Here is a 54,616-nt window from a genome sequence, read left to right on the forward strand (position 1 = left end):
CGTGGCCTTTCAAACGTTTTCCGCACCTGCGGTCGTGACGACCAGCAGGCCGAGGTTGCGGCGAAATATGTTCTCGCCAACCTCAAGGACAAGAAGATCGCCATCATTCACGACAAGGGCGCTTATGGCAAAGGTCTGGCGGACGCCTTCAAGACCACGCTGAATGCCGGCGGCGTGACCGAAGTTCTCTACGACGCGCTGACGCCCGGCGAAAAGGATCTCGGCGCGCTGACGGCCCGTCTGAAGTCCGACAATGCCGACATCGTCTATTTCGGCGGTTACCATCCGGAAGCGGGTCTTCTGGTGCGCCAGCTGAAGGATATCGGCTCCAAGGCTGCCGTCATCGGCGGTGACGGCCTGTCGAACAGCGAGTTCTGGAACATCGGTTCGCAGGCTGGCGAAGGCACGATCTTCACCAATGCTTCGGACGCGCTGAAGAACGACGATTCCAAGGCCGCTGCCGAAGCGCTGAAGGCCGCCAACATTCCGGCGGAAGCCTTCACGCTCAATGCTTACGCTGCCGTGGAAGTGCTGAAGGCCGGCATCGAGAAGGCCGGAAGCGCCAAGGATTCCGAAGCCGTCGCCACGGCCCTTAAAAGCGGTGACGCTTTCCCGACCGCAATCGGCAAGGTGACCTACGGCGAAAACGGCGACCTGACCTCGCAGGCCTTCTCGCTGTTCAAGTGGCAGGACGGCAAGATCGTCGCAGCCGAATAAGCTGATCCTACCGGCCGCACCCTGTGCGGCCGGTATCGTTTTACGGCCGGAAAAGGGGTTGGGGCAGCATGGGCGATGCCGGGAAGCGGACTGTTGGAGACATCGGCTTCGGGCGGATATTCCCGATCGTGAGAATTTTCGACGAGGCCAAGGCGCGGGAGTTCTATGTCGATTTTCTCGGTTTCGAGGTCGACTGGGAACACCGTTTCGGCGATAATTTCCCACTTTACATGCAGGTTTCACGGGCCGGAATGGGGCTTCACCTCAGCGGTCATCACGGCGATGCGACGCCGGGCTCCAACATCTTCGCCACCATGCACGGCGTTCACGCCTATCGGCAGGAACTGGCGGCGAAAGATTATCGCTTCTTGAAGCCGGGTGTTGAAGAACTGCCATGGGGCGATGTGATGGAAGTGACCGATCCATTCGGCAACCGCATTCGTTTCTGCGAGCAGAAAAGCGAAGAGTGATGTTTTACGCGGGAGCGCAAGGCCCTTGACCTTGTTCTCCGTTTGAACGATAGAACGCGCAAACAGCGAACCGCGCGCACGGAGACCCCGTGCGCGCGGTTCGTGCGTTTTGGCAATTGGTCATGCAATTCGTTCGCATCCGCACGGGGGCAAAAATGAACAGTGAAGGCAATACGCTGGTCCGGAAGCTCGCATTCTGGAGCATTCCGCTTTCTTTCGGCGTGCTGGGCCTCAAGCTCGTGGCCTGGTGGGTCACGGGCTCGGTCGCGCTTTTATCGGACGGTCTGGAATCGACCGTCAACGTGGTCGCGGCCTTCATCGCCTATTTTGTCATTCGTTATGCGCAGAAGCCCGCCGATGACGACCACCAGTTCGGCCACCACAAGGCGGAGTATATTTCCGCCGTTGTGGAGGGTGTGCTGATCGTCGTTGCCGCGCTGCTGATCGTGCAGGAGGCCTGGGGCGGTCTTTTCAACCCGAGGCTGCCGGAAGCGCCGACCCTTGGTCTTGCCATCAATGCGGCGGCGGGCGTCATCAACGCCATCTGGGCAACGATCCTGATCCGTGTCGGCAAAAGACACGCCTCACCGGCGCTGGCCGCCGACGGCCATCACATCATGTCCGACGTCGTGACCTCCGCAGGCGTGCTCGTCGGCCTCGTTCTGGCGCTGCTGACGGGTTATGCCATTCTCGATCCGCTGCTCGCCATTCTGGTGGCCATCAACATCCTGTTCCAGGGTTCCAAGGTCATTCTGCATTCGCTTGGCGGGCTGATGGATCGGGCCGTGGAGCCGGAAGAGGACGAGGCGATCAAGAAGGCCATCGCCGAACATTCCGGCGGCGTCATTGGCGTCCACGATCTGAGGACACGCCGCGCCGGCTCGGCCGCCTTCATCGATTTTCACGTCGTTGTTCCAGCTGTCATGACGGTGCGCGAGGCGCATGATATTTGCGACCGCCTTGAAGATGCCATAAGGGACGTCATACCGGGCGCCAGCCTTGCCATTCACGTCGAGCCGGAAGGCGAAAAGGCGCATGGCGTCAAAGTGATTGTTTGAAAAACAGGAGTTTTCCATGTCCGTGACGGATGTTTCCGGCCTGTCGCAGCTGGGCACGAAGGTCGATACGCCAGAGAGCCCGGAAAAGGCCGTTCTCGAAAAGGTGCCGAACGGCAATGCCGGCACCGATTACGTGGTGCGCTTCACCGCACCCGAATTCACCTCGCTTTGCCCGATGACCGGCCAGCCGGATTTCGCCCATATCGTCATCGACTATATTCCGGGCGATTTCCTGGTAGAATCCAAGTCGCTGAAGCTGTTTTTGCAGTCCTTCCGCAACCACGGCGCATTCCACGAGGATTGCTCGGTTTATATCGCCAGGCGGCTGGTGGAGCTGCTTCAGCCGAAGTGGCTGAGAATCGGCGCTTACTGGTATCCGCGCGGCGGCATTCCGATCGACGTGTTCTGGCAGACCGGACCGGTGCCGGAGGGCGTGTGGCTGCCGGATCAGGGCGTTCCCACCTATCGCGGTCGCGGCTGATCCGGCTTCTTACGGGGCTGATGATTCAGGCGAACGAACCGTCGTCGCCTGAATCGGCATCCGCGTCGTCGGCGCTGTCGTCGTAATCGGCCTGCTGGATATCGTCATCGTCGTTGTTCTGCGGGTTGGCGCTGTCGCCGTAGTAATTATTGATGACGGTTTCCTCGACAGGCGCGTTACCGGCAGCATTGCCGCCGCCGAAGGGCGAGCCAAGGCCGAGCGACGACATGTGGCTGCCGAAAATCCCGCTCAGCGAATTGGCGAGCAGCATGCCGCCGGCGACACCGGCGGCGGTGCCGAGCGCACCCTGCAGAAAACCACCGCCCGCAGAACGTCCGACCGCGCCGGGCTGCTGGCTCCAGGGGCCGCCGGATTGCTGGCCGGCGGGCGATCCCCAGGGACCGGCCGTCTGGCCGGCGGTATCGTTGCGCCATGAGGTTTGCGGGGCAGGGGCGGGTGTCGGCGCTGGCGGCTGCGGCTGGCCGGTTCCGAATATGGAACTCAGAAAGCCGCCCTGCGCTGCGGCCTGCGGAGCGCTGTTGCCGCTTTCCAGCGCGTGGATACGGTCTTCGAGCTGCTTGATATGGGCTGCCGCCGCTTCCAGACCCTTTTCCTGAACGATCACCGCCTGGGCGAGATAGTAGGGGGCTGCGGGCTGATCGCGCACGGCGTCTGCAATCAATGTTTCCGCCTCGCGGTCACGCGGGGTGGCGGATGCGGTTCTGGTCCTGTCGAACAGGGCCTTGAGAAGCTGGCTTTCTTCCGGTGACATATGATGCCTCCTTACCGTGAAGCGAAAATCCACGATAAGGAGGTAGGCCTCAATTCCGGCTTTTCAAAGCAGCCCGAATTTTAAATTTCGGTAATGATCGTCAGCCGCCGAAGGCGAGCGAGAGACCCGCAATGGCCGTCAGCGCGCCGACGGTGCGGCTTGCGACCGAACCGAAACGGGCAATGCCGAGGCCGAGCGCAATGCCGGCCGCATGCAGAATGGCGGTGGCGATCATGAAGCCGATGCCGAATTGAAGCGCGCCGGCGCTGCCGAGTTCACCGCCATGGGCGTGGCCGTGGAAAAGCGCGAAAGCGCCGACAACGGCCGCCGCCGCTGCCGTCGGAAGCCTTGCCGCCATGGCAACGAGCAGGCCGAGACCGATGACGGAGGCGAGAATGGCCGGTTCGACGAAGGGAAGCCCGATGCCGTAAACCGCCATCAGGAAGCCGGCGGCCATGGTGCCGACGAAGGCGGAAGGCACGATCCACAACGCCTTGCGGTCGCCCTGCGCCACGGCGATCTGCGAGGCCCAGATGCCGACGGCCACCATCGCCAGAATGTGGTCCGCACCGAAGAAGGGGTGGGAGACACCGGCCATGAAGGAGCCGTGTTCTTCCGGGTTCAGGTGGGCGAAAGCGGGCAGGGCGGTAACGCCCAGTGCGGCGGCAGTGAGGCTTAGTCTTTTCAGCATGGTTCCCTCTTGAAATTATGGCTGTCCGCAACGGAATCTTGGGGCTTCCCGCGGCAGGCGGCGCTGCAATGAGGCGTCAACGATATCGCGAAGGCAGACAGGTTGTCCATGCGTCATCTGCCGGGGGTGCTGTTTATTGTTGGCGGGCAAACCTTGCCTTTTTCTCTCATTGCCTTACGTAACAAGTCGCACTATGTCCGAAGGGCATGCACGAATTTTGCTGGAGAGAGCCGTTGATGAACGAAGACGAAGACGACAAGAGCAAGGAACTGCCGATCGGCAAGGAAACGGAAGCGAATCTTTTCAAGTCGCGTTCGATCTTCATCTATGGTGGCATCACGCAGGAACTGGCGCAGAAGGTCTGCACGCAGCTCGTGGCTCTCGCCGCCGCCAGCGACGACGACATTCGCGTTTACGTCAATTCGCCGGGCGGCCATGTCGAATCGGGTGATTCCATCCATGACATGATCAAGTTCATCAAGCCGAAGGTCTATATCATCGGCACGGGCTGGGTCGCTTCCGCCGGCGCGCTGATTTACGTTTCGGTGCCGAAGGAACGTCGCCTCTGCCTGCCAAACACCCGCTTCCTGCTGCACCAACCCTCCGGCGGCACGCGCGGCATGGCGTCCGACATCGAAATCCAGGCCCGCGAAATCATCAAGATGAACCAGCGCCTGATCAAGATCTTCTCCAAGGCCACCGGCCAGAGCGAAGAAAAGATCGCCAAGGATATCGATCGCGATTACTGGCTCGGCGCGGAAGAGGCCAAGGATTACGGCCTCGTCGGCAAGATCGTCGAGAGCCAGTCGGAACTCTGAGTTTTCGATTTTTCAGTTGAGAAAGCCCGTATCGGTGAAAACCGGTGCGGGCTTTTTCCTTTCAGGCCGGCGTTATTTCATCATGTCGCAGGCCTTCATCATGTCGGCCTTTTTCATCTTGTCCATTTCCATGCCGGCCTTGTGCATGCAATCCTTCTTGCTGGCCTTCTTGCCGGCCATGGACATGCCATCCTTTTTCATCGTCTCCGTCTTCATGGTGTCGCTATGCATGGTATCCTTCTTCATCGTATCGGTTTTCATGCTGTCGGCATGGGCGATGCCTGCGAAGGAAAGAGCGGACAGAAGGGAAGCGGCGGCAATGGCGGTGAAAATGCGGGTCATGAAGGGTCTCCTCTGGACGTCGTTGAATGTCCGCCGGCATCGTGCCGGGGCTCACGGTTGTCCATTCGGCCGGGAAAGGCCGACCGTTACATCTTCACGCGCTTGTGACGACAAGTTCGGGCGAGATTTTTTTAAAGCGACTATGTAACAATATCCTGCCGATTGCGAATAACCCGATAGTGACGATGACAGGCAGCCCTTCGGAAGAAACACTGAAAATGCTGATGCTGCGTTCCCTCGATGGGGACGAAGGCGCCTACAGGCATTTGCTTCATGCCCTGAGACGGCTGCTGATCGCCTATTACGGCCGGCGCATGGCTGCTGCCGCCAGAGGCGATGTCGAAGATCTTGTGCAGGAAACCCTGTTGTCGCTTCACGCCAAGCGGGAGACCTATGACCGTGCGCGACCCTTCACGGCCTGGTTCTTTTCGATAGCGCGCTACAAGCTCATCGATCACTATCGGGGCCGGGGTGCGCGCCTGCTGGCGGAAGTGGAACTCGATGAAACGCTGGAGGCGGAACCGTCCGTCGATGCGGTCACGGCCCGCATGGATGTGGAGCGGCTGCTCGACGAGTTGCCGGAACGGCAACGGGATCTCATTCGAAGGGTGAAGCTCGAAGGTCACTCAATTGCCGAAGCGGCGCAAAAATCCGGCCAGACCGAGCTTGCGGCGAGGGTCGGTATTCACAGAACGCTGAAAGTCTTGGCGGCAAAGTTGCGGGGGGACACGTGAGGAAGACGGAAGACATCATCGACCAACTGGCGGGCGATCTGAAACCCGTACGAGCTTTTGCGCTGGAGCGGCGGCTGGCGTTCGTGGCCTTGCCCGCGCTCGGCGTTTCGCTGCTGCTGCTGGTCGTCATTCTGGGGCTTCGCAGCGATATGAATGACGCCATGACCGAGCCGGGTTTCTGGGTCAAATCCGCCTATAATGCCCTGCTGGCCGTGGCCGCATTTTTCGCCCTCATGCGTCTTGCGCGGCCGGAGGGCGACAGGGGTGGCCTGTTTGCGTGGCTTGCGGTGATTTTTGTAGCCATGGCGGTCATAGCGCTCGTCCAGCTTGGATTTGCCGTGCCCGGCACCTACAGGACCCTCATTCTCGGATCGTCGGCGCTGCATTGCCCGTTTTTGATCGTTGCTTTCGCGCTGCCGCTGTTTATCGCAAATTTCGCGGCTCTCAAGCGTTCGGCTCCCGCTGATCCCACGCTTGCGGGTTTTGCCGCGGGCATCGCCGCGGGTGCGGCCGGGGCATGGGTCTATTCGTGGTTCTGCACCGAAAACGGCATGGCTTTCGTGTTGATCTGGTATTCGCTGGGCATCTTGTTGACCGGCATCATCGGCGCTTTTGCCGGTTCACGTCTGCTCCGCTGGTGAAGGCAAGATTGCCGATGCCGGCCCGGACATGGTCCAGAGCCGGCATTCTGCTTCATGCGGATTTCATTGACCCAGATTGGCGGGAATTGCGAATGCTGCAAACTGGGTGAACTGTTTGCCCGTGTTGAAATTGTCATCGGAAGCGATGACGAAGAGCTGCTTGCCATCCACCACCGGGCCGAAGGCGAAGCTCTCGATATTGTCGATATCGAGGCCGAAATCGCCTTCGTTGATTTCGAACCAGGCCGATTTGGATACGGCGGCCACGGATGCCGGATCGATCTTGTCCTTGCCGAGAATATTGTCGGCGCGGGACATGTCGGCGATGAAGAAGCGGATGTGATTGCCGACGCCGGAGGCGAAATTGCGCTCGACGGCGACGAAACGGCCATCCGGCAGGGCCGCGATGGCGGAAAGGCCGTTGTCGTTATATTTCGGCTCGGCGGCCGTCGGCGTCTTCGAGATCGCCTCGGTGACATAGACATGCTCGGCGACCGGCTTCAGCGTCGCCGTGTCGATGACGAGGATGCGGGCCGGGCTGCCCGCCTGCGGCGTCGCCTTGGGGCCGTCCTGGGTGAGCGCATTTTCAGTGGTGGCGATCAGCCGGCCGGGCATCAGCGTCAGGCCTTCGAAAGCGAGGTTGTTCTGTACGCCCCTGGTCTTGGCGTCATCGACGAGATAGGCGTTTGGCAGTTCGAGCCGCTTCACATTGCTGCCGTCGAGGTCCGAGACGTAGAGCGCCGGCTGGTTCTTCAGGTCGCGTTCGGAGGACCAGTAGAGCTTGCCGCCCTTGCGGTCGAGCGCGATGCCTTCCGCATCGATGCCCTTCGGCGCAAAAGCAGCGCCGGTCTCGTCCTTCAATTCGCGCGTGGCGGCGATGTTGAGCGTGGCGGCGCCTTCCGTGACAGTCAGTTCCAGCTCGTAATAACGGGCCGGCCCTTTTTCCACGCGGTCATCGGAAATTGCGAGATAACGCCCGGTTTCGCTGTCAAAGGCGAGATCGGAAATGCCGCCGAAGGTGACGCCATCGATGGAGAGGCCCGATGGAACGGCGATCTGGCCGAGAAAGGCCGGTGGCGGCGGGGTCTGGGCCGCGGCGGGCAAAGCCGCAAAACAGCAGGCGACGGTGGTGACGATGCGGAGCATGGCAAGGGTCCCTCTTGTGGCGGATGACCGGTTGTGATGCAGGGAGGATTAGCGCCGTGCCGCTAAACTTTGATGACGTTTTCCACGCCGCCGTACCTGAAGTCTGGCGGCTCATCTTGCCAAGCGGCGTCTTTTTTGATCCTGAATATAATCACGCTTCATCCAAAGCGTGTCGCCATCCCCGGATTCGCGCGTCACGCTTCAGTTTTGTTTCTGCCTGTCGCCAATGCGGACCGCTGCGGTTGTTTGCGACAGACAGCAGGCCGCAGAGTGCTTCATGCTGAAAGATTTTTCCGTCCAGAGCCTGTTCATGGGCTGCCTCACCGCCTTTGTCGGTTTCGCCAGCTCCTTCGCCGTCGTGCTGCAGGGCCTGAAAGCTGTCGGTGCGACGGATTTCGAGGCGGCGTCGGGGCTGATGGCGCTTTCGGTGGCGATGGGGCTTTGCGCCATTATTCTCTCCGCCGCCACCCGGCTTCCCATCAGCATCGCCTGGTCGACACCGGGTGCGGCGCTGCTTGCGACCACCGGCGTCATTGAGGGCGGCTTTCCGGCGGCCGTCGGCGGGTTCATCATCTGCGCGATCCTGATCATCATCGCAGGCCTGTTCCGGCCGCTGGGAAAGGCGGTCGCCTCCATTCCAGCGCCGCTTGCCAATGCCATGCTCTCCGGCGTCATCATCGGCCTGTGTTTTGCGCCCATCAAGGCGATCGGTTTCAACCCGGCGCTCGGATTGCCGATCATCCTCGCCTGGATCGTGGTGGGAGCTTTTAAACGGCTGTTCGCCGTGCCCGCCGCCCTTGCCGCCTTCGTGCTGGTGATGATTTTCGGTGTCGAAATTCCGGCGGGTGCACTTGATAGCGTGGCGCAATCGCTGACGCCGCCGATGGAATGGGTAACGCCCGTCTTCAGTCTCCACGCGGTTGTTTCCATCGCTCTGCCGCTCTTCATCGTCACCATGGCCTCGCAGAATATTCCCGGTATCGCGGTGCTGAAGGTCAATCATTACGACGCGCAGCCCGGACCGCTTTTCGCCTCGACCGGCTTTTTCTCGCTGCTTTCCGCACCGTTTGGTGGCCACGCCGTCAATCTCGCGGCGATTACGGCGGCCATGTGCGCGGGCGAGGACGCCCATCCTGATCCAAAGCGGCGTTACTGGGCAGCGATCATCGGCGGTGTCGGCTATATTATTTTCGGCCTGCTGGCGGGCGTGGTCACGGCCTTCGTGGCGCTGGCGCCGCCCATTCTCATTCAGGCGGTGGCGGGGCTGGCACTGGTCGGCGCCTTTTCCGGTTCCGCTGTCGCAGCCTTCAGGGAGCCGGAAACCCGCGAGGCGGCGGCCATCACTTTCCTCATCACGGCTTCCGGCCTTTCCTTCGGCGGTATTTCCGGGGCCTTCTGGGGTTTGATCGGTGGCGGGCTGATGATGGCGTTGCAGCGGGTAGTGAAGCGTGGTTAGATGGTGGAAATGGTATAGTTTTTATATTATATTTCTCATGGTATTCGAATTTGACCCGATAAAGAGCGCTGGCAATAAAAACAAACACGGCATCGATTTTGTCGATGCACAGGCATTGTGGCACGATAAATACGGTTTGACGGTTACAGCGCACAATATTGGAGAAGAGCGGTTCGCCCTCATCGCACTTCTCGGGGAGAAGTTGTGGTTGGCTGTCCATACCGTGCGGGGTGGCCGTATTCGCATCATTTCCGTGCGACGTGTCCGAGAATTAGAGAGGTATCATTATGAAGACAATAAGCGCAGAAGAATTCGACAGGATGGCCGATGACGGCGAAGACATCAGCGAATATCTCGACTGGTCGACGGCGCGCCATCTGAACATCGAACCCAAGCGCGTGAACATCGATTTTCCGACGTGGGTCGTCAACGATCTCGACAACGAAGCACGTCGTCTCGGTGTGACCCGGCAATCGCTAGTCAAATTGTGGATCGCTGAAAGGCTGGAGACTGGCCGTCAAGCAAAATAAGCCTGCGCATCACAAGATCACTTGTCAGACCGCCAGCCGCTGTTTATACACATCGCCATGAGTAACAGCATCGCAACCATTTTTGGCATGAGCGCGCAGATTTCTGCGAAGGCTTCGTCGTGCGGTGCACTCTCGCTTCTTAGCCTCGACCTTACACGCGGTTGCCGGGTCCAGTGAGGAGCGCCCGGCGGCCGAAAGCCCGCTGGTGCAAACGCTCCTCATCTCGAAATCTCATTTTATACTGGATTTAGGCCCTCAAGGGCCGCGCATCCGCCGATGGCGAAAGACGCCCGCGGACTGCGCAAGGAGGAAGCGAAATGGACGGCAAGATCACCAATATTTCCAAGGGCATGGCTGACGCGAGCGTGAAGTATCGCCCTTACCCGACCATCAATATCCCCGACCGTACATGGCCGGGCAAGACCATCGACAAGGCCCCGATCTGGTGTTCGGTGGACCTGCGCGACGGCAACCAGTCGCTGGTCAACCCCATGGGTCACGACCGCAAGGCCCGCATGTTCAAGCTGCTGCTCGAAATGGGTTTCAAGGAAATCGAGATCGGTTTTCCTTCCGCCTCGCAGACGGATTTCGATTTCGCCCGCTGGTGCGTGGAAGAGGGCAATGTGCCTGACGATGTCTCCCTGCAGGTGCTGGTGCAGTGCCGGCCGGAGCTGATTACCCGCACCTTCGAGGCGCTGGAAGGCGCCAACAAGCCGATCATCCACTTCTACAACTCCACTTCGGAATTGCAGCGCCGTGTGGTGTTCGGCAAGGATGTGCACGGCATCAAGCAGATCGCCGTCGATGCGGCCAAGATGATCACCGACATGGCGGCCAAGGCCGGTGGCGGGTTCCGTTTCGAATATTCGCCAGAAAGCTTTACCGGCACCGAGCTGGAAGTGGCGCTGGAAATCTGCAACGCCGTGGTCGAGGTTGTGAAGCCGACGGCCGACAACAAGCTGATCCTGAACCTGCCTTCGACGGTGGAAATGGCGACGCCGAACATCTATGCCGACCAGATCGAATGGATGTGCCGCAATATCGACAACCGCGAAAACGTCATCATCTCGCTGCATCCGCATAATGACCGTGGCACCGGCATCGCCGCGACCGAGCTGGGCCTGATGGCCGGTGCGGACCGCGTCGAAGGCACGCTGTTCGGCAATGGCGAGCGCACCGGCAATGTCGACGTCGTGACGCTGGCGCTGAACATGTATACGCAGGGTGTCGATCCGGAGCTGGATTGCCGCGATATCGAGCGCATCAAGGCGGTCTATGAATATTCCAACGAGATGACGATCCCCGAGCGCCACCCTTATGTCGGCGAACTGGTCTATACGGCCTTTTCCGGCTCGCATCAGGATGCGATCAACAAGGGCATGAAGGCGATCAAGGTCGCCAACCATCCCGTCTGGGAAGTGCCCTATCTGCCGATCGATCCGAAGGATGTCGGCCGCTCCTATGAGGCGATCATCCGCATCAACTCGCAATCCGGCAAGGGCGGCATCGCCTATATTCTGCAGCAGGATTACGGCATCAACCTGCCGCGCAATCTGCAGGTGGAATTCCGCGAGGATATCCAGCGCATCACCGATGAAGAGGGCGTGGAACTGCCGGCCAAGCGCATCTATGAGCGCTTTATCGAGCGTTACGTGACGCAGCCGAATGCGCGCATCAAGTTCGTCGATCACCACACCTATCCGGCGGGCGATTTCAAGGGTGTGCGCATCGTCGCCGCCGAAATCACCGATAATGGCGAGGTGAAGCGTATCGAGGGCAAGGGTACCGGCCCGATCGACGGGTTCATCAATGCGCTGTCGGTCTATCTCGGCATCGACCTGTCGGTGAATGACTATTCCGAGCATTCGCTGCAACATGGCTCGAATGCTTCGGCCATTGCCTATGTCGAGATGGAGCATCCGGGTGGCAAGCTGTTCGGGGCAGGGGTCAATACGAATATTGTGGCGGCGTCGCTGGAGGCGATTGTTTCGGCGGCCAATCGGGTGCTGGAAGAGCGGGCGAGGTAAGCTTGCTCTGAGGGTGGGTTTACCCCCCTTTGCCCTGCCGGGCATCTCCCCCTCAAGGGGGGAGATCGACTCGTGGTTGGGTCTCGCCCATCTCAACATTTGCGAATGGAGTAGTGGTAGCGCCTCCTGCCGATCTCCCCCCTTGAGGGGGAGATGCCCGGCAGGGCAGAGGGGGGTAAAGCCCCACCCACCGACACAACCGCTCCGGACGCTATTCCTTCGGCAGCGAAAACCCCAGCGGCCGCCCGTTTTCATAAAACACCCGCACATCCTCCAGCGCCACGCCCGTCCCCGTCTCATTGAGGCTGTGACGCTCACAGGCGACATTCCATGTGCCGGGGCCACCGGAAATATGGAAGAGATTATAGGCCGCGCGCGGTTTTTCCCCACCCGGTCCCTGGCTGGCGGAGGAAATGCCCACGACCGGAATGTGGTCTTCCCCATGATGCGTATTCAGCCAGTAAACCGTGTTGAGATGGGTATGGCCATGCAGCACGAGTTCCGCGCCGCCGACGCCGAGAGCGGCGGCAAAGCGACGAACGCCGAACATGCGTTTGTGGGGGGCAGTGGCACCCCGGATCGGCGGATGATGGATCATCACAACGCGGAACAGCCCCTGTTCACCGGCTTTTTTTAAAAGCTCCGCCGTGGCGCGGGCCTGCCGGTTACCGAAGTAGCCGGTTGCCGAAAAGGGCGGTGTCGCAATCGAGGTGGAGCAGCCAATGAGTGCGACGGGACCGCGCACGCGCATATAGGGAAAAATCTTGCGGTCGTCGTCCCATTCCAGCGGGTCGCCATCGCCGCGCACGTAAGGGTACCAGGCCTGCATGGCCTTGTCGTGCGCGCCGGACACATAGGCGTCGTGATTGCCGGGAACGACGGAGGTTTTTTCGGGATCGCCCACTTCCTCCAGCCAGTCGGCGGCGGCGCGGATTTCAATGCCGGTCGCAAGATTGACGAGATCGCCGGTAATAGCCAGATGATCCGGTGACTTTGTCTCGAGATCGTCGAGCAGTTTTTCCAGCGTATCGGTGAAGAGATGCTTGCGGCGGTTGCGGTGCCAGTTGACAAAACCGGTGATACGCTTGGATGCAAGTTCGCGGAAAGTGAGTTTTGGCAGTGGCCCTAAATGGACGTCTGAAATATGGGCAAGTTTGAACATGGCGGCAGAGATAACCTATGATATGCCGCGCGTCCAATAAAAGCCGGCAGGCGGGGAGAAACCAGGGTGAATGACGAAACAACCGGGCGGCAGGCCCGTCCGTTCCATATGCGTGTCTTCATCCGCTTTCTGCATTTCGTTTTTCTGTTCACGCGCGGCGCCACCCTTGGCGTGCGTGCGGCCTGTTTCGATGAAAAGGGCAGGATTTTTCTGGTGCGGCACACCTATCTGCCGGGCTGGTATCTGCCGGGCGGCGGGGTGGAACGTGGTGAAACGCTGCTCGTGGCGCTGCACAAGGAAATCCGCGAAGAAGGCAATCTCGAAGCAGCTTCAAAGCCTGAGCTTTTCCACGTCTATCTCAATCTGGAGGGCAGCAATCGCGATCATGTCGCGCTTTACCGGCTTGATGTCACCCAGACTCGGCCGAAAAAGCCGGATCATGAAATTGCCGAAAGCGGCTTTTTCGATCTTTCGGCTTTGCCGGAAGGGGTGACAGCCGCCACTCGCCGCCGCCTCGCGGAACTTGCCAGCGAAGCGGAAATCGCCGACCACTGGTAGCGGCGGGAGGCTCTCCGTCAGGAGAGCGCCTCGCGGCCATGGGCCATGGTCAGGTCCAGTTCCGGGCCGACGGGTACGATGCCGGTGGGATTGATGGTGCGGTGGCTGCGGTAATAATGTTCCTTGATGTGGCGCATATCCACCGTCTCCGGCACGCCCGGCGTCTGCTAGAGATCGCGCAGGTAACCCGTCAGGTGCGGATAGTCGTGGATGCGGCGGATATTGCATTTGAAATGGCCGACATAGACGGGGTCGAACCGCACCAAAGTGGTGAACAGGCGCCAGTCCGCTTCCGTCTGTTCCGCACCGAACAGGAAGCGCCGGTCCTTCAGGCGGTCTTCCAGCATATCCAGCGTTTCGAACACCTTCACGGCATTCTGCTGATAGGCGTCCTGCGTGGTAGCGAAACCGGCCTTGTAGACGCCGTTATTGACGGTGTCGTAGATCACGTCGTTCAGTGCATCGATCTCGCCGCGCAGCTCTTCGGGATAATAATCGGCCTGCGAGCCGGTGAGATCGTTGAAGGCGGAATTGAACATGCGGATGATTTCCGCCGATTCATTGGAGACGATGGTGCCGCGCTTTTTGTCCCAGAGCACCGGCACGGTGACTCGCCCAGAATAACGCGGGTCCGCCTTTGTATAAACCTGCCAGAGCGTCGAGGAGCCGAAGAGGTGATCCTCGGTCGCGCCCGGCGTGCGCTCGCCCTCAGGCTTGAATTCCCAGCCGTTTTCCAGCATCAGCGGATCGACGACGGAGACGGAAATCAGGTCCTCCAGCTTTTTCAGCTTGCGGAAAATCAGGGTGCGGTGCGCCCAGGGACAGGCGAAAGAGACATAGAGGTGGTAACGGTCCTTCTCGGCCTCGAACCCGCCTTCTCCGGAAGGGCCGGGCGCGCCATCCGCTGTGATCCAGTTGCGGAATTGCGAGGCGCTGCGCTTGAAGTGCCCCTTGGTTTCCTTGGTGTCATACCAGACGTCTTTCCATACGCCTTCCACCAGCATGCCCATGACGGTCTCCTTGATTGTTTCCTTTTGAGCGATCCTAACCGTTCTGCACTCTCCCGCGAACCCGCAAGGCGTTGAACAATGCGTTTCCGATCCTGTGGGAACTGAATGGGATAGCGCAGAGATTTGTTCTGGACGGGTGGGAATTTTCCTGATAACTGCAATTTTCACAAATCTGAGGAAATTGCTGACTATGATCGAACCACGGATGCTCCGACGACGCTGACGCTCCTGAACGCCCTTACTGGCGCAGCCGTCATCTATTGTCGCATCCGCATTCTGGAAGTTTCGGTCTCTTCATGTCCAAGCACGATCTTGTCTACCTCACCGAGGACGCGTCGCACGACGCCATCATCGACGTCATCAACGAAGAAGCATTCGGTCCCGGCAGGCATACCCGTGCCGCAGCGCGCATTCGTGAGCAGGGGCCGCATGACCGGTCGCTGTCCTTCGTCTGCGCCGATGGTGGCGAAACCATTGCTTCGGTGCGCATGACGCCGGTTCTGGCGGGCGGGGTGAAGGGCCATATGCTCGGGCCCCTTGCGGTGCGGCCCTCGCACAAGAACAAGGGCATCGGCCGGGAACTCGTCCGTATCGCCATTGCCGCCGCCCGGCGTAAGGGCTCCGAAGCGGTGATCCTGATCGGCGATCCGCCCTATTACATGCCGCTCGGTTTCGAGAAGGTCGCTTATGCGGCGCTCGATTTTCCCGGCCCGGTGGACCCGAACCGCGTGCTCGTCGTGCCGATTGGCGACGACGTGCACCAGCGGCTGAAGGGCAAGATCGGCTGGCGCAAATGCGAGGCCGTGATGCCGGCCGCCACGGCGGAAGATGAGGGTTTTGAGGAGCCACTCAGGGTTTACGGCTGAGGGGGGTATCGCAAGGGCTTTGTGCTTTTTAGTGCAACATAAAACCCCCGTCATTCCGGCCTTGAGCCGGAATCCAGCCGACGCGCGTCTGCGCGGGGAAAGAATCCCTTTTCAGCCCAAGGACTTGGGCTGGCTGGACCTCGGATCTAGTCCGGGGTGACGGAAGGGATGTTACGCATTACGGGAACCATCGAGACTGCCGTGCCAATCCTCGCGGGATGAAACCTTGAGGGGTGTCTGTCTCGAAACAACGCGTCTCCCTCCACAGAATTCAATTCCGTTTCCTCCCCCTATACGATAGCAAGTCAAAGTCGATTTCTGCAAAGGGGCGGGGCATGACGGCGATTACCATGAACGATGCGCTGGAGCGCGCGGGCGCAGGCGCCTATCAGCGCAGGCTGATGGGCATATTCGGCCTCGTCTGGGCGGCGGATGCCATGCAGGTTCTGGCAGTTGGCTTCACCGCCGCCTCGATTGCCGCAACCTTCGGGCTGACGGTGCCGCAGGCGTTGCAGACCGGCACGGCGTTCTTTTTCGGCATGCTGCTGGGTGCTGCCGGTTTCGGGCGGCTGGCGGATCGGTATGGACGTCGCCGTGTGCTGATCGTCACCGTGGCCTGCGATGCGCTGTTCGGCGTGCTTTCGGTGTTCGCGCCTGATTTCACTATTCTGCTCGTCCTGCGTTTTCTCACAGGGGCTGCCGTGGGCGGCACGCTGCCGGTGGATTATGCGATGATGGCCGAATTCCTGCCCGCCAAAAATCGCGGCCGCTGGCTGGTCTTTCTGGAAGGCTTCTGGGCTGTCGGCACGCTGATCGTGGCGCTGACCGCCTGGGGCGCCAGCCTTGCCGGTGTCGCCGATGCCTGGCGTTATATTTTCGCCGTGACGGCTTTTCCGGCGGTTCTCGGCCTTGGCCTACGCTTTCTGGTGCCGGAATCGCCGCTTTACCTGCTGCGTAGCGGGCGGTTGGAGGAAGCCAAGGCCGTCGTCAACCGCATGCTGGTGACGAATGGGCGTGCGCCGCTCGATGCCGGGACCGGGCTTTTCCAGCCTGACGTGGGCAAGGGGCAGGGGATATTTTCACCGGCGCTCCGGCAGCGCAGCATCATGATCCTTACCATCTGGTTCCTCGTTTCCGTTTCCTACTACGGCGTCTTCACCTGGATGCCGGCGAAACTGGCCGGAGACGGTTTCGGTTTCGTGCGGGGTTATGGTTTCCTGGTGCTGGTGGCGCTGGCGCAGATTCCCGGTTATGCGCTTGCCGCCTATGGCGTCGAAAAATGGGGCCGCAAGCCGACGCTGATCGGTTTCTGCCTGCTCTCCGCGCTCGGTTGTCTGCTCTTCACGCTGGCTTCGGCGGGCGCGATGATCGCCGCCTCGCTTCTCATCATGAGTTTTGCGCTGCTCGGCACCTGGGGCGCGCTTTATGCCTATACGCCGGAACTTTACCCGACGGAATCGCGGGCGACCGGCATGGGGGCCGCAGGCGCCATGGCAAGGCTCGGCGGCCTGCTGGCGCCGTCTCTGCTTGGTTATGCCATAGCGCAGGGTTTTGGCGTTGCAATCGGCATTTTCGCCGGCCTGCTGGTGCTTGCCGCCATTGCCGCGACGATGATCAATGCGGAAACGCGGCAGGTGGCGCTGACTTGACGCGCCCTTCCCGCGCAATGGCCTGACCCGTTGAGGATCAGGCCAGGCTGTTTCGCAGCTTACAGCGCCGTGTAGTTGACCGGCAGCCAATCGTAATTGGTGCTGTCGGTGCGCACATGGCCGATGCCGGGAAAGGCGATATGCGCGCCGGCAACCAGATATTTGCCCTCTACCGCCTGTTTAAACGCTAGATCACGCGCGACGACGGCGGCCTTCTGGTCGACGTCGAATTCGATGGCCACATCAGGCTCATCGAACTGGAGGATATCGCCATGGGTGATATCGCCCCAGAAGACGATTTTCTGGCCGTCGCTTTCGAGAACGACAGCGCTGTGGCCGGGCGTGTGGCCGGCATAAAGGATAGAGCCGAGACCGGGAACCGGTGCGGCATTGTCGCCGAATGTCTCGAACTTACCGGCATCAATATAGGGCTGGATGCTTTCCTTCGCTTCGGCATAACCCTTCTTCAGCGCTTCAGGGGCCGCCTTGGCTTTTGCCGCATCGAGCCAGAAAGCGGCTTCACGCTCGTTGACGTGCAGGGTTGCATTGGCAAAGACGCGTTTGCCATCGGCCGATAGCCCGCCGGAGTGGTCGGTATGGATATGGGTGAGGACAACGTCATCTATATCCGCGGTTTTATAACCGGAGGCCTCGATATTGGCGACGAGCCTGCCGAGGGACGGGCCGAGATAGGCGCCGGTGCCGGCGTCGATCAGCACTAGCCTGTCGCCGGTGTTGACGAGAAATGCGTTGACCGAGGTAGGCGTCTCTTCCGGCAGGAAGGCGTCCTGCAAGACCTTTGAGGCGTGTTCCGGCGTGGTGTTGGTGTAGATTTTGGCGAGCGGCAGCGCGATGACGCCGTCCGAAAGGGCGGTGACTTCCACCTTGCCGACCATCAGTCGATAAAAGCCGGGTGCCTGTGTCGCGGCAAACGGTGCCTTGGCGAATGCGACGACGGGGGCAACGAAAGGGGCGGCGAAGATGGCGCTGGCGGCGCCTTTGAGAAGTGAGCGACGGGAGGGCATTGGGGGCTCCTGGGTTGAGGGAATGTCTTGAAACTTTCCGCACTCCAGCTAAGTGTAGGCAGGCCAGCAATCAAATCGATGTGACTTATGCAAACTATCGATCATTTCAATCTCCGTTCCTTCGACCTCAATCTTCTCATCGCTTTCGATGCGATGATGGAGGAGATGAACGTTACGCGCGCCGCGCGCCGGCTGAAAATCCAGCAGCCGGCCATGAGCCATAATCTCTCCACCCTGCGCACCCTGTTTCAGGATGAGCTTTTCATCCGCGTGGGGCAGGAGATGAAGCCGACGGCACGGGCGCTCCATCTGGCCGGCCCGGTGCGCCAGGCGCTCCGGCAGGCGCAGGCGGCGGTGATGACAGCGGATGTGTTCGATCCGGCCACCGAGCGCCGCACGTTCCGGCTCGGCATGTCGAGCGAGGTGGAGCTGTTGCTTTTGCCGGATCTGACGGCGCGGCTGCGGGAGATTGCGCCCGGTATCCGCATCCTGGCCCGCAGCGGGCAGGAGCAGGAAATTACCGCGATGCTCGATACGGGCGTGATCGACATGGCTGTCGGATGCACCTATTCTAAGGAACAACGCCACCATTGCGAGCCGCTTTATTCCTCCAGCGTGCTTTGCTGTTTCAATCCGGCCTTGCTCGATCTGCCCAATCCCGTCGGACTGGACGCCTATATGGAGGCCAAACATGCGGTTATCTCGCAGACGGATAGCCTGCATGGCTGCATCAAGGATGCGCTGGAACTGAGCGGTTTGGAAATCGACGTCGTTGCGGCCGCACCGGATTTCCTCTCGGTGCTGGCAACGGCGCGATCCTCGGCGGTGCTGGCGACCGTGTCTTCACGCATCGCGCTGCGTTATGCGCCAATGCTGGGGCTGGAAATAAGCCCGGTGCCGGTGACGCTGAGTTTCCCGCCCGTCGCCATGGTCTGGACATTGCAGACCGATGCGGATGCCGGAGCCGTATGGCTTCGCCAGCAAATCCGCGAGGCCATGGGCCGAACGGTCGAAGGTGGGGTAGCGGGGATTGCCGCCTAGAACCGCTTCTCCAGCCAGGTGATCGACTGGCCGCTGGAAAGGGGGCCAAGCGAGCCTATCTTCGTGAAACCGTAGCGCTCATAGGTTCTCAGGGCATCCGGGTTCATCGTGTCGATATAGGCGCCCATGCAGCCGCGCTTTCTGGCTTCCGCCTCCGCCATGGCAAGCAGCTTCGGTCCTGTGCCCTGACCGCGCATGGCCTCCGGCACGAAAAGAAGCTGCACGTAAAGCCAGCCGCGAGCGGTATGGCCCACCAGACCGCCGGTGACGGTATTGTCGTCATCACGGATGGTGATGTTGAGTTCGCGTTTGTCGCTTTCGCCGAAACGGGCGAGATTATAGGCCACCAGCGGATCGCGAATGGCCTTTTCGGCCTCTGCATCCGCGACATCGCTCAAAACGAAATTCATATTCATCTTCCCGGGCCGCCGGGCGGCGGCCGTTTCCCGTTTTCCGTTCCGAGACTTGAAGCGCCTTAAGCTCTTCGCTGGAAACGCCCTTACCGGCCCTCACGCCACCACAGCGCGGAGAAGGCGAGCAGCAGGGCGGCAAGCCCGGCAAAACCGGCAAAGAGCGGCAGGGTGTTGACGCCTTTCAGCACCGTCTCGTCGGTCATGCGTATCAGCATGCGATCCTCATCGGCAACCCTGATATCTCCGCGCACGGGCAATATATCGGGCAGCGCGATACGGCCGGAATTGTCGGCGACACGGTGCACGCTGCCCTTGGTGGCATCGGCCAGCGGCTTCAGCGTTTCGGTGGTCGAGATCATCGCCTTGAATTCCGGCGCATCCACCGCGCCGACATGGACGAGGGTGGTGAAATCGCCGTTTTTGATTTCGAACAGGCCGGTTTCGTCCATGCGGCGCTCGATCCTGTAAAGACCGGGCTCCGTGCTGGTGAAGGCCATGTTCTCGGTTTTGCCGGAAGGGAAACGCACGCTGACCTGACCGGGATCGTCGCCGATGGTCTGGCGGGTGATCTGCAGGGTGCGGCCGTTGGCGCGCGCCGTCAGCGCCTCCTCCTCAAGCTCGGGCTCCTTCATCAGCCAGTGGGCGATGCGGCGGTAAAGCGCCACATGCGGGCCGCCGCCTTCGAAACCGCGCGCCCACAGCCAGCCCTGATCGGACAGCAGCATGGCGACACGGCCTTCGCCCTGACGGTTCAGCACCAGAAGCGGGTCCTGCCCGTCGCCCAGCATCACGGTCTGGCCCTGTGGTGGGTCGACGCTGATGGTGCGGAACCAGCGGCCCCATTGCGGCGGCTCGTTGCCCGAACCTTCCAGCCCGCGGGTGACGGGGTGTTTTTTGCCCGCTTCCGAAAGGCGCGGATAAAAGGCGGCCTGATGCACCTGACCGGTCGGCTGTGCCGGCAGCACGGAGGCGAGCGGCGTCATGGCGATCGAATCCTGACCGGCATGTTCCGGGCCTGCGGCAATCAAGAGCGCGCCGCCCTTTTCGACATATTGGGCGATGTAATCGTAATAGAGGATCGGCAGCACGCCGCGATGCTGATAGCGGTCGAAGATGATGAGGTCGAAATCCTCGATCTTTTCGACGAATAATTCGCGGGTAGGGAAAGCGATCAGCGAGAGTTCGTTGATCGGTGTGCCGTCCTGCTTTTCCGGTGGGCGCAGAATGGTGAAATGTACAAGATCGACCGAAGCATCGGATTTCAGGAGGTTACGCCACGCCCGTTCGCCGGCATGGGGTTCGCCTGAGACGAGCAGCACGCGGAGATTCTGGCGTATGCCTTCGATCAGATGAACGGCGCGGTTATTGGCAGCCGTCACTTCGCCGGGAAGCTCGGCGACGGAAAACTCCATGACATTGTTGCCGCCGCGCGGAACCTTGAAGTTGAACGGCGTCGGCTGGCCGGGTGTGGCCTGAAGCGTGGCGATTTCTTCGCCATTCATCTTCACCGTCACTTCTGCCGAACCGCCGCCTGCGGGGCGGCCGTCATCGAAGACACGCAGCGTCAGCTGCTGTTCCTCGTTGACGATGCCGAAGCGCGGGGCGCGGACGATCTCGATACGGCGGTCGAATTCATCGGCCTTGCCGGTGATCAGGCCGTGCACGGGTGCGCGAAAGCCGAGCGCCTGTTCGGCGTTGGGCAGGGCATTGGGGATATCATGAATCTGGCCGTCGCTGAGGAAGATCGCGCCGCCGACACGCGACGGCGAGACATCGGAAACGGCGGAGGAAAGTGCGGAGAAAAGCTGCGTCGAGGGCGAATCGCTCTCGCCATCGTCGCGCACTTCCACGATGCGCGGCTCGATACGCGGGAAGCGCGACAGCCGGTCTTTCAGCGTCTCCAGCGCCGTATCGGTCATCTGCGGCCGGTCCTGCACGTCCTGGCTCTGCGAGCGGTCAACGATGACGGGCACGATGGTGGAGAGCGGCTCGCGCTCCTCCTGCGTCAGGAGCGGATTGGCGATGGCGGCAAGCAGGGCGGCGAGCGCCAGCCCGCGCAGCCATGCGCCGCGCACGCCGCGCCACAGGCCGATGAAGGAAAGCGCAAGAGCGGCGACGGCCAGAACGGCGATCACGATCCACGGCAGGAAGGGGGCGAAGGTCAATGTCATGTCACTGCCCCAACCGTTCGAGAAGTGCGGGAACGTGGACCTGATCGGCCTTGTAGTTGCCGGTCAGCATGTACATCATGATGTTGACGCCGGAGCGGAAGGCATGCTCGCGCTGCATCTCATCAGGCGGCACCGTTGGCAGAACCGGCGCGCCCTGCGGATCGACGGCCCATGCGCCGGCGAAATCATTGCCCGTTATCATGATCGGCGTCACGCCATCGCCGGAGGAGGAGAGACCCGAGGTGGTCTTGGCCGCCCCCTGCCGCGATTCCACCCAGAGCGGCGAGCCGTTGTAACGGCCGGGGAAATTGGTGAGCAGGTAGAAGGAGCGCGTCAGAACGTGATCTTCCGGCACGGGCTCCAGCGGTGGGATATCGATATTGGCGAGGATCGCCTGCAGGCGTTCGCCGTTAGGGCTGGTCGCACCGGTGTCGAGCGAAGAGAACTGGTCGCGCGTGTCGAACAGCACGGTGCCGCCGGCGCGCATATAGGCGTCGATGCGAGAAATCGCGGCGCTCGACGGCATGGGGGCAGTCGCCGATACCGGCCAGTAGATGATGGGATAGAAGGACAATTCATCCTTGGAAATATCGAGTCCAACCGGCTGGCCGGGTTCCAGCGTCGTGCGCCAGGTCAGGAATTCGCTGAGACCCTGGAGACCCTGCTCGGAAATGCGGTCGACATCGTCTTCGCCGGTCCGGACATAAGCGAGATGCGTCGTGTCCAGTCGCTCGAAAATTTGCTCGTCGCCGGGTTTGGGATCGTCGGCGCGGGCGTCGGTTGGCGACATGGCGGCAAAGGCGCCAAGCGCCAGAAGCACGGTGGCGGCCGTGGCGCTGCGGGCTTTCGGCAGGCGTGCGAAGGCGCCGTTCATGAAGAGCACGATCAGGCTGTCGGCAATCAGCATCAGGAAAGCGGCGATGAACAAAGCAGGGCGCAGCGATTTCGCGGTTTCGCCGATCAGGGCTTCGCTGGTGGTGCTGACACCGGCGGCGGAGGTGTCGAGCGGGCGCAGCGTCGCGCCTGCGGGTAAGAGGTTGAGAGCCACGAAACCATCCTCTGTGCCATAGAGGCCGGGGGGATTGTCGAAACCGGTGCGGGGCGGTTGGCCGGCGCGCATTTCCAGCGGCCGGGCAGTGCCGATTTCGGCTGAAAGCGCGCCTTCCGCCGTCAGCAGCCGGAAGGGCGGAAGGGCGGCAGCCGGGGCATTGGCGTTGGCGGAAGCGCCGCCCGCCTTCGACAATTGCACGATACGGCGCAGCATATCGACGAAATGGCCCGAGATCGGCAGGTCGGACCAGCTTGCCTCGGCGCTGACATGGAAGAGCACGATACGGCCAGCCTCGACATTGCGGGTGGTGACGAGCGGCGTGCCATCGGCAAGGCTTGCCCAGGTGCGTTCAGCCAGATCAGGTGTCGGTTCGGCCAGAACCTGACGCTTGACGAGGACACCGTCCGCCTTCGGCATGCCGGCAAAGGCGCCGAAATTCGGGAAATCGGCAAGCGGCTGCGGCTCCGCCCAGGAGAGCGCGCCGCCAAGCGCGCGTTCGCCCTGCCTGAGTGTTACAGGCACCAGCGGGTCGTCGGCGGGTGCTGCCGCAAGGCGCGGCCCGGCAAAACGGATCAGCGTGCCGCCGCCGGCAAGCCACCGCTGCATCGGCTCATAAGTTTCCTGCGGCAGACGGCCGATATCGGCCATGACGATGACCGAAGGATTGGATTGCAGGATTTCCGGGATTGCCTGCGCCAGATCGGCCTGCCGCTGCGGGATGAGATCGGCAAACGGCTGGAGCGCGCGGCTGATATAATAAAGCGGCTGCAGCAGCGGCTGGAAATCATTGCCGGTTTCGCCGGCCAGCAACGCCACGCGGCGGCGACGGAAACCGTCATCCAGAAGATGCACCGCACCCGCCGTCGACACGCCTTCGAGGGACAGGCGGGCGAAATCATTGCGCAGCTCGAAGGGCGCTTCCACCGTTGCCGTGGTTTCGGCCGCGCCGGGCGCGAAGTTTGCGACGCCGTTGGCGAGGATGCGGCCTTGGCTGTCCTGCGCATTGACGGTCAGCCGGGCGGCTTCGGCGGTATCGAGGCGCGACAGTGTGACGCTCATGGCATCGGCATTGTTGGTGGCGCCGGTAATGGCTGTAATCGCCTTGCCGTCGCCCTTCACGATGCGGAATTCGGCGGGGGAGAGGCTGGCAAGCGTTCTCATCGCGCTTTCATCCTGCGCGGTTTGAACGCCATCGGCAATATAGGCGATCGTGCCGGGAGCCGTGCCGTTCAGCGCCTCGGTGATGGCTTCCGTCGTGCGGACACGATCTGGAACGAGCGGCTTCGGCTTTGCTGCGGCGAGTTTTTCCAGTGCTACGGCTGTCGTTCCCGGTACGGCGTCATGTTCCGCATCGGCGGTGAAGCTGATGGAGACGGGGCGGTCGGCGCGCTCCGCATCGCCAATCAGCGCCTGAGCGGTGGCCACGCGCCTTTCCCAGTCGGGCGCGGAGGCCCAGCTATTGTCGACCACCAGCACCAGCGGGCCGCTGCCGGCAATGCTGTTGTTGCGCGGGTTCACCACCGGATCGGCCAGCGCGAAAATCACGGCGGCGGCGAGAGCCATGCGCAGCAGGGTCAGCCACCACGGGCTTTTCGACGGCGTTTCCTCGCGTTTCAGCACCGTCGCCAATATCTTCAGCGGTGGAAACACCTCCGCCTTGGGGCGCGGCGGGGTGAGCCGCAGCAGCCACCAGATGGCGGGCAGCGCCAAGAGGCCGAAGAGGATGTAGGGGCTGGTGAAGACGAAAGGCAATGCGCTCATCTGTGCCCACCGCCCTGTGCTGGCGCGCCGGAAAGATACATGTGCATGGCCACAAGCGCCTCGGAAGCGAGATGGTCTGTGCGGTGGAACACGAAGTTCCAGCCGAGACGGCGCAGCGACGAGGACAGCGCCTCACGCCTTGCGAGATAGGCGCGGGTGTAATCCTCGCGAATGGTTTCGGCACGGCCGGACACCAGTTTTTCGCCGGTTTCCGGATCGGTGAATTCGGTGCGGCCGGAGTAGGGGAAGGTTTCTTCGGCCGGATCGGCAATTTCCACCACATGGCCGCGCAGGCCGCGCCGCGCCAGAGGCGAAATCCGCTCCATCACGGCTTTGGCATCATCGAGAAAATCGCCGATGAGGACGATGTCGCTCGCGCCGCGAATCATGCCCGTTTCCGGCATACCCGTTGTCAGCGGCGCGTGCATGATGGCGGCGGCCAGCCGTTCGGCGGCGTTTCTGGCCGAAACCGGCTCCATGATGCCGGGGCAACCGATGCGCTCGCCCGAGCGCGCGAGGATTTCCGCCAGCGCCAGCATCAGCACCAGCGCGCGGCTTTCCTTGGAGACGGAGCCGAGGGTGGATTTGAACATCATCGACGGCGACATGTCCGCCCAGAGCCAGATGGTGTGGGCGGCTTCCCACTCCCGGTCGCGCACATAGGTATGATCGTCGCGGGCCGAGCGCCGCCAGTCGATGCGCGACAGGCTCTCGCCTTCGGCATAGGGGCGGAACTGCCAGAAATTTTCGCCTATGCCGCGCTTGCGGCGGCCGTGCCAGCCGGCGGTGACGGTGTTGGCGATGCGCTTTGCCTCGACCATGCAGTCCGGCACCAGGGCTGCGCGCTGGCGCGCGCGCGCCAGAACTTCGCTACCCGGCGTCTTGTCTACGATCTGGCCGATGGATGCCACATGCAGTCCTTTCGCGAACGTGCGTTCAGTTCTTCGCCTGCTCCACGAGGGCTGCGATGACATCGCGCACCGACATGCCTTCGGCGCGGGCCGCAAAGGTCAGCGCCATGCGGTGCTCCAGCACCGGTTCGGCGAGCGCATGGACATCGTCCAGCGACGGGGCGAGCCGGCCTTCGTAAAGCGCACGGGCGCGGGCCGTCAGCATCAGTGACTGGCCGGCGCGCGGACCCGGCCCCCAGACAACGTGTTTGTCGGTCAATTTGTTGCCATGGCCGGGGCGGGCGGAGCGGACGAGCGAGAGGATTGCATCCACCACCTTGTCGCTGACCGGCATCTGGCGGATGAGGGCCTGGATTTCCATCAGGCGCCCGGCATCGATCACGCCGCGCGCTTCGCCCGAGGCGGTGCCTGTCGTGTCGAGCAGGATCTGGCGTTCGGCGGCAAGTTCGGGATAACCGACATCGACCTGCAGCAGGAAGCGGTCGAGCTGGGCTTCGGGCAGCGGATAGGTACCTTCCTGTTCCAGCGGGTTCTGGGTGGCAAGGACGTGGAACGGCTTCGGCAGCTCGTAGGTCTGGCCGGCCATGGTGATGTGATATTCCTGCATGGCCTGCAGCAGCGCAGACTGTGTGCGGGGGCTGGCGCGGTTGATTTCGTCGGCCATCAGCAGCTGGCCAAAAATCGGACCCTTGATGAAGCGGAAGGAGCGGCGGCCGTTTTCGTCCTGATCCATGACTTCGGAACCGAGGATATCCGACGGCATCAGATCCGGCGTGAACTGGATGCGATTGGCATCGAGGCCGAGCACGGTGCCGAGTGTGGTGACGAGCTTGGTCTTGGCGAGGCCGGGAACCCCGACGAGCAGCGCATGGCCGCCGGAAAGGATGGCGAGAAGCGTGTTCTGCACCACTTTTTCCTGGCCGAAAATGACCTTGGAGACTTCCGTGCGGATGGCCGCTATGTCTGAAAGCGCCTTTTCGGCCGAGGCGACGATGGCCTTTTCATCGAGGGTTTCGCCGGTATTCATCACGCCCATGTCGCTCTCCTCATACCTTCGCCGCTGTCACAGTCGCCTCCCGGTTTTGCTGGCCGCTGGCCGGGACGGATTTTGCGCTGCATCTAGCTTATTGCTCTCTTGGCCGCTGACAAGCGCCATTCGAATGACTATGTCGTGACTTAGTATTTCCTTATCGGCAAAGCGAGACTCGAATATGGCAGCGGAGACGATAAATTCGGCGGGGGATGCGGCCGGGCTGGCGGCGATGATTTCCCGCGCCGCCGAGCAGACTGGCGACGCCAAACGCGGGCCTGCCCCGGTGGAGCGCTGGAATCCGCCTTTTTGCGGTGATCTCGACATGGAAATCCGTGCTGACGGCACATGGTTCTACCTCGGGACACCCATCGGCAGGGCGCCGCTGGTGCGGCTGTTTTCCACCGTTCTGCGCAAGGATGAGGACGGCAAAACCTATCTCGTAACTCCTGTGGAAAAAGTCGGCATCCGCGTCGTCGATGCGCCTTTCGTCGCCGTGGAAATGAAGCTGACGGCGGGTGGGGATGATGGCGAGCCGCTGCTGACCTTCCGCACCAATGTCGGCGATGTGGTGGAGGCGGGACCGCAGCATCCGCTGCGCTTTGAAATCTTCGGTGAAAACCTGGAATTGAAACCCTATCTTCTGGTGCGCGGCCGGCTGGAGGCACTCGTGTCGCGGGCGGTGATGTATGATCTCGTCGCGCTTGGCGAGGTAATCGAGGTGGATGGTGTCGAGATGTTCGCCGTGCGCTCGGGCGGCGTCGTTTTTCCGGTGATGCCCGCCAAGGAACTGGAACGGCTTTCGCAATGACGACAACGGCATTCAAGACTTTTACCGCCGCCGATTTCCGCTGCCGCGTGCTGCAGGAAGGCGAGGGCGTGGCGGAGCGGGAGCATGGCGACCATGTGCTCAATCCGGGTGTGGTGCTGTCTGGAAACGGCATCAGGCTGAAGGACGCCGCCGTGCTGGTGCCGGTCATTGACGATGGCAACGATGCGCGGGTGATCTTCACTCAGCGCACGGCCACCCTGCGCAAACATTCCGGCCAGATTTCATTTCCGGGCGGCGGCATCGATGCCGAAGATCGCACGCCGGAAGAGGCGGCGTTGCGCGAGACGGAAGAGGAAATCGGCCTTTCGCGGTCTTTCGTGGAAACGGTCGGACGTCTGCCGGATTATATTTCCGGGACGGGTTTCCGCATCAAGCCGGTGCTGTCGATCGTTCGCCCCGGCTTTGACCTCACGCTCAATCCCACGGAAGTGGATGAGGTTTTCGAGGTGCCGCTGTCCTTTTTGATGGACCCGGCCAATCACGGGCGCGGCAGCCGCATCTTTCAGGGGAAGGAGCGGTTTTTCTATGAAATGCCCTATGGCGAACGCTACATTTGGGGCATTACGGCGGGCATCGTCAGGACGATTTACGAGAGGTTTTATTCATGAGCAGCCTTGCCGGGCGGGACTGGTTTGAAAAACCGGCGCTGAAGCGCATCTTTACGCTTCTGAATGCCGATGGCGGCGAGGTGAGGATCGTTGGCGGCGCGGTGCGCAATGCGCTGATGGACCTGCCGGTGGTCGATGTCGACATGGCGACGACGCTGACCCCTGACGTGGTTGTTGCTCGGGCCAAGGCTGCGGGCATCAAGGCGGTGCCGACCGGCATCGAGCACGGCACCGTAACGCTGGTGATCGATGGCGAAGGTTTCGAGGTGACAACGTTGCGCCGCGATGTCGAAACCAATGGCCGCCACGCACAGGTGGCCTTCGGCACCGACTGGCAGACCGATGCCGAGCGGCGTGACCTCACCATCAATGCTCTTTATGCCGATGAAAAGGGCGAGATCATCGACCTTATCGATGGTCTTCCCGATATCGAGACCGGCACCGTGCGCTTCATCGGCGATGCGGCGATGCGGATTTCGGAAGATTACCTGCGGATTCTCCGGTTTTTCCGCTTTTTCGCCCATTACGGCTCCGGCCGCCCGGATGCGGACGGCTTGCGGGCAAGTGCGCGGGCCAAGGACAAGCTGGGCACCCTTTCGGCCGAGCGGGTGTGGAGCGAGCTGAAAAAGCTGCTTTCCGCCCGCGATCCTTCCCGCGCCCTTTTGTGGATGCGGCAATCGGGCGTTCTGGCGGAAATTCTTCCCGAAACGGAAAAATGGGGCATCGACTCCATTCACGGGCTGGTAACGACGGAGCAGGCTCTCGGCTGGGCGGTGGACCCGATGCTGCGGCTTGCCGCCATCGTGCCGCCGGACAGGGACAGGCTGGCTGCCCTTGCCGCGCGCCTCCGGCTGTCGAAAGCCGAAGCGGCTTATCTCGCCCATTGGGCTTCGGCTCCGGCAGCTGATCCCGAGCTGAAGGAGACAGCGCTCGACCGGCTGCTTTATCGTCAGGGCGTCGAGGGCGTGAAGACGCGGCTGAAACTGGCGCTTGCCTCGGCCCGTGCCGATATTTCCGCTGGCGACACGGCCATGCAGAAAGTAGCGCGGCTTTCGACTTTGCTGACGCGGGCGGAAAAATTCCACAAACCCGGATTCCCGCTGAGCGGTGCGGATGTGATGGCCGCGGGCGTCGAGGCCGGCCCGAAGGTGGGCGAAGTGCTGAAAAGCCTCGAGGAAAAGTGGATCAACGTCAATTTCTCACTCGACCGGGCAGCGTTGACCGCCCGGCTGAAGGATATGCTGGAAAATTGAGGTCAGCGGCGGCAGCGTTGCGGCTCAGGCCGCATTTGCCTCGTCGCGAATGCGGGATTTGATATTTTCGATCATGTTCTCGCGGATGACGGTTTCGCCGTGCGCCGATCGCATATGTTCCACGGTGCGACGCACAACTTCGGCGTCGTCATCTGCGCGCGTGTGCCAGGCACAGCCGGGCACGAGCGTTCCACATTCAAACAGTCTCATGGTCTTGCCTCCCTGTTTTAGAGCGCCATGCGTCCGTTCGGACGCATAAAGGACGCTCTAACATTTTGAGTCTGCACATTGCTCCCTGTCGAAAACCGGAATCGATTTTCGACAGGGAGCAATGTGCGAGAGTGAGGGACAGCATTCAATTGCCTGCTGTCCCTCCGACAAGAAACGAATGTTCACCGCTTATGTTCCAGAGCGGCGTCCTTCGACCTTATTCAGGCCCCCTATTCGGGCATCGCCCAGCACTGAAAAACAGAGGATGTGCCGGCTGCCGGAATTTTTGTACGAGGCATTTCGTCATTGGCTGCCCGCCGTGCCGTTTTTTGTCCGGCAAGGGAGCGTTTTACCTGTTCGACATAAAAGGAATGCGGCAGTTCGCGATCACCCGTGGCGCGCATTTCCGCTGCCAGGCGGTCGATCAATTCCGGGGTATCGATGGATTGTGTCGCTCCCTCGGGGGAAGCAGAGATAGGCATGCTGTTCGAAGTAATCATGACGATAGCTCCTCCAGTACGTCTGCGGGGAGGAGACTATCATTGCCTTGATTTTTCCATAAGTCCTAATTTGCGCTATTTGCGACAAATTGGCTGATGAGCGTCAAATTTACGTGAGGTTTTTTAGGGCCAGCGCACCACCGGCGGTAGAGAGGAGAGAATCGATTCGACATTGCCGCCGGTCTTGAGGCCGAAGATCGTGCCGCGATCGTAAAGCAGGTTGAATTCCACATAGCGGCCGCGGCGGATAAGCTGTTCGTCGCGGTCCTCTTCCGTCCAATTCTGGTTGAAATTGGCGCGGACGATTTTCGGATAGACCAGATTGAAGGCGCGGCCGACATCCTGCACGAAGGCGAAATTGGCGTCCCAGCCGCCATTTTCCTCCTGCGGGTGCAGCCAGTCGAAAAAGATGCCGCCGATGCCGCGGGCTTCGTTACGGTGCTTCAGGAAGAAATACTCGTCGCACCACGTCTTGTAGCGCGGATAATCGGCAACCGGATGGCGGTTGCAGGTGATTTCGAAGGCACGATGGAAAAGCTGGCTGTCCGGGTCTTCCTGCGTCCTTCTGCGTCCCAGCACCGGCGTCAGATCCGCACCGCCGCCGAACCAGTGGCTGGTGGTGACGACCATGCGGGTATTCATGTGCACCGCCGGCACATTGGGGTTGACGGGATGGGCGATGAGCGAAATGCCCGACGCCCAGAAACGCGGGTCTTCTTCCGCGCCCGGTATCTGCTTGCGGAATTCCGGCGAGAATTCGCCATAGACGGTGGAGGTGTGGACGCCGACCTTTTCGAAGACGCGGCCTTCCATCATCGACATCTTGCCGCCGCCGCCCTCGCCATTGTCGCGCAGCCAGTCTTTCTGGACGAAACGGCTGGGCTCCTGGTCGGAAAGAGGGCCGGTCAGGTCGTTTTCGAGGGTCTCGAAGGAGTTAACGATGGTGTCGCGCAGATGCTGGAACCAGGCTTGGGCAAGGGCCTTCTTGTCCTCGATGTCGTCGGGCAAGCCCTTCGGCAAGATTGGCCGTTCCATGCGTATTCTCCTTTGGTGAAGTCGATTCCCTGTCGCGTCTAGCAGGTGCAGGCCCCGCGCACAAATTCGACTCGCCAAGTTCACATGCGGGCACTATCTTTATCGATGTAGGTGCCAGAGGTGAATATCATGACGAAATTTACCGGACCGCCGCCCCTGGACGGGCTGAAGCGCAGGATCGCCAATCACCGCAAGGCGCGTGAAGGCTCGGGCGACGACAAGACGCGCAATGGCATGTTCGTGCGGCAGACCTTCTGTCTCGGACGCGAGGAAGCCCGCGCCAAGGCGCGCGAATGGTTCGACAGCTTTCCGAAAGCGGCCTACTGGACGGAAGTGGAAAGCTGGCGGCAGCTGGAAGGCGACCGCATCGAATTCACCATGCGGCGGCTTCCTTCGGCCGATTGAATTTTGGAGCGTTTTCGCTTTTCCTGGAAATGCTTTTAGGCGCGGGGTTCGGCATAACGCAGGCGGCTTTCAATCAGCACGCCGCTTTCATCCAGAATGGGATGCGCCACCGTGACGATATGGGCGTTGATGCGTTTGAGGTCGCGCAGCATGTCGAGATGCAGCGAACTGGTCTGCATGCTTTCCGCCAGCCCGTCGCGCAGCCGCTCCAGATGGCGGTTCGAGGACTGTTTTTCGAGGCGGCGTATATCCACCTTACTTTCCATCAGCCTGCGGGCGAGTTCGAAATCGCCGGTTACCAGAATGCTCTGGGCGGCGCGCAGGTTCTCGATGGTCATGTCGAACAGGGTTTTCAGCTCTTCATAGCCGTCATCGGAAAACTTGAAGCTGTTCAGCACCTTCTTGCGGATCTGCTCGCAGATGCCCTTTTCGATGATGTCGCCGATATGTTCGAGGTTGATGGCGTAGTCGATGATGGCGATCGAACGACGCGCTTCTTCGTCGGAAAGCCCCTTGCGTCCCAGTTGCGACAGATAGACCTTCACCTCCTGCTGGCGGCGGTCCACCTTCTTTTCGAGCAGGGAAACCTCCTGAAGCGGCGCCAGATCATTGTGCTTGAAGGCGTTTTCGGCGCGGATCAGCATCCGCTCGATGCTGTCGCCGACACCCAGCACCTCGCGGGTGGCGTTGGCAAGCGCCACGACCGGCATGTCCAGCGCCTGCTGGTCGAGGAAATTCGGGCCGTCTTCGGCTTTCGGATCGCCCGGCACCAACCTTGCCATCAGGTCGGACAGGAGGCCGGAAAAGGGCCAGGCCAGCGCTGCCAGAATGACGTTGAAGATCAGATGGGCGTCGACCGGCAATTTTGCCGGCGAAAGCGGCAATTGCTGCAGGAATTCCGCGCCATAGGAGGCGAGCGGCAGGGCGATGAGGCAGCCAATGGTGCGCACCAGAAGGTTGCCCATGGTGATGCGCCGTGCCGAGGCGGGGCCGGAAAGCGTGGCGATGACCGGCGGAATGGCACCGCCGAGGTTGGCGCCGAGAATGAGCACGATGATGAGGCCGGTGGAAAGCGTGCCGGTGGCGGCCAGCGACAGGATGAGCACCACGACGGCGAGGCTCGAAGACGAAACGAAGGCGAGCACGGCGGAAAAGATCAGCGCGACGGGCCATGCCCCGTCAAGCAGGCCGATAAAGACGCCGAGAGCCGGCGAGGCGCGCATCGGTTCTGTCGCGCCGCTCAACAGATGCAGCGACAGAAGCATGAGGCCGATGCCGATCAGCGCCGTTCCGCCGCCCTGCCGGGCATTGGAGCTGCCCTTTTTCAGAATAATGCCCGCAAGGATCAGCAGCGGCGACAGCCACTCCACACCGGCCGCGACGATCCATGCGGTAACGGCGGTGCCGACATTGGCGCCCAGCAGCACCACCTGCGCCATGCGCGGCCTGATGAGGTCTCGTTCAGCAAAGGAGGCGACGGTGAGGGCCGTCGCCGTCGAACTTTGCAGCGCGACGGTGGCGAAGAAGCCGGAAAAGAAGGAACGCGGACCGTTCTGGGTGCCGGTGGCCAGCACGCTTCGCAGTTTCATGCCGAAGGCGCGGGTGACGCCATCCTTGACCTGGGCAAGGCCGAAGAGCAGCAGCGCGACTGCGCCGAGAAGGTTGACGATGACAATGGTGGATTGCATGCGACGTCTCCTCACACCCGCCGGCGGATGATTCCGGCGAGCACGATTTTTATTGTCCGGCTAATCAGTATAGGAGCCTCGATGCCCTCGGTACAGGCCGGGTTGCGACAGTTTTGAAGTAAAAACGGTCAAATTTTGTATTTGCCCGAAAAATTGGCGTTAAAAATGGCGCCTATGCCCATGCCACCTGGCGCAAAGCCTCGCCGGCGATCATCGCCGCCGACATGGCGACGTTGATGGAGCGCTGTCCCGCCACCATGGGGATGATGATTCGCACCTCTGCCTTTTCATGCACGTGGTCGGGTACGCCCGCACTTTCGCGGCCGAAAAGCAGGATGTCATCCGTGCGGTAGGCGATCTTCGTATAGGGCAGGGCGGCTTTGGTGGAGGCGAGAACGAGACGGCGGCCGGTGGTTGCCCGCCATTCCTCGAAACGCTCCCAGCTGACATGGCGCGTCAGCGCCGCCGCCGCGATATAATCCATGCCCGCCCGTTTCAGATTACGGTCGGAAATATCGAAACCGGCCGGCTCGATGATGTCGACGCCAAGGCCGAGACAGGCGGCCAGCCGCAGGATGGTGCCGGTGTTGCCGGGAATATCGGGCTGGTAAAGGGCGATCCTGATGTCGGGCATGGTATCGGGCATGGACGTCTCACTGCGTTTGGTCTGCCCGCTCGATTATCACGGGCAGGGGCCGGGCGACAGCTATGCTGTGAAAAGTCCCTTTGAGGTGTTGTTCCCGGCTGGATATTCATTCGCGTGACACACAGGGCGGCTACCCATTCACCAATGCATCGTTGGGCTTGCCCGGACCATCGTGAATGGTCGGGACAGGCCGTCTCGAGCCGGATTTTCTGCACGCAACAACAGGAGGACACCATGTCCGAACGGGTGAATTTCGTCCATCTGACCGATCTGCATGTGGGCAATCCGCAGGTGCAGGACGATGATCTTTATTCCGAGACCTCGGCCACGCTTTCCGCGACGCTTGCGCAGATCAAGGCGCTCGTGCCGCCGCCTGAATTCATCGTTGCCAGCGGCGATCTGACCAACAGGGGCGATGTCGGCAGCTATGAGGAACTCAAGCGGCTGATGGCGGAAGCGGAACTCGATATGCCGGTGCTCTTCGCGCTCGGCAATCACGACCGCCGCGACGGTTTTTATCCGGTCATGCTCGACCGCCATGAGGATCTGGACGAGCCCTATGACCATGCCGAGGTCATTGCCGGCATCCACATCATCGTCATGGATACCAGCGTTCCGGGCAAGGTCGGCGGCGCTTTCGAGCCGGGGCAGATCGAATGGCTGGAGGATGAGCTGGAAAACCACCCCGAACTGCCGAAGCTGCTGGTGATGCACCATGCGCCGGCGCTCGATCTCGACCGTCCGGAGGCGGAGTGGGAATCGCTTTCCTTCGCGGATACCGAGGCGCTGGACGAGGTGCTGTTCGAGCATGATGTCATCGGCATTCTTGCGGGCCACATCCATTACGACCGCATGTCGCACTGGCAGGGCATTCCCGTCGTGGTCGGCATAGGCCAGCATTTCGCCACCGATCCGCTTTGGCTGCACGAGGGCGTGCGCATGTTGTCCGGTGCGTCCTTCGCCATCGGCACGATAAGGGACACGGGGCTGACCGTCACCTTTGCGCCGCAGCCCAGCGATCGCCGGGAATTGAAGCGGCATACGCAGGCCGGAATGGCCGAGTTGATTGCGGGCTATGAAAGCGCAGAGGCGCAGGACGCGGCCGAATAAGGCGACGTGCGCATCGTTTAACGGGCGGAGACCTCGCAGGGTCATCTCCGCCCGTTCGCCTTTGGGCGGCACCCGCATGTTTTCTCGCGTATTCGGTGTCTTTCCGACTGGTCATTGACTAAATTTTGCGCTACAAGGCCATATCTTCAACACCAGCCAAGGGAGGTTCTCATGCCAAATGACATTCGCATTCGCCTCCCGGCCCCAGTCGTGCCGCTGCTGGCTTAGGTGTTACTCCGCGGTTCGCCCGCGTTTCCCATTTTTCGATTCGTCATGTGGCTGTCACGGCCATATCCAAAGACTTTTCCGTTCCGTCGTGAGCCATATTTGTGTCCGCTCACCATGTCACGATGGAGCGATTGATTGCCGGAGCTTGGCCTATGTTTGGCTGGTTTGAAAAACGCCTCGATCCTTTTCCCTCTTCGGCGCCCTCCGTGCCGCCAAAGAAGCTTTTGCCGTTCCTGTGGCATTATGTGAAGCCCGCATGGCCATGGCTCCTGCTGCTCGGCCTGATGTCCATGGGCATCGCGATTGCGGAAGCCATGCTCTACAAATTCCTCGGCAATATCGTCGACTGGCTGTCCACGGCCAATCGCGAGACGTTTTTTGCCGATGAGGGCTGGCATCTGATCGGCATGGCGGCGCTGGTGCTCTTCGTGCTGCCGCTGATGGGCGCAATCCACACCATGACGATGCACCAGACGCTTGCCGGCAATTTCGGCATGATCGCGCGCTGGAAGATGCACCGTTTCCTGCTGCGCCATTCCATGAACTTCTTCGCCAACGAGTTTGCCGGCCGCGTTTCCACCAAGGTGATGCAGACGGCGCTGGCGATCCGCGAAGTGGCGCTGAAGGTGATCGACGTCTTCGTCTATGCGATCAGCTTCGTCGTCTCGATGCTGTTCATGGTCGCGGCGGCGGACTGGCGGCTGGTCATTCCGCTGCTGGTCTGGCTCGGTATCTATATGGCCATTCTCGCTTATTTCGTGCCGAAGCTCGGCCGGCTGGCGCAGGAACAGGCCGATGCGCGCTCGATGATGACGGGCCGGATCGTCGACAGTTACACCAACATCTCGACGATCAAGCTGTTTTCCCATGCGGGGCGCGAGGAAAGATATGCGCGTGATGGCATGAATGTGTTTCTCGGAACCGTTCACCGCCAGATGCGCAAGATTTCCGGCTTCAACATCCTGATCGACCTCAACAACGCCCTGGTGCTGTTTTCCACGGCGGCGCTCGGTCTTCATTTCTGGATGCAGGGTTCGGTCACGGCCGGTTCGGTCGCCATCGCCATCAGCCTTGCCATGCGCGTCAACGGCATGTCGCAATGGATCATGTGGGAAGTCACCTCGCTGTTCGAAAATATTGGCACGGTTTATGACGGCATGTCGATGATGACGAAGCCGCACGATATCGTCGACGTTCCGAAAGCGCCTGAGCTTGCCGCACCGCAGGGCGCGATCCGTTATGACAATGTCCGTTTCCACTACGGCAAGAACAAGGGCGTGATCGACGGGCTGACGCTTGACATCAAACCTGGCGAAAAGGTCGGTCTGGTCGGGCGTTCGGGTGCGGGCAAGACGACGCTGATGAACCTGCTTCTGCGTTTCTACGATCTGGAAGCGGGCAGGATCACCATCGATGGGCAGGACATCTCGAAGGTGTCACAGGACAGCCTGCGCGAGCTGATCGGCGTCGTGACGCAGGATACCTCGCTGCTGCACCGGTCGATCCGCGACAACATCGCTTATGGCCACCCCGAGGCCACCGACGAGCAGGTGATTGCGGCGGCGAAGCGGGCCAATGCCTGGGACTTCATCGAAACGCTTGTCGACATGCATGGCCGTCAGGGCCTCGATGCGCAGGTGGGCGAACGCGGCGTGAAGCTCTCCGGCGGCCAGCGCCAGCGTATCGCAATCGCCCGCGTCTTCCTCAAGAACGCGCCGATCCTGGTGCTGGACGAGGCGACTTCGGCGCTCGACTCGGAAGTCGAGGCGGCGATCCAGGAAAACCTGTTCTCGCTGATGGAAGGCAAGACGGTGATCGCGATCGCCCACCGCCTTTCGACGCTGACGGAAATGGACCGGCTTATCATTCTCGACAAGGGCCGGATCGTGGAGGCGGGCAGCCATGCGGAGCTGGTGGCGATGGGCGGTATCTATGCCGACCTGTGGCGACGCCAGTCCGGCGGCTTCATCGCGGACCATGAGGCGGAAGTGGCCGCGGAGTAAGGAAAAGCGAGAGGGCGGGAACGTTTCCCGCCTTTTTCATTCCCCGAATGTTACCGAAATATAATCTCTTCCCGAAGCCTTCGCGGCTGTTCCCGCTCCGGGAATCCGCCTATATCCGGATCATGGTTATTACCCGCATCTTCGAGTTTTTCGAGAACTGGATAAAGCCCTTCGCCCGCAAGGACGATTTGCGGCCGCCTGAAAGCACGTTCGCCTTTATCTGGTTCTACATCTCGCAGGCCAAGGCGCCGTTTTTCGCCATGCTGGTGCTCGGCGGGCTGACGGCGGCCATCGAGGCGGCGCTGTTCTGGTTCGTCGGGCGGCTGGTGGATATTCTCTCCACCGTGAAGCCGGAAGAGGGCTGGGCGGGGCTGCTTGCGGCCCATGGCGGCGAGCTGGTGGGCATGCTGGTGCTGATCGGCGTCGTGCGTTTTATCGTCACCATGGTGACGGCGCTGGTGGATCAGCAGATCATCACGCCCGGTTTTTACAATCTGGTGCGCTGGCAATCCTATATGCATGTGGCGCGGCAATCGCTGACCTTCTTCCAGAACGATTTTTCCGGCCGCATCGTCACCAAAGTCTGGTCGGGCGGGCAGGCGGCGGGCGATCTCGTCACCTCGCTGATGGAAAGCGTGTGGTTCGTCGGCATTTATTCCGTTTCCATGCTGTTCCTGATCGGCGGGCTGGACTGGCGGCTTGCGGTCGTCGTCGTCGTCTGGGTGGGGATATTCTCGCTGCTGGCGCGGTATTTCGTGCCGCGTATCCGCTACCATTCCAAGGAAACGGCGGAAGCCGCTTCGATGCTCTCCGGCCGCATGGTGGATGCCTATAGCAATATCCAGACGCTCCGGCTGTTCGGGCGAGATGATGCCAATGACCGCTACATGCGGCAGGGTTTCGACATTTTCCAGCATGCGACCATGACATTCACCCGGTTCATCACCGGCGTGCGCGCTTCCATGGCGCTGTTGTCCGGCGTGATGATCACCTCCATGGCGGCGCTCTGCATCGATCTGTGGCTTTCCGGCAAGATCAGTTCCGGTGCGGTGGCCTTCACGCTGGCGCTGGTGCTGCGTCTCAACTTCCTGCTCGGCCGGCTGATGACGCAGTTCAACGGCATCATGCGCAATTTCGGCACGGTGCAGAACGCCGCCGAGCTGATTTCGCAGCCGATCGGTCTCGTCGATGCGCCAGAGGCGACGGTGCTGGAGGTCAAGAGGCCGGGCATACGTTTCGAAAATGTCAGCTTCCACTACGGGCGCGCGAACGGCGTCATCGACCATCTCAACCTCGAAATCAGGGCGGGCGAGAAGGTTGGCATCGTCGGACGCTCCGGGGCGGGAAAATCCACTCTCGTCAATCTGCTCCTGCGTTTTTACGATGTCGAAAAAGGCCGCATCCTGATCGACGGGCAGGATATCGCCAGGGGGACGCAGGAATCCCTGCGCGCCCATATCGGCATGGTCACACAGGATACGTCGCTGCTGCATCGCTCCATTCGCGACAATATCCTGTTCGGCCGCACCGACGCCACCGAAGCGCAATTGCAGGAGGCGACGCGCCGGGCCAAGGCGGATGACTTCATCGCCAGGCTCGAGGATCAGCGCGGCCGCAAGGGGTTCGACGCGCATGTGGGCGAACGCGGCGTGAAATTGTCCGGCGGCCAGCGCCAGCGCATCGCAATCGCCCGCGTGATGCTGAAGGACGCACCGATCCTCGTGCTCGATGAGGCGACGTCGGCGCTCGATTCGGAGGTGGAGGCGGCGATCCAGAGCAATCTGGACGAGTTGATGCAGGGCAAGACGGTGCTGGCCATCGCCCACCGCCTGTCGACGATTGCCGCTCTCGACCGGCTGATCGTAATGGATCAGGGGCGCATCGTCGAACAGGGCAGCCATTCCGATCTGGTCATGCAGGGCGGTCTCTATTCGGAACTCTGGGCGCGGCAGTCGGGCGGTTTTCTTGCCGCGGATGAAGCGGCGCAATAAGCCCTTCGACTATTTCCCGATCATGAAATCCGCCATCAGGCCGTAATGATTGGAACCGAGGCTGTCGGGCAGGCGGGTGGTTTTCATCAGCGTCGCCGGTTCGTGGGCGAAGATGTGGTCGATGGCGATGCCGAAGCGGCCGGCCTCCGTCGGCCATGTGGCGGGTTCGAAGGTCGCTTTCTTCAGATCGTTGGCGGCGAGGAAAGCGCGCATGTCAGGGGCGATGCTGGCCGAATTGAAATCTCCGGCCAGAATGAGCGGCCCGGTGACGCGAAAGAGAATTTCACTCACTTCATCGAGTTCATCGCGATGATAATCGTCGAAATAGGGCTTGGTGATATGCCCGGCGGCGAGCGTCAGTTCCGTGCCGTCGAGATCGATATGGGCTATGGCGAACCGATCCCGCCGAAGATCGCTGAGGCTGTGGAAACGGCCTTCCAGCAACGGTCTTTTTGACAGGATGACCAGATCGCATCCGGGCGTTCCGGTGTAACAGCCAAGCCTGTGCGGATAGGTTTGCTGCAGACGCGGCAGGGCCGATTTAAGCGCCGCCGCCTCGAAGAGATAGACCGCATCCGCACCCGATTCGAGAATCGTGTCGGCAATTGCGTCCGCATTGGCGGCATTGTCCATCAGCACGTTGAAGGACAGCAGCCGGAAGGGTTTGGCGCCCGGCGCGGGGGTGGCGGATGTGGAAAATTCCAGAAGCATGGCAATGGCATGGATGGCGAGCGCAAGCGACCAGACGACGAGGAGCGCCGAAACCGCGTCGCGCGTCAGCCAGAAAATGAGGCATGCCAGCAGGATACAGACGATGGCGATGTGCAGCTGGAAACTGGTGACGAAGGCGAGAAGCCAGAAATCCGTCACATAACGCAGGCTGGCGACGAAAAGAACGGCAGCCACCGCCGTGGAGACCATGCTAGAGAGCTTCGCCGTCATCCGAATCCCTGCTTTCCGCGCTCTCCCTTGAAGTCTCCTAACATGGTGGATGGATGCGCACAATGTTGCCCGCCTGCCAAGGACGGCGAAAAAATGCGAGCCAAATCGGCCCCCTCCGGCAGAATTACGGCAGCTTTGTGTGCTTTGCTCTTGCCAAGTCAGTCAATATTTTGCGATCAAACACATGACGCGGTTTCTCAAATGCCGCGAGAATGACCAGGACGATGGGACGGAGTTTGTCTTGGATCAAATCATAGCGGGAGGACTCATGCGATTTACGGCAAAAACAGCGCAGAGGATGGTGTAGCGGTGAGCGAGCACGTAACCAATCACGACGCTTCGGGTGAACCGACCCGTCGCGATTTTCTTTACCTAGTCACGGGAATGGCGGGCGCTGTCGGTGCTGCCGCCGTCGCATGGCCCTTTATCGACCAGATGCGTCCCGATGCATCGACGCTGGCGCTCGCCTCCATCGAGGTGGATGTCACGGCCGTCGAGCCGGGCATGTCGCTTACCGTGAAGTGGCGCGGCAAGCCGATTTTCATCCGCAACCGCACGGAGAAGGAAATCGAGGAAGCCAAGGCCGTCGCTCTCGGCGATCTGAAGGATCCCGTGGCGCGCAATGCCAACATCGCCGCTGACGCGCAGGCGACGGATATCGACCGCTCCGCCGGCGAGGGCAAGGAAAACTGGATCGTCATGGTCGGTTCCTGTACCCATCTCGGTTGCATTCCGCTCGGCCAGGCCGGCGATTTCGGCGGGTGGTTCTGTCCCTGCCATGGCTCGCACTACGATACGGCGGGCCGCATACGTAAGGGTCCGGCGCCGCAGAACCTCGCCATCCCGACATTTGCATTCACATCCGATACCGTGATCAAGATCGGATAAGGGGACAGATATTCATGAGTGGCCATTCCAGTTATCAGCCGTCCACCGGCATCGAAAGGTGGATCGATTCGCGGCTTCCCTTGCCGCGCATGATCTATGACAGCTTCGTTGCCTATCCTGTCCCGCGTAACCTGAACTACGCCTACACCTTCGGCGCGATGCTTTCCGTCATGCTGCTGGTGCAAATCCTCACCGGCGTCGTGCTGGCCATGCATTATGCGGCCGAAACGACGGTCGCCTTCAATTCCGTCGAAAAGATCATGCGCGACGTCAACCACGGCTGGCTGCTGCGCTACATGCATGCCAACGGTGCGTCGTTCTTCTTCATCGCGGTTTACCTGCACATCGCCCGCGGCCTTTATTACGGCTCCTACAAGGCGCCGCGCGAAATCCTCTGGATTCTTGGCTGCGTGATCTTCCTGCTGATGATGGCGACGGGCTTCATGGGCTACGTTCTGCCCTGGGGCCAGATGTCCTTCTGGGGCGCAACCGTCATCACCGGCTTCTTCACCGCGTTCCCGGCCATCGGCGAATGGATCCAGCAGTTCCTGCTCGGCGGCTTTGCCGTTGATCAGCCGACCCTGAACCGCTTCTTTGCGCTTCATTATCTGCTGCCCTTCATGATCGCAGGCGTCGTGATCCTGCACATCTGGGCGCTGCATGTGACCGGCCAGACCAACCCGACCGGCGTTGAAGTGAAGAGCAAGACCGACACGGTTCCCTTCACGCCCTATGCGACGCTGAAGGATGCGCTCGGTGTTTCCGTGTTCCTGATCGGTTATGCCTGGTTCGTGTTCTACATGCCGAACTTCCTTGGCCACCCCGACAACTACATCATGGCCGATCCGCTGAAGACGCCGGCGCATATCGTTCCGGAATGGTACTTCCTGCCGTTCTACGCCATGCTGCGCGCCATCACCTTCAACATCTGGATCATCGATTCCAAGCTCGGCGGCGTTCTCGTGATGTTCGGCGCGATCGTCGTGCTGTTCTTCCTGCCCTGGCTCGATACGTCGAAGGTGCGTTCCGCCGTGTATCGTCCCTGGTACAAGATGTTTTTCTGGCTGTTCGTGGTCAATGCCATCATGCTCGGCTGGCTGGGTTCACGCCCGGCGGAAGGAACCGGCCTGATCGGCCTGCTCACAGGCGATCTGAAAGGCAATTATGTCGGCTATTCGCAGCTCGGCACGCTTTATTACTTCGGTTTCTTCCTCGTCATCATGCCGATCCTCGGTCTGGTCGAAACGCCCCGGCGTATTCCGAATTCGATTACCGAGGCCGTTCTCGAAAAGAACGCCGCCAAGACGGGTGCCGCATCTGCGGCTGCCGAAGTCTGAGCGCGAAGGAAGGATGACGACAATGAAGAAGCTTGTAACGAGCATCGCGCTTTTCGCCGCCATCGGCTGTTCCGCCGCCGCCTTCGCGGCGGAGGAGAGCCATGATCTCGCCGCCCAGACGGAGCATGCGATTGCCGGGGGTCACTTCCCGGTCATCAAGCCCGAGGAACAGAGCTGGTCCTTTGCCGGACCCTTCGGCAAATACGACAAGGGCCAGCTTCAGCGCGGTCTGAAGGTCTATAAGGAAGTCTGCTCCGCCTGCCATTCCATGAGCCTCGTTTCCTTCCGCACGCTGGAGGATCTCGGTTATTCGGACGAGCAGGTGAAGGCTTTCGCCGCGGAATATGAAGTGCAGGACGGGCCGAACGCCGATGGTGAAATGTATAATCGCAAGGCCGTGCCTTCCGATCATTTCCCTTCGCCTTTCCCGAACCATGAGGCGGCGGCAGCCGCCAACGGTGGGGCGGCCCCGCCTGACATGTCGCTGCTCGCCAAGGCGCGCGGCGTGGAGCGCGGCTTTCCGCAATTCCTCATCGACATGATCCCGATCGTCGGCGGTTATCAGGAAGGCGGCCCGGACTACATCCATGCGCTGCTGACCGGATATCAGGATCCGCCGGCCGGCGTTGAAGTGTCGGAAGGCACGCATTTCAACCCGTATTTCGTCAGCGCAGCCGCGCTGAAGATGGCGCCGCCGATCAGTGCCGATCAGGTGACCTATGATGACGGCGCGCCGCAGACCGTGGACCAATATTCCAAGGACGTTGCTGCGTTCCTGATGTGGGCGGCAGAACCGCATCTGGAAGAGCGCAAGCGCACCGGCTTCATGGTCATCGTGTTCCTGTTCATCTTCACGGCGCTGATCTATCTCACCAAGAAATCGGTCTACGCCAACAAGGAACATTGATCGGCATCCAGAAGATGCCTGTCAGTCATTGGCCCCCACGGTCTTCCGTGGGGGCCTTTTCATGTGTCGAGAGGGATGGTGAAATGACGAAAATTCGTAACGGCGGCTGCCTGTGCGGCTCCATCCGCTTTGAAGCGAAGGGCGAGCCCGGCAATCCGCACACTTGCTCCTGCGATATCTGCCAGCGGCATTCCGGTGCGCCCAGCCTTGCCTGGGTGGAGTTCGAGAAGGATGCGGTGACGTGGACGGGAGAGGGCGGCACGCCTTCGACTTTCCGATCCTCCGATTATTCCAGCCGGGCCTTCTGCCCGAGCTGCGGCAGCACGCTTGGCGCCATCGACGACGCGCCGATGGTTGCGCTGGTCTCGGGAAGTTTCGATGACAGGGACGACGAGGCGCTGCGGCCCCTGTCGCATTCCTTCGAGGATGTCTGCCCGGTCTGGGCGCGGATCGAGGGAATGTCGCCGGCGGAATGAGCACCGGTCCTTTTTAGTTGGTCCGCAGCCGTCAAGTTGATAGGGTGGCCCGAACTTTCTGACCCGTTTCCCTTATCTCAACTGGAAATACCATGACCGTTATCGCTTCGGAGCTTTCCGCTGCCATCCGTTCCATTCCCGACTATCCGAAGCCGGGCATCATCTTCCGGGACATCACGACGCTGCTCGGCAACCCCCGCGCTTTTCGCCGTGCCGTGGACGAACTCGTGCAGCCCTATGCGGGAACCAAGATCGACAAAATCGCCGGCATGGAAGCACGCGGCTTCATTTTGGGCGGTGCGGTGGCGCATCAGCTATCGGCCGGTTTCGTGCCGATCCGCAAGAAGGGTAAGCTGCCGCACACCACCGTCCGTGTCGCCTACAGCCTTGAATACGGCGTCGACGAAATGGAAATGCATGTGGATGCGGTCCAGCCGGGCGAAAAGGTCATTCTGGTCGACGACCTGATTGCGACCGGCGGCACTGCCGAAGGCGCGGTCAAACTGCTGCGGCAGATGGGTGCGGAGATTGTTTCCGCCTGTTTCGTTATAGACCTGCCCGATCTCGGTGGCCGCAAGAAGCTGGAAGACCTCGGTGTCGAGGTGCGGACGCTGGTGGAGTTTTCCGGCCATTGAGATGGTAACGGGGCAATGGTGACGCTATTGCCCCGACGCTTTTCTATTCGAATTCCAGAACCCCGCTCTGGAAGGTCAGCACCGTTTCTCCCGACTGGTTGACGCCTTCGTTAAATGTGGTGTTCAGCCAGACGCCAGCTCTGGATTCCAGCGCTCGGGTGTCGAGCAGGGTCACGAAATAGGTGACATCGTCTCCGGCAAAGACCGGTTTTTTCCATTTGAGTTCGCGAAAGCCGGGGGAGGGGCCGAGTTTGGGCGGCTCAAGGCCCTGTAGCTTCAACCTTTTCACCTCTTTGGCCCAGTGAGAGAGGAAGCATTTCATCCAGCCTGCGCCGGTGTGCCAGCCGGAAGCGCAGAGAGCGCCGAAAACGCTGTTCTTTGCGGCTTCCGCGTCGAGATGAAAGGGCTGCGGATCGAAATCGCGGGCAAAACGGATGATGTCTTCGGCGGAAAAATGCAGCGTATCGAGGGTGACGCGTTCGCCGATGGGAGAAAGTTCTGCCAGTTTCATGCTGCAACGCCTCCATTGCCGCGCATCAGGAACATCACCGTGTTTTCCCCGTGCGATACCAGAACGCCGCGCTGGTTATAAAGCTCGTGGCGTAATTTCACGAGGCCGATGCCGGGGCGCGAGGCGGAGGGCCGCTGTTCCAGCACGATGGATTTTCCGACAAGCGTATCGCCCGCCAGAACCGGCTTTTTCCAGTCGACGAAATCGATGCCGGGGCTGCCCTGCGAGGTCGAGTTCGAGATGTAGCTGTCCGCCATCATCCGCATCAGCAGGCTGCAGGTGTGCCAGCCGGAAGCCGCCAGCCCGCCGAGAATGCTCTGGCGGCCAGCCTCCTCGGAAAGATGCATAGGCTGTGGGTCGAATTCGCTGGCGAAGGCGATAATCTGCTCTGCGGAAATCGATTGCGGGCCCAAAGGAAATTCCCGACCGACGGAAAAATCCTCATAGGCATATGTCGCGACCGGCGTCATGGTTTCCTCCCTTCGCACAGTCAATATCGGCGGCATCTAAAATGATTTTTCCCTTTACGTAAAGGTCAAATCGGGGAGGCCGGTTCTTGGGGAGGTGGTTTGGAGCGAGTGGGCGCGCGTTTCGCCTTCTCCCCGAGGGGGAGAAGGTCGCGGCAGCGGGATGAGGGGGCGAGGGTAGAGATAAACCGAGAGCTTGCCCCCTCATCCGACCCTTCGGGCCACCTTCTCCCCGGCGGGGAGAAGAAACCGCGCCGCAATGTTCGGTTACCCTTCTTGGCGGACCTTATCGAAGTCGCCAAAGGTCGGATCAGGTATTGAAGCGGAAGTGGATGACGTCGCCGTCCTGAACCACATATTCCTTGCCTTCGTCGCGAGCCTTGCCGGCTTCCTTCGCGCCGACTTCGCCCTTGAAGGCGACATAGTCGTTGTAAGCGATGGTGTTGGCGCGGATGAAGCCGCGTTCGAAATCGGAGTGGATGACGCCGGCGGCCTGCGGGGCCTTGGTGCCGCGCTCGATGGTCCAGGCGCGGCATTCCTTCGGGCCAACGGTGAAATAGGTAATGAGGTCGAGCAGCTTGTAGCCGGCGCGGATCAGGCGGTCGAGGCCCGCTTCTTCGAGGCCGAGGGCGGAGAGGAATTCCTTCGACTCTTCATCGGGAAGCTGTGCGACTTCGGATTCGATCGCCGCGGAGATGACGACGGATTCCGCACCCTGGGCCTTGGCCATTTCGGCAACGGCCTTGGTATGTTCGTTACCGTCGACGGCGTCGCTTTCGGCGACGTTGCAGACGTAGAGAACCGGATGCGCGGTCAGGAGGTTGAGGCCCTGAAGGATGCGCAGTTCCTCGGCATCAAGCGTGGAGAGCAGGGTGCGGACCGGCTTGCCTTCGTTCAGAAGCTTCAGCGAGGCTTCCATCAGTGGCAGCTGCGCCAGCGAATCCTTATCCTTGCCGGTGGCGCGCTTGCGGGTCTGTTCCGTGCGGCGCTCAAGGCTTTCGAGATCGGAAAGCATCAGCTCGGTCTCGATGGTTTCGGCATCGGCCACCGGATTGATGCGGCCTTCGACGTGGGTGATGTCGTCATCTTCGAAGCAGCGCAGAACGTGAACCACGGCGTCCACTTCGCGGATATTGGCGAGGAACTGGTTGCCGAGGCCTTCGCCCTTCGATGCGCCGCGCACCAGGCCGGCAATATCCACGAAGGAGATGCGGGTGGGGATGATTTCCTTCGAGCCGGCAATGTCGGCAAGGATTTTCATGCGCGCATCCGGAACCGCCACTTCGCCGGTGTTCGGCTCGATGGTGCAGAAGGGATAGTTGGCCGCCTGCGCCGCTGCCGTTTTCGTCAGCGCGTTGAAGAGAGTGGACTTGCCGACATTTGGCAATCCAACGATACCGCATTTGAAGCCCATGGCTTGAAACCTGTCCGTTTGAAAGAATTCGTTGAGGAGCCTTTTGCGGAAAGGGCAGGGCAAGGTCAAGCCCGCGGGCCGATTTGTGCGGGCAAAGCACCTTTAATGGTGCGGAATTTCGGGCAGGGTTGCCGATGCCGCGGTTGCGGCGCAATATAAGCCGGTCAAGCGATCGATCTTTCGTCATCAACGGGGTTTTCCCATGAACAACCGCGATGAGCGACAGGCACGAGCGACCATGACGAGTGACAGTCCTGTCGATCTCAAGCCGAAACCGAAAGTCAAACCGAAGCTGGAGCGGCCGAAGCTCTACAAGGTCATTCTGCTGAATGACGACTATACGCCGCGTGAGTTCGTTACCGTGGTGTTGAAAGCCGTCTTCCGCATGAGCGAGGAAACCGGCCACCGGGTGATGATGACGGCGCACCGCTTCGGCAGCGCGGTCGTCGTTGTCTGCGAGCGGGATATCGCCGAGACCAAGGCCAAGGAAGCGACCGATCTCGGCAAGGAAGCGGGATTTCCGCTGATGTTCACCACCGAGCCGGAGGAGTGAGCGTTAATCCTGCCGGATCTGAAAGCCCGTCTTGTTCTGCGCGAAACCGCAGCTTTCGTAAAAGGCGTGAACCTCCGGACGCTGCCGGCCGGTCAACAGCATCACCTTGTAGCAGTTCGCCGCAAAAGCGGCCTCGACGGCATGGCGCACCACCGCGCGGCCATATCCGTGGCCGCGACGGTTTTCCAGCGTCACCACGTTTTCGATAAGGGCATAGGGACGGGCGGCGCGCGTCAGGTTCGGAACGATCTGCAGCGTGGCGGTGGCGACCGCTTCTTCGCCTTCGGTCGCAAGAAACACGGTCAGGCCCGGCTGGGCGAGCATGGCCGCGAAAGCCGTGTTCGCTTCTTCTGCCGTCATTTCAGGGTCGGACGGATTGAGAGCCCGGTAAAGGTCAAGCAATCCGGCCAGATCGCCGGCTCCGGCTGCGCGCAGGACGATGGGCTCGGAAGACATTTGCGATCTAGTCCTTCTTGCTGAACATGCGTTTCAGCATTTCGGCCATCGGGCCGGTTTCCGGCAGCTTTTTCGGCTGGGCGCTGTTGCGTGCCTGATGGATGTGGGATTGCGCGGCGGGTTTGGCTGCCTTGGCCGGCTTTTCGGCTTCCGGCTTGCTGCCCGTGGCGAGCGCCAGCTTGTTCATCAGCTGCGAATCCTCGGCTTTCACCAGCATGGCGGCATTGTCGGCAATGGCGTCCAGAAGCGGATCGAGCCAGACCCGGTCGGCCTTGGCGAAATCGCCGAGCACGTGGCCGTGCACCCGCTCCTTGTCACCGGGATGGCCGATGCCGAGACGCAGGCGGCGATAGTCCTTGCCGCAATGGGCGTCGAGCGATTTCAGGCCGTTGTGACCGCCATGGCCGCCGCCGGTCTTGATGCGGGCGCGGCCGGCCGGCAAATCCAGTTCGTCATGGATGGCGATGATGTCTGCCGGCGCAAGCTTGAAGAAGCGCATGGCTTCGCCGACGGACTCACCCGAAAGGTTCATATAGGTCAGCGGCTTCATCAGCAGGACCTTCTCGCCGCCGATCTCGCCTTCGGAAATCTCCGCCTTGAATTTTTTCGACCAGGGCGCAAAGGACGGCAGGCGCTGCAGCGCATCGACGGCCATGAAGCCGATATTGTGACGGTTTACCGCATATTGCGCGCCGGGATTACCAAGTCCTGCGATGATCTTCATGGGGCATGTCCGCGTTTTGCCTGATGATGATGTTGTCACCACCCCGAAAACCGCCGGCTGTCAATCTTTTTATGGAATTTCGGATGGGCTCAGGGGCTGACGAGATTGTAGCGGTCGAATATCCGCTGCTGCGTTCCATCGGCGATCAGCCTGTCCAGCCGGGCCTGTAATTTCGCGATGACCTCATCGGGCACGCTTTTGTTGCAGGCAAGCCCAAGCTGCTGCCGCGAGAGAGTTATCACTTCGCTGAACGTGTCGGCGGGCAGGCTTTTGAAGGTGCTCTCAGACATGGGCATCAGGTCGATGCGGCCGGCCTTCAGCTTGTGAAGCGTGATCTCGAAATCCGCGCCGACATCCACCTGCGGGAAACCGAGCTTTTCGAGAAGCGCCTCGGTATAATCTCCACGCTGGGTTCCCACCCGATATTTCTTGGCTTCCTCAAGGCTGGAGGCTTCGATATTGGCGTTGCGGCGCGCCACGAGAATGTTGCGGTCGATATGGATCGGCGTGACCCATTTGAACTGCTTCTCTCGCTCCGGTGTTCTCGCAGCGGCGAAGACGCAGTGCATGGCCTGCGTTCTGGCCAGTGCGATGGCCCGCGCCCAAGGCATGACGGCGACTTCGTAACTGGTGCCGGTGTCCTCGAGCACGGTTCTGAGCTGGTCGAAATAGACACCCCGCACGCTGCCGTCGCTGGCCTGCAGATTATAGGGCGGATAAACCTCGGTGGTCAGGAAGAGCTTGGCGGCGCTGGCCGGCGTGGCGAGCGCAAGAAAGATCAGGCAAAAGCGGATCAATCCCATGGCTGCCCCCTGCCGGTTCATGCTTGCCGCGCCGCGGCGCGGTTTTGCCCGGACGCCGTGTCGAGTGAGGTGATCAATCTTTCGACCGGCTGCGGACGCGCGAAGAAATAACCCTGCCCGAAATCCGCGCCTATATCGCTCAGAAGCGCCTTCTGTTCTTCCGTCTCGACGCCCTCGGCAATGACGGCGCAGTTCATCTTGTGCGAGATGGCCGCGATGCCTTCGACCAGCATGCGGTTGCGCTGCCTGATGTCCATCCTGTCGTCGCAGATCGAGCGGGTGAAGGACTGGTCGATCTTGACGATATCGACCGGAAAACGGCTGAGATAGCTGAGCGAGGAATAACCCGTGCCGAAATCATCCAGCGCGATGCGGCAGCCGAGTTGGTGGATGGCATTGAGGATCGCCCGAACCTGCGGATCGTCCTTCATGATAACGGCTTCGGTGATCTCGATGACCAGCCGTCTGGGAAGAATGCCATGGCGGTGCAGAACGCCGGCGATGCGCGTCGGCAATCCCGGTTCGAATTGCAACGGTGAGAAATTCACCGCCACATAGGTCTGCTCCATGCCCGGCAGGCGCGACAGCCGGGCGAGATTGGCGATCGACTGATCGAGAATGACATTGCCGATGCGGTGGATAGTGCCGTTTTCTTCCGCAAGGCTGACGATTGCGGCCGGGGAAAGCAGGCCCTTGTCCGGGTGGTTGAGACGCAGCAGCGCCTCGAAACCCGCCGTCTGGCCGGTGGCGAGGTTCTGAATCGGTTGGAAATAGGCCTCGAACCAGTCTTCGGAAAGCGCCTGCGCGATATCCCGTTCCAGCTCCGCATGTTCGCGCGCACGGTCCATGATCGAGCTGTCGAAGACCTGCGAGCCGTTTTTGCCCGTGCGCTTGCGGGTATACATGGCCATGTCGGCATTCTGCAAAAGCTCGGAGGCGCTGGCGGCGTGCAGGGGATAGACCGCCATGCCGATACTGGCGCTGAGGCGGATGCTGTTGCTTTCGATATCGAAGGGCGTGTCGAGCATGGCGCAGATGCGCTCGCAGAATTGCAGGGCGCGCTCTTCCACCTTGTCGCCGGCCAGAAGAATGGCGAATTCGTCGCCGCCAAGCCGCGATGCGCTGTCCAGCGGTGTCAGCAGCGGTTCGAGCTTCAACGTGAACTGTTTGAGAACGGCGTCGCCCGCGGCATGGCCGAGATTGTCGTTGATCGCCTTGAACCGGTCGAGGTCGATGAACAGGCAGGCCAGCTCGCTGCCATTGCGGTCCGCATCGCGGATCTGCAGGTCGAGAATGGCCTCGAAGCCCTGCCGGTTGAAAAGGCCGGTCAGGTGGTCGGAAATGGCCTGCTGGCGGTTGCGCTTTTCCGACTGGCGCAGTTCGGTCACGTCCGTCATGACGCAGAGGCAGGTACTCTGATGGGCCGCATCGCCGGAATCGAGGGCCTTTTCGAGGATGAGCGCATCCATGACGCTGCCATCCATGCAGTGGAAGCGCACGGTAATGCCGCTATGCGAGGCATCGGGCAGGGGATGAGCCGTCTTGCGCTGCTGGAACAGAAGCCGGTCATCGGGATGGATGAGATCGGCGAAATTCAGGCCGAGTATCCGGGTGCGGTCGTAACCGGTCGCCTGCACCCAATAGTCACTGACGGCGGCAATGCGGTCGTGCCTGTCGAGCGAAAACAGCATGGCGGGCGTGCGGTTGTAGATTTCCGTCTTACGCTCGTGCGCGTTCTTGATCTCCAGCTCTTCCTTTTCGAGCTGGGTCTGCATTTCGTTGAAGCTTTTCGCCAGCCGGCCGATTTCGTCCTTCGAACGCCAGTCGACGTGGTGGCGCGAGCCGAGACGCCGCGTCGCCTCGATGGCGGCCGCGAGCCGCATTAGCGGGCGGATGACCATGAAGCGGTTGCCGGCGATGGCGGCAAGAACGATGGTGAGGACGGCGAGGATGAAAATCGTGATGAAGGCCAGTTCGGTGCGGCTGAGAGAAGTCAGAAGGCCGACATCGTCGTAATAGACCGTCAGTTGCCCGACGGTGACGGTGCCCTTTGTGGTCTTGTAGGTGACCTCGCGGGTCATCGAGGCGGCATCCTGAATGATGTCGCTGCCGGCAGTCTGGACGACATCAAGCTGGCCGGATGTATCCTTGACCTCGACCATGCGGATCATGGGATCGGAAACGAGAGTTCCGGTAATCTGGTTTATCGTGTCGTCATCAAGGTCCCACAGGGGCCGGGCAAGCGCCTGAGTATTGGTCGACAGCAGAATTTCAATATGATTGCGCTGGCTACGGATGGCTTCGTTGTAGGAAAGCGTCAGCAACAGCGTGAATAGCGGGGCGACCACTGTAAGAAGTGCGCCGGAAACAATCGCGATAAAGCGACTTTCGACGGAATGAGCCATGTTCGATTGCAGCTACCCTTTGCCCCAGACTTGCTGCGCCCCGTTTCGTCCGCCCGGAGGGTTTTGCGAGGGTTTTCGGCAAAAGCCTGTTTTCCAACGCATTTCCTCAGCCCGGCCGGTGTTCCACGACAGCGCGAGGGTATCGTTTCATGGAAGTGTTAATCGACACTGAAACGGGTTCCGTATCAGGTGAGGATGGCAAGCTTTCTGGTTTTAAAGTTCATAAAAACTAAAAGGCCCGTTCCGAAAACGGAACGGGCCTCATTGTTCAAAGCTGTCCGGCCTTGCGGCCGCCGATTATTCCTCGGAAGCTTCTTCGGTCGTTTCTTCTGCAACGCCAGCGGCCGGAGCAACGATCGTTGCGATCGTGAAGTCACGGTCGGCGATAACCGGCGTGATGTTCTTCGGCAGCTTCACATTCGAAATGTGGACGTTGTCGCCGATCTTCAGACCAGCGAGATCGACCGTGATGAATTCCGGAATGTCGTTGGCCGGGCAGTGGAATTCCACCGTGTGGCGAACGATGTTCAGAACGCCGCCGATCTTGATGTCCGACTTTTCTTCGTTGACGAAGTGAACCGGAACTTCGACGTTGACGAGCGTGTTGCCCGAAACGCGCAGGAAGTCGACGTGCATGGTGAAGTCGCGGACCGGATCAAGCTGGTAGTCCTTCGGGAGAACCTTGATCTTCTTGCCGTCGACGTCGATGATCGCAACCGTCGTCATGAAACCGCCAGCGTGGATACGCTTGGTGACTTCGTTGGTCGAGAGCGCGATAGAAATGGGGGCCTGCTTGTCACCATAGATGACAGCGGGAATCAAACCGTTGCGGCGAAGTTCACGAGAGGACCCCTTACCAACTCGTTCGCGCGCCTCGGCCTTGAGCTCATACGATTCTTTGCTCATGGCAATTCCTTTCGAGGTTATATGGAGAGTTCACGCCGAACGAAGCGGCCTGAACCGGAGAGGCCAAAGGCCATCCCGCCCGCGTTGCCTCCAAGGGTGTCTACACGGGTGCGGGCGCTATAATACAAACGGGACACAAAGACAAGAGAGGACCACTTTCTTGTCTGTATACCTCTCCGGTTTCATTAGGTCGCACTAATTCACTTACTTGTTGCAACTTTTAATGTGTGCTTATCCATTCATATAAACCGGGTGAAAACTTGGCGAATGATAAGGCTACGCAAAATTCCAATTGCGTAGATGACAATGCTCAAAGTTCTCCAGTGCCTCACCATCGATCACGACTATCGATACACCGCCGCAGCGGTCTTCGTCTGCATGCTGGGCAGTTTCGTCTCGATGCGCCTTTTTTCGAAAGCACGTCTGGCGACGGGGGTGCAGAAGGTCAACTGGCTGTTTCTGGCGGGCGTCAATGGCGGGGCGGCGATATGGACCACCCATTTCGTGGCGATGCTGGGCTATGTCGCGGCGGGCGATGTCGGATACGATCCCTATCTGACCGGGCTGTCGCTTCTGATTGCCATTACCACAACGACTACCGGCCTGGGCATTTCCGCCTATGGCGGACGCAGCGTGCTGGTGGAAGCCGGTGGCGTCATCCTCGGCCTCGGCATTGCGGCGATGCATTATACGGGTATGGCCGCCTACAATGTTCAAGGCATGATTTTCTGGAATCAGGCCTATGTCATCGCCTCGCTGATATTGGGAGCTGTGCTGGGCGCCATTGCGGTCAATCGCATTGCCCGGCCTCTCAACCGTTTCTGCCAGTATAGCGCGGTGGCGTTTCTCATCCTGGCCATTGCCTCGATGCATTATACCGGCATGGCGTCGATGTCCTTCGCCTTCGACCCGCGTATCGTCATTCCGGAAAACCTGCTGCCGCCGGCCATCATGGGCGGAGGCGCCATTGCGGTGACGCTTCTGCTTCTGGCGCTGGGGCTCTCCACCTATGTCATCGACGCCCAGTCCACCCAGCAGGCGGTTGCCCGCTATCGCCATCTTTCGTTGCACGATCCGCTGACGGGCATTCCCAACCGGGCGGCATTCATCGAACATCTAAATCGCCGCACACGCCATGTCTCGCTGGGCGCGCATACCGCGCTTCTGTCCATCGATCTCGACCGTTTCAAGGAAATCAATGACGTGCATGGCCATGCGGCGGGCGACGCCGTGCTGCGCGCCATTGCCGACCGCGCGAGTTCCGTGCTGAAGACCGGGGAGTTTCTGGCGCGCATGGGCGGCGATGAATTCGTGGCGATGACCCATTCCTATTACACCCGTGCCGACGGCGCGGAGTTCGCCCAGCGATTGATCGAGCAGATCAGCAAGCCGGTGGAATGGAACGGACAGACATTTTCGGTCGGCGCAAGCGTCGGCATATCGGTTCGCAATACCGGCTCCATCGATGCCGATACGCTGATGGCGCAGGCGGATGTCGCCATGTACCGGGCAAAAAGCGGCAGTTCCGATACGATCTGCTTTTACGACAAATCCATGGACGAGGCCGCGCGTGAGCGCAATGCGCTGGCCATCGCCATGCGCAGCGGCCTCGCCAATAAAGAGTTCGAGCTTTATTACCAGCAGCAGAACGACACAAAAAGTGGCAGCATCGTCGGTTTCGAGGCGCTTTTGCGCTGGAACCATCCCGAACGCGGCATGGTCTCCCCGGCCGAGTTCATTCCGATCGCCGAACAGACCGGCTTTATCGTCGAACTGGGCGAATGGGTTCTGAGAGAAGCCTGCGCGCAGGCCGCTCAGTGGAAAAAATCGCTCGCCATTGCCGTAAACGTCGCGCCGCAGCAGCTTGCGGATAATGATTTCCCCGACAAGGTTGAGAAAATTCTCGCCGAGACGGGGCTCGCGCCGGAAAGGCTCGAGCTGGAAATCACCGAAGGCAGCATCATCGCCGACCATCGCCACGCGCTCGTCACCATCCGCAAACTCAAGTCGCTCGGCGTCAAGATCGCCATGGACGACTACGGCACGGGCTATTCCTCGCTTTCGACGCTGCAGAGCTTCCCCTTCGACAAGATCAAGATCGACCGCGCCTTCATCGATGGCCTGTCGACCAACGTGCAGTCGGAGGCGATCG

General features: G+C 60.8%; 54 protein-coding genes and 1 pseudogene (2 of these 55 running past the window's edge). 29 read left to right on the forward strand and 26 right to left on the reverse strand.

Annotated features, from left to right (window positions below; translation table 11 throughout):
• The 4 genes from ACQZ5K_RS18750 to queF all read left to right on the forward strand — a co-directional run.
• On the forward strand, positions 1-717 hold the 3' portion of the coding sequence (locus ACQZ5K_RS18750) for a branched-chain amino acid ABC transporter substrate-binding protein (RefSeq protein ID WP_080816186.1). Its footprint begins 390 nt before the window's first position; only the last 717 of its 1,107 coding nucleotides appear in the window; its start codon lies off the left edge, out of view; it ends in the stop codon at positions 715-717.
• Between the two features lie 68 nt (positions 718-785).
• A complete protein-coding gene (locus tag ACQZ5K_RS18755; protein ID WP_448741092.1) occupies positions 786-1,187 on the forward strand; it encodes a glyoxalase superfamily protein in 402 nt (133 codons plus the stop codon).
• 155 nt (positions 1,188-1,342) lie between these two features.
• Positions 1,343-2,245, forward strand: coding sequence for a cation diffusion facilitator family transporter (locus ACQZ5K_RS18760; RefSeq protein ID WP_448741093.1), 903 nt, complete (start codon positions 1,343-1,345; stop codon positions 2,243-2,245).
• 16 nt (positions 2,246-2,261) lie between these two features.
• Complete coding sequence (gene queF, locus ACQZ5K_RS18765; protein ID WP_078051763.1) at positions 2,262-2,726, forward strand: preQ(1) synthase; 465 nt, start codon at positions 2,262-2,264, stop codon at positions 2,724-2,726.
• 25 nt (positions 2,727-2,751) lie between these two features.
• Here queF and ACQZ5K_RS18770 read toward each other — a convergent pair whose 3' ends face one another.
• Both ACQZ5K_RS18770 and ACQZ5K_RS18775 read right to left on the reverse strand, forming a co-directional pair.
• Positions 2,752-3,498: a DUF2076 domain-containing protein gene (locus ACQZ5K_RS18770; RefSeq protein ID WP_448741094.1), complete on the reverse strand. Its 747-nt coding sequence runs from the start codon at positions 3,496-3,498 to the stop codon at positions 2,752-2,754.
• Between the two features lie 100 nt (positions 3,499-3,598).
• Entirely contained in the window at positions 3,599-4,189 is a 591-nt protein-coding gene (locus ACQZ5K_RS18775) for a HupE/UreJ family protein (protein WP_065655682.1), read from the reverse strand.
• Positions 4,190-4,425: 236 nt separating this feature from the next.
• Here ACQZ5K_RS18775 and ACQZ5K_RS18780 point away from each other — a divergent pair, with 236 nt between their 5' ends.
• Complete coding sequence (locus ACQZ5K_RS18780) at positions 4,426-5,007, forward strand: ATP-dependent Clp protease proteolytic subunit (RefSeq protein ID WP_003523060.1); 582 nt, start codon at positions 4,426-4,428, stop codon at positions 5,005-5,007.
• Between the two features lie 72 nt (positions 5,008-5,079).
• Here ACQZ5K_RS18780 and ACQZ5K_RS18785 read toward each other — a convergent pair whose 3' ends face one another.
• Positions 5,080-5,349, reverse strand: coding sequence for a pentapeptide MXKDX repeat protein (locus ACQZ5K_RS18785; RefSeq protein ID WP_448736518.1), 270 nt, complete (start codon positions 5,347-5,349; stop codon positions 5,080-5,082).
• A 185-nt stretch (positions 5,350-5,534) separates the two neighbouring features.
• Between ACQZ5K_RS18785 and ACQZ5K_RS18790 the strand changes: the two genes are divergently transcribed.
• Both ACQZ5K_RS18790 and ACQZ5K_RS18795 read left to right on the forward strand, forming a co-directional pair.
• Positions 5,535-6,083 carry a sigma-70 family RNA polymerase sigma factor gene (locus ACQZ5K_RS18790; RefSeq protein ID WP_120357025.1) on the forward strand — a complete coding sequence of 183 codons (549 nt, stop codon included), beginning with the start codon at positions 5,535-5,537 and terminating at the stop codon, positions 6,081-6,083.
• Positions 6,080-6,724: an NrsF family protein gene (locus tag ACQZ5K_RS18795; protein WP_448741095.1), complete on the forward strand. Its 645-nt coding sequence runs from the start codon at positions 6,080-6,082 to the stop codon at positions 6,722-6,724. The genes ACQZ5K_RS18790 and ACQZ5K_RS18795 overlap by 4 nt, the downstream gene beginning before the upstream one ends.
• A gap of 63 nt (positions 6,725-6,787) precedes the next feature.
• Here the strand turns inward: ACQZ5K_RS18795 and ACQZ5K_RS18800 are convergent, their stop codons facing one another.
• On the reverse strand, positions 6,788-7,870 hold the full coding sequence (locus ACQZ5K_RS18800) for an esterase-like activity of phytase family protein (RefSeq protein WP_448741096.1): 1,083 nt from the start codon (positions 7,868-7,870) through the stop codon (positions 6,788-6,790).
• A gap of 277 nt (positions 7,871-8,147) precedes the next feature.
• On the opposite strand from ACQZ5K_RS18800, the gene ACQZ5K_RS18805 reads away from it, so the two are divergent.
• From ACQZ5K_RS18805 to leuA, 4 genes are all read left to right on the forward strand, one after another.
• On the forward strand, positions 8,148-9,326 hold the full coding sequence (locus ACQZ5K_RS18805; protein WP_448741097.1) for a benzoate/H(+) symporter BenE family transporter: 1,179 nt from the start codon (positions 8,148-8,150) through the stop codon (positions 9,324-9,326).
• A 37-nt stretch (positions 9,327-9,363) separates the two neighbouring features.
• A complete protein-coding gene (locus ACQZ5K_RS18810) occupies positions 9,364-9,657 on the forward strand; it encodes a BrnT family toxin (RefSeq protein WP_448736522.1) in 294 nt (97 codons plus the stop codon).
• Positions 9,614-9,856 (forward strand): type II toxin-antitoxin system BrnA family antitoxin, encoded by a 243-nt coding sequence (brnA, locus tag ACQZ5K_RS18815; protein ID WP_020808480.1) that lies wholly within the window; start codon positions 9,614-9,616, stop codon positions 9,854-9,856. The genes ACQZ5K_RS18810 and brnA overlap by 44 nt, the downstream gene beginning before the upstream one ends.
• Positions 9,857-10,173: 317 nt before the next feature.
• Positions 10,174-11,883 carry a 2-isopropylmalate synthase gene (leuA, locus tag ACQZ5K_RS18820; protein WP_448741098.1) on the forward strand — a complete coding sequence of 570 codons (1,710 nt, stop codon included), beginning with the start codon at positions 10,174-10,176 and terminating at the stop codon, positions 11,881-11,883.
• 211 nt (positions 11,884-12,094) lie between these two features.
• Here leuA and ACQZ5K_RS18825 read toward each other — a convergent pair whose 3' ends face one another.
• Positions 12,095-13,045 (reverse strand): metallophosphoesterase family protein, encoded by a 951-nt coding sequence (locus ACQZ5K_RS18825; protein ID WP_448741099.1) that lies wholly within the window; start codon positions 13,043-13,045, stop codon positions 12,095-12,097.
• A 66-nt stretch (positions 13,046-13,111) separates the two neighbouring features.
• Between ACQZ5K_RS18825 and ACQZ5K_RS18830 the strand changes: the two genes are divergently transcribed.
• Positions 13,112-13,603, forward strand: a complete 492-nt coding sequence (locus ACQZ5K_RS18830) for an NUDIX domain-containing protein (protein ID WP_003523075.1) — start codon at positions 13,112-13,114, stop codon at positions 13,601-13,603.
• A 17-nt stretch (positions 13,604-13,620) separates the two neighbouring features.
• On the opposite strand, the pseudogene ACQZ5K_RS18835 reads toward ACQZ5K_RS18830, so the two are convergent.
• Positions 13,621-14,613 (reverse strand): annotated as a pseudogene (locus ACQZ5K_RS18835) (glutathione S-transferase family protein).
• Positions 14,614-14,909: 296 nt separating this feature from the next.
• Here ACQZ5K_RS18835 and ACQZ5K_RS18840 point away from each other — a divergent pair.
• Both ACQZ5K_RS18840 and ACQZ5K_RS18845 read left to right on the forward strand, forming a co-directional pair.
• Complete coding sequence (locus tag ACQZ5K_RS18840; protein WP_448741100.1) at positions 14,910-15,479, forward strand: GNAT family N-acetyltransferase; 570 nt, start codon at positions 14,910-14,912, stop codon at positions 15,477-15,479.
• A gap of 335 nt (positions 15,480-15,814) precedes the next feature.
• Complete coding sequence (locus ACQZ5K_RS18845) at positions 15,815-17,128, forward strand: MFS transporter (RefSeq protein WP_448741101.1); 1,314 nt, start codon at positions 15,815-15,817, stop codon at positions 17,126-17,128.
• 59 nt (positions 17,129-17,187) lie between these two features.
• Here ACQZ5K_RS18845 and ACQZ5K_RS18850 read toward each other — a convergent pair whose 3' ends face one another.
• The gene (locus tag ACQZ5K_RS18850; protein WP_448741102.1) at positions 17,188-18,153 is read right to left on the reverse strand and encodes an MBL fold metallo-hydrolase; all 966 of its coding nucleotides are present in this window, start codon (positions 18,151-18,153) and stop codon (positions 17,188-17,190) included.
• An 87-nt stretch (positions 18,154-18,240) separates the two neighbouring features.
• Here ACQZ5K_RS18850 and ACQZ5K_RS18855 point away from each other — a divergent pair, with 87 nt between their 5' ends.
• Positions 18,241-19,194: a LysR substrate-binding domain-containing protein gene (locus tag ACQZ5K_RS18855; protein WP_448741103.1), complete on the forward strand. Its 954-nt coding sequence runs from the start codon at positions 18,241-18,243 to the stop codon at positions 19,192-19,194.
• Here ACQZ5K_RS18855 and ACQZ5K_RS18860 read toward each other — a convergent pair.
• The 5 genes from ACQZ5K_RS18860 to ACQZ5K_RS18880 all read right to left on the reverse strand — a co-directional run bounded on the left by ACQZ5K_RS18860 (position 19,191) and on the right by ACQZ5K_RS18880 (position 26,537).
• On the reverse strand, positions 19,191-19,604 hold the full coding sequence (locus ACQZ5K_RS18860; protein WP_448741104.1) for a GNAT family N-acetyltransferase: 414 nt from the start codon (positions 19,602-19,604) through the stop codon (positions 19,191-19,193). The two genes, ACQZ5K_RS18855 and ACQZ5K_RS18860, sit on opposite strands and share 4 nt — an antisense overlap.
• A gap of 89 nt (positions 19,605-19,693) precedes the next feature.
• The gene (locus tag ACQZ5K_RS18865) at positions 19,694-21,778 is read right to left on the reverse strand and encodes a hypothetical protein (protein ID WP_448741105.1); all 2,085 of its coding nucleotides are present in this window, start codon (positions 21,776-21,778) and stop codon (positions 19,694-19,696) included.
• A gap of 1 nt (position 21,779) precedes the next feature.
• Positions 21,780-24,590: a DUF4159 domain-containing protein gene (locus ACQZ5K_RS18870; protein WP_448741106.1), complete on the reverse strand. Its 2,811-nt coding sequence runs from the start codon at positions 24,588-24,590 to the stop codon at positions 21,780-21,782.
• The gene (locus tag ACQZ5K_RS18875; protein ID WP_020808613.1) at positions 24,587-25,501 is read right to left on the reverse strand and encodes a DUF58 domain-containing protein; all 915 of its coding nucleotides are present in this window, start codon (positions 25,499-25,501) and stop codon (positions 24,587-24,589) included. The genes ACQZ5K_RS18870 and ACQZ5K_RS18875 overlap by 4 nt, the downstream gene beginning before the upstream one ends.
• Before the next feature lie 25 nt (positions 25,502-25,526).
• Positions 25,527-26,537: an AAA family ATPase gene (locus ACQZ5K_RS18880; RefSeq protein ID WP_065655696.1), complete on the reverse strand. Its 1,011-nt coding sequence runs from the start codon at positions 26,535-26,537 to the stop codon at positions 25,527-25,529.
• A gap of 175 nt (positions 26,538-26,712) precedes the next feature.
• Between ACQZ5K_RS18880 and ACQZ5K_RS18885 the strand changes: the two genes are divergently transcribed.
• The 3 genes from ACQZ5K_RS18885 to ACQZ5K_RS18895 are packed head-to-tail and all read left to right on the forward strand — an operon-like array spanning position 26,713 to position 29,224.
• Complete coding sequence (locus tag ACQZ5K_RS18885; RefSeq protein WP_448741107.1) at positions 26,713-27,342, forward strand: DUF1285 domain-containing protein; 630 nt, start codon at positions 26,713-26,715, stop codon at positions 27,340-27,342.
• Positions 27,339-27,971: an NUDIX hydrolase gene (locus tag ACQZ5K_RS18890; RefSeq protein ID WP_003523089.1), complete on the forward strand. Its 633-nt coding sequence runs from the start codon at positions 27,339-27,341 to the stop codon at positions 27,969-27,971. The genes ACQZ5K_RS18885 and ACQZ5K_RS18890 overlap by 4 nt, the downstream gene beginning before the upstream one ends.
• Positions 27,968-29,224 carry a CCA tRNA nucleotidyltransferase gene (locus ACQZ5K_RS18895; protein ID WP_448741108.1) on the forward strand — a complete coding sequence of 419 codons (1,257 nt, stop codon included), beginning with the start codon at positions 27,968-27,970 and terminating at the stop codon, positions 29,222-29,224. The genes ACQZ5K_RS18890 and ACQZ5K_RS18895 overlap by 4 nt, the downstream gene beginning before the upstream one ends.
• Before the next feature lie 24 nt (positions 29,225-29,248).
• On the opposite strand, the gene ACQZ5K_RS18900 is transcribed toward ACQZ5K_RS18895, so the two are convergent.
• The 3 genes from ACQZ5K_RS18900 to hemF form a co-directional block, all read right to left on the reverse strand.
• Positions 29,249-29,434: a DUF1059 domain-containing protein gene (locus tag ACQZ5K_RS18900; protein WP_003523091.1), complete on the reverse strand. Its 186-nt coding sequence runs from the start codon at positions 29,432-29,434 to the stop codon at positions 29,249-29,251.
• A 230-nt stretch (positions 29,435-29,664) separates the two neighbouring features.
• Positions 29,665-29,934 (reverse strand): hypothetical protein, encoded by a 270-nt coding sequence (locus ACQZ5K_RS18905; protein WP_448741109.1) that lies wholly within the window; start codon positions 29,932-29,934, stop codon positions 29,665-29,667.
• 123 nt (positions 29,935-30,057) lie between these two features.
• The gene (gene hemF, locus ACQZ5K_RS18910; protein ID WP_448741110.1) at positions 30,058-30,969 is read right to left on the reverse strand and encodes an oxygen-dependent coproporphyrinogen oxidase; all 912 of its coding nucleotides are present in this window, start codon (positions 30,967-30,969) and stop codon (positions 30,058-30,060) included.
• 129 nt (positions 30,970-31,098) lie between these two features.
• Between hemF and ACQZ5K_RS18915 the strand changes: the two genes are divergently transcribed.
• The gene (locus ACQZ5K_RS18915) at positions 31,099-31,374 is read left to right on the forward strand and encodes a hypothetical protein (RefSeq protein WP_003523094.1); all 276 of its coding nucleotides are present in this window, start codon (positions 31,099-31,101) and stop codon (positions 31,372-31,374) included.
• A 35-nt stretch (positions 31,375-31,409) separates the two neighbouring features.
• Here ACQZ5K_RS18915 and ACQZ5K_RS18920 read toward each other — a convergent pair whose 3' ends face one another.
• Complete coding sequence (locus tag ACQZ5K_RS18920; protein WP_020808607.1) at positions 31,410-33,062, reverse strand: Na/Pi cotransporter family protein; 1,653 nt, start codon at positions 33,060-33,062, stop codon at positions 31,410-31,412.
• Positions 33,063-33,234: 172 nt separating this feature from the next.
• Positions 33,235-33,696 carry a tRNA (cytidine(34)-2'-O)-methyltransferase gene (locus ACQZ5K_RS18925; protein ID WP_448741132.1) on the reverse strand — a complete coding sequence of 154 codons (462 nt, stop codon included), beginning with the start codon at positions 33,694-33,696 and terminating at the stop codon, positions 33,235-33,237.
• 246 nt (positions 33,697-33,942) lie between these two features.
• Between ACQZ5K_RS18925 and ACQZ5K_RS18930 the strand changes: the two genes are divergently transcribed.
• The 3 genes from ACQZ5K_RS18930 to ACQZ5K_RS18940 all read left to right on the forward strand — a co-directional run bounded on the left by ACQZ5K_RS18930 (position 33,943) and on the right by ACQZ5K_RS18940 (position 39,040).
• On the forward strand, positions 33,943-34,818 hold the full coding sequence (locus tag ACQZ5K_RS18930) for a phosphodiesterase (RefSeq protein WP_448741111.1): 876 nt from the start codon (positions 33,943-33,945) through the stop codon (positions 34,816-34,818).
• Between the two features lie 380 nt (positions 34,819-35,198).
• Positions 35,199-37,049: an ABC transporter ATP-binding protein gene (locus ACQZ5K_RS18935; RefSeq protein ID WP_448741112.1), complete on the forward strand. Its 1,851-nt coding sequence runs from the start codon at positions 35,199-35,201 to the stop codon at positions 37,047-37,049.
• A 122-nt stretch (positions 37,050-37,171) separates the two neighbouring features.
• On the forward strand, positions 37,172-39,040 hold the full coding sequence (locus tag ACQZ5K_RS18940) for an ABC transporter ATP-binding protein (protein WP_448741133.1): 1,869 nt from the start codon (positions 37,172-37,174) through the stop codon (positions 39,038-39,040).
• A 9-nt stretch (positions 39,041-39,049) separates the two neighbouring features.
• Here ACQZ5K_RS18940 and ACQZ5K_RS18945 read toward each other — a convergent pair whose 3' ends face one another.
• Positions 39,050-39,982 (reverse strand): endonuclease/exonuclease/phosphatase family protein, encoded by a 933-nt coding sequence (locus ACQZ5K_RS18945; RefSeq protein WP_448741113.1) that lies wholly within the window; start codon positions 39,980-39,982, stop codon positions 39,050-39,052.
• Positions 39,983-40,291: 309 nt separating this feature from the next.
• Here ACQZ5K_RS18945 and petA point away from each other — a divergent pair, with 309 nt between their 5' ends.
• The 5 genes from petA to ACQZ5K_RS18970 all read left to right on the forward strand — a co-directional run bounded on the left by petA (position 40,292) and on the right by ACQZ5K_RS18970 (position 44,225).
• A complete protein-coding gene (gene petA, locus ACQZ5K_RS18950) occupies positions 40,292-40,870 on the forward strand; it encodes a ubiquinol-cytochrome c reductase iron-sulfur subunit (RefSeq protein ID WP_035239587.1) in 579 nt (192 codons plus the stop codon).
• Positions 40,871-40,884: 14 nt separating this feature from the next.
• On the forward strand, positions 40,885-42,207 hold the full coding sequence (locus ACQZ5K_RS18955; protein WP_003523102.1) for a cytochrome b: 1,323 nt from the start codon (positions 40,885-40,887) through the stop codon (positions 42,205-42,207).
• Positions 42,208-42,229: 22 nt separating this feature from the next.
• Positions 42,230-43,114, forward strand: a complete 885-nt coding sequence (locus ACQZ5K_RS18960; protein ID WP_448741114.1) for a cytochrome c1 — start codon at positions 42,230-42,232, stop codon at positions 43,112-43,114.
• Between the two features lie 83 nt (positions 43,115-43,197).
• A complete protein-coding gene (locus ACQZ5K_RS18965; RefSeq protein WP_448741115.1) occupies positions 43,198-43,590 on the forward strand; it encodes a GFA family protein in 393 nt (130 codons plus the stop codon).
• 92 nt (positions 43,591-43,682) lie between these two features.
• The gene (locus tag ACQZ5K_RS18970) at positions 43,683-44,225 is read left to right on the forward strand and encodes an adenine phosphoribosyltransferase (protein ID WP_003494623.1); all 543 of its coding nucleotides are present in this window, start codon (positions 43,683-43,685) and stop codon (positions 44,223-44,225) included.
• Positions 44,226-44,268: 43 nt separating this feature from the next.
• On the opposite strand, the gene ACQZ5K_RS18975 is transcribed toward ACQZ5K_RS18970, so the two are convergent.
• From ACQZ5K_RS18975 to ychF, 3 genes are all read right to left on the reverse strand, one after another.
• Entirely contained in the window at positions 44,269-44,736 is a 468-nt protein-coding gene (locus ACQZ5K_RS18975; protein ID WP_003523106.1) for a MaoC family dehydratase, read from the reverse strand.
• Positions 44,733-45,206 (reverse strand): MaoC family dehydratase, encoded by a 474-nt coding sequence (locus ACQZ5K_RS18980; RefSeq protein ID WP_065655710.1) that lies wholly within the window; start codon positions 45,204-45,206, stop codon positions 44,733-44,735. The genes ACQZ5K_RS18975 and ACQZ5K_RS18980 overlap by 4 nt, the downstream gene beginning before the upstream one ends.
• A gap of 307 nt (positions 45,207-45,513) precedes the next feature.
• Positions 45,514-46,617: a redox-regulated ATPase YchF gene (gene ychF, locus ACQZ5K_RS18985; RefSeq protein WP_448741116.1), complete on the reverse strand. Its 1,104-nt coding sequence runs from the start codon at positions 46,615-46,617 to the stop codon at positions 45,514-45,516.
• Between the two features lie 238 nt (positions 46,618-46,855).
• Between ychF and clpS the strand changes: the two genes are divergently transcribed.
• Complete coding sequence (gene clpS / locus ACQZ5K_RS18990; protein ID WP_035239437.1) at positions 46,856-47,170, forward strand: ATP-dependent Clp protease adapter ClpS; 315 nt, start codon at positions 46,856-46,858, stop codon at positions 47,168-47,170.
• A 3-nt stretch (positions 47,171-47,173) separates the two neighbouring features.
• Here clpS and ACQZ5K_RS18995 read toward each other — a convergent pair whose 3' ends face one another.
• From ACQZ5K_RS18995 to ACQZ5K_RS19015, 5 genes are all read right to left on the reverse strand, one after another.
• On the reverse strand, positions 47,174-47,626 hold the full coding sequence (locus tag ACQZ5K_RS18995) for a GNAT family N-acetyltransferase (protein WP_448741117.1): 453 nt from the start codon (positions 47,624-47,626) through the stop codon (positions 47,174-47,176).
• 7 nt (positions 47,627-47,633) lie between these two features.
• The gene (gene pth / locus ACQZ5K_RS19000; protein ID WP_035260419.1) at positions 47,634-48,350 is read right to left on the reverse strand and encodes an aminoacyl-tRNA hydrolase; all 717 of its coding nucleotides are present in this window, start codon (positions 48,348-48,350) and stop codon (positions 47,634-47,636) included.
• 89 nt (positions 48,351-48,439) lie between these two features.
• Positions 48,440-49,153, reverse strand: a complete 714-nt coding sequence (locus ACQZ5K_RS19005) for a substrate-binding periplasmic protein (protein WP_035260425.1) — start codon at positions 49,151-49,153, stop codon at positions 48,440-48,442.
• Positions 49,154-49,170: 17 nt separating this feature from the next.
• A complete protein-coding gene (locus ACQZ5K_RS19010; RefSeq protein ID WP_448741118.1) occupies positions 49,171-51,558 on the reverse strand; it encodes an EAL domain-containing protein in 2,388 nt (795 codons plus the stop codon).
• Between the two features lie 297 nt (positions 51,559-51,855).
• Positions 51,856-52,464, reverse strand: coding sequence for a 50S ribosomal protein L25/general stress protein Ctc (locus tag ACQZ5K_RS19015; protein WP_003522887.1), 609 nt, complete (start codon positions 52,462-52,464; stop codon positions 51,856-51,858).
• Positions 52,465-52,770: 306 nt separating this feature from the next.
• On the opposite strand from ACQZ5K_RS19015, the gene ACQZ5K_RS19020 reads away from it, so the two are divergent.
• Positions 52,771-54,616: the 5' portion of a putative bifunctional diguanylate cyclase/phosphodiesterase gene (locus ACQZ5K_RS19020; RefSeq protein ID WP_448741134.1), read on the forward strand. It continues 239 nt past the right edge of the window; the window shows 1,846 of its 2,085 coding nt (coding positions 1-1,846); its start codon is at positions 52,771-52,773; the stop codon falls past the right edge of the window.

Source organism: Agrobacterium sp. 22-226-1 (assembly GCF_053522345.1).

What these genes read in the sequence shown, in the direction of transcription:
- ACQZ5K_RS18755 (WP_448741092.1), top strand. Translation starts at nt 786, where the DNA reads ATGGGCGATGCCGGGAAGCGGACTGTTGGAGACATCGGCTTCGGGCGG.
- ACQZ5K_RS18760 (WP_448741093.1), top strand. Translation starts at nt 1,343, where the DNA reads ATGAACAGTGAAGGCAATACGCTGGTCCGGAAGCTCGCATTCTGGAGC.
- queF (WP_078051763.1), top strand. Translation starts at nt 2,262, where the DNA reads ATGTCCGTGACGGATGTTTCCGGCCTGTCGCAGCTGGGCACGAAGGTC.
- ACQZ5K_RS18770 (WP_448741094.1), bottom strand. Translation starts at nt 3,498, where the DNA reads ATGTCACCGGAAGAAAGCCAGCTTCTCAAGGCCCTGTTCGACAGGACC.
- ACQZ5K_RS18775 (WP_065655682.1), bottom strand. Translation starts at nt 4,189, where the DNA reads ATGCTGAAAAGACTAAGCCTCACTGCCGCCGCACTGGGCGTTACCGCC.
- ACQZ5K_RS18780 (WP_003523060.1), top strand. Translation starts at nt 4,426, where the DNA reads ATGAACGAAGACGAAGACGACAAGAGCAAGGAACTGCCGATCGGCAAG.
- ACQZ5K_RS18785 (WP_448736518.1), bottom strand. Translation starts at nt 5,349, where the DNA reads ATGACCCGCATTTTCACCGCCATTGCCGCCGCTTCCCTTCTGTCCGCT.
- ACQZ5K_RS18790 (WP_120357025.1), top strand. Translation starts at nt 5,535, where the DNA reads ATGACAGGCAGCCCTTCGGAAGAAACACTGAAAATGCTGATGCTGCGT.
- ACQZ5K_RS18800 (WP_448741096.1), bottom strand. Translation starts at nt 7,870, where the DNA reads ATGCTCCGCATCGTCACCACCGTCGCCTGCTGTTTTGCGGCTTTGCCC.
- ACQZ5K_RS18805 (WP_448741097.1), top strand. Translation starts at nt 8,148, where the DNA reads ATGCTGAAAGATTTTTCCGTCCAGAGCCTGTTCATGGGCTGCCTCACC.
- ACQZ5K_RS18810 (WP_448736522.1), top strand. Translation starts at nt 9,364, where the DNA reads ATGGTATTCGAATTTGACCCGATAAAGAGCGCTGGCAATAAAAACAAA.
- brnA (WP_020808480.1), top strand. Translation starts at nt 9,614, where the DNA reads ATGAAGACAATAAGCGCAGAAGAATTCGACAGGATGGCCGATGACGGC.
- leuA (WP_448741098.1), top strand. Translation starts at nt 10,174, where the DNA reads ATGGACGGCAAGATCACCAATATTTCCAAGGGCATGGCTGACGCGAGC.
- ACQZ5K_RS18825 (WP_448741099.1), bottom strand. Translation starts at nt 13,045, where the DNA reads ATGTTCAAACTTGCCCATATTTCAGACGTCCATTTAGGGCCACTGCCA.
- ACQZ5K_RS18840 (WP_448741100.1), top strand. Translation starts at nt 14,910, where the DNA reads ATGTCCAAGCACGATCTTGTCTACCTCACCGAGGACGCGTCGCACGAC.
- ACQZ5K_RS18845 (WP_448741101.1), top strand. Translation starts at nt 15,815, where the DNA reads ATGACGGCGATTACCATGAACGATGCGCTGGAGCGCGCGGGCGCAGGC.
- ACQZ5K_RS18850 (WP_448741102.1), bottom strand. Translation starts at nt 18,153, where the DNA reads ATGCCCTCCCGTCGCTCACTTCTCAAAGGCGCCGCCAGCGCCATCTTC.
- ACQZ5K_RS18855 (WP_448741103.1), top strand. Translation starts at nt 18,241, where the DNA reads ATGCAAACTATCGATCATTTCAATCTCCGTTCCTTCGACCTCAATCTT.
- ACQZ5K_RS18860 (WP_448741104.1), bottom strand. Translation starts at nt 19,604, where the DNA reads ATGAATTTCGTTTTGAGCGATGTCGCGGATGCAGAGGCCGAAAAGGCC.
- ACQZ5K_RS18865 (WP_448741105.1), bottom strand. Translation starts at nt 21,778, where the DNA reads ATGACATTGACCTTCGCCCCCTTCCTGCCGTGGATCGTGATCGCCGTT.
- ACQZ5K_RS18870 (WP_448741106.1), bottom strand. Translation starts at nt 24,590, where the DNA reads ATGAGCGCATTGCCTTTCGTCTTCACCAGCCCCTACATCCTCTTCGGC.
- ACQZ5K_RS18880 (WP_065655696.1), bottom strand. Translation starts at nt 26,537, where the DNA reads ATGGGCGTGATGAATACCGGCGAAACCCTCGATGAAAAGGCCATCGTC.
- ACQZ5K_RS18885 (WP_448741107.1), top strand. Translation starts at nt 26,713, where the DNA reads ATGGCAGCGGAGACGATAAATTCGGCGGGGGATGCGGCCGGGCTGGCG.
- ACQZ5K_RS18890 (WP_003523089.1), top strand. Translation starts at nt 27,339, where the DNA reads ATGACGACAACGGCATTCAAGACTTTTACCGCCGCCGATTTCCGCTGC.
- ACQZ5K_RS18895 (WP_448741108.1), top strand. Translation starts at nt 27,968, where the DNA reads ATGAGCAGCCTTGCCGGGCGGGACTGGTTTGAAAAACCGGCGCTGAAG.
- ACQZ5K_RS18900 (WP_003523091.1), bottom strand. Translation starts at nt 29,434, where the DNA reads ATGAGACTGTTTGAATGTGGAACGCTCGTGCCCGGCTGTGCCTGGCAC.
- ACQZ5K_RS18905 (WP_448741109.1), bottom strand. Translation starts at nt 29,934, where the DNA reads ATGATTACTTCGAACAGCATGCCTATCTCTGCTTCCCCCGAGGGAGCG.
- hemF (WP_448741110.1), bottom strand. Translation starts at nt 30,969, where the DNA reads ATGGAACGGCCAATCTTGCCGAAGGGCTTGCCCGACGACATCGAGGAC.
- ACQZ5K_RS18915 (WP_003523094.1), top strand. Translation starts at nt 31,099, where the DNA reads ATGACGAAATTTACCGGACCGCCGCCCCTGGACGGGCTGAAGCGCAGG.
- ACQZ5K_RS18920 (WP_020808607.1), bottom strand. Translation starts at nt 33,062, where the DNA reads ATGCAATCCACCATTGTCATCGTCAACCTTCTCGGCGCAGTCGCGCTG.
- ACQZ5K_RS18925 (WP_448741132.1), bottom strand. Translation starts at nt 33,696, where the DNA reads ATGCCCGACATCAGGATCGCCCTTTACCAGCCCGATATTCCCGGCAAC.
- ACQZ5K_RS18930 (WP_448741111.1), top strand. Translation starts at nt 33,943, where the DNA reads ATGTCCGAACGGGTGAATTTCGTCCATCTGACCGATCTGCATGTGGGC.
- ACQZ5K_RS18935 (WP_448741112.1), top strand. Translation starts at nt 35,199, where the DNA reads ATGTTTGGCTGGTTTGAAAAACGCCTCGATCCTTTTCCCTCTTCGGCG.
- ACQZ5K_RS18940 (WP_448741133.1), top strand. Translation starts at nt 37,172, where the DNA reads ATGGTTATTACCCGCATCTTCGAGTTTTTCGAGAACTGGATAAAGCCC.
- ACQZ5K_RS18945 (WP_448741113.1), bottom strand. Translation starts at nt 39,982, where the DNA reads ATGACGGCGAAGCTCTCTAGCATGGTCTCCACGGCGGTGGCTGCCGTT.
- ACQZ5K_RS18955 (WP_003523102.1), top strand. Translation starts at nt 40,885, where the DNA reads ATGAGTGGCCATTCCAGTTATCAGCCGTCCACCGGCATCGAAAGGTGG.
- ACQZ5K_RS18960 (WP_448741114.1), top strand. Translation starts at nt 42,230, where the DNA reads ATGAAGAAGCTTGTAACGAGCATCGCGCTTTTCGCCGCCATCGGCTGT.
- ACQZ5K_RS18965 (WP_448741115.1), top strand. Translation starts at nt 43,198, where the DNA reads ATGACGAAAATTCGTAACGGCGGCTGCCTGTGCGGCTCCATCCGCTTT.
- ACQZ5K_RS18970 (WP_003494623.1), top strand. Translation starts at nt 43,683, where the DNA reads ATGACCGTTATCGCTTCGGAGCTTTCCGCTGCCATCCGTTCCATTCCC.
- ACQZ5K_RS18975 (WP_003523106.1), bottom strand. Translation starts at nt 44,736, where the DNA reads ATGAAACTGGCAGAACTTTCTCCCATCGGCGAACGCGTCACCCTCGAT.
- ACQZ5K_RS18980 (WP_065655710.1), bottom strand. Translation starts at nt 45,206, where the DNA reads ATGACGCCGGTCGCGACATATGCCTATGAGGATTTTTCCGTCGGTCGG.
- ychF (WP_448741116.1), bottom strand. Translation starts at nt 46,617, where the DNA reads ATGGGCTTCAAATGCGGTATCGTTGGATTGCCAAATGTCGGCAAGTCC.
- clpS (WP_035239437.1), top strand. Translation starts at nt 46,856, where the DNA reads ATGACGAGTGACAGTCCTGTCGATCTCAAGCCGAAACCGAAAGTCAAA.
- ACQZ5K_RS18995 (WP_448741117.1), bottom strand. Translation starts at nt 47,626, where the DNA reads ATGTCTTCCGAGCCCATCGTCCTGCGCGCAGCCGGAGCCGGCGATCTG.
- pth (WP_035260419.1), bottom strand. Translation starts at nt 48,350, where the DNA reads ATGAAGATCATCGCAGGACTTGGTAATCCCGGCGCGCAATATGCGGTA.
- ACQZ5K_RS19005 (WP_035260425.1), bottom strand. Translation starts at nt 49,153, where the DNA reads ATGGGATTGATCCGCTTTTGCCTGATCTTTCTTGCGCTCGCCACGCCG.
- ACQZ5K_RS19010 (WP_448741118.1), bottom strand. Translation starts at nt 51,558, where the DNA reads ATGGCTCATTCCGTCGAAAGTCGCTTTATCGCGATTGTTTCCGGCGCA.
- ACQZ5K_RS19015 (WP_003522887.1), bottom strand. Translation starts at nt 52,464, where the DNA reads ATGAGCAAAGAATCGTATGAGCTCAAGGCCGAGGCGCGCGAACGAGTT.